Source organism: Sorangium sp. So ce448, assembly GCF_051520915.1.
Classification (GTDB): domain Bacteria; phylum Myxococcota_A; class Polyangia; order Polyangiales; family Polyangiaceae; genus Sorangium; species Sorangium cellulosum_B.
The window spans coordinates 4747570-4805240 of sequence record NZ_CP150343.1; the positions used below are offsets into that span (position 1 = coordinate 4747570).

The 57671-nt window shown below is 69.7% G+C and carries 30 protein-coding genes, 1 tRNA gene and 1 pseudogene (2 of these 32 only partly in view); 20 read left to right on the forward strand and 12 right to left on the reverse strand.

Going from position 1 to position 57671, the window contains the following annotated elements:
• The 4 genes from WMF45_RS18030 to WMF45_RS18045 all read right to left on the reverse strand — a co-directional run.
• Positions 1 to 1641 carry the 5' portion of a molybdopterin-dependent oxidoreductase gene (locus tag WMF45_RS18030; RefSeq protein ID WP_437718109.1) on the reverse strand. It extends 309 nt beyond the left edge of the window, so the window shows 1641 of its 1950 coding nt (coding positions 1-1641); it begins with the start codon at positions 1639 to 1641; its stop codon lies beyond the left edge, outside the window.
• 111 nt (positions 1642 to 1752) lie between these two features.
• A complete protein-coding gene (locus WMF45_RS18035) occupies positions 1753 to 2691 on the reverse strand; it encodes a hypothetical protein (RefSeq protein ID WP_437718110.1) in 939 nt (312 codons plus the stop codon).
• A gap of 192 nt (positions 2692 to 2883) precedes the next feature.
• The gene (locus WMF45_RS18040) at positions 2884 to 3936 is read right to left on the reverse strand and encodes an RluA family pseudouridine synthase (protein ID WP_437718111.1); all 1053 of its coding nucleotides are present in this window, start codon (positions 3934 to 3936) and stop codon (positions 2884 to 2886) included.
• A gap of 87 nt (positions 3937 to 4023) precedes the next feature.
• Positions 4024 to 5220 carry a vWA domain-containing protein gene (locus WMF45_RS18045; RefSeq protein ID WP_437718112.1) on the reverse strand — a complete coding sequence of 399 codons (1197 nt, stop codon included), beginning with the start codon at positions 5218 to 5220 and terminating at the stop codon, positions 4024 to 4026.
• A 205-nt stretch (positions 5221 to 5425) separates the two neighbouring features.
• On the opposite strand from WMF45_RS18045, the gene glgA reads away from it, so the two are divergent.
• From glgA to hflX, 6 genes are all read left to right on the forward strand, one after another.
• Positions 5426 to 6880 (forward strand): glycogen synthase GlgA, encoded by a 1455-nt coding sequence (gene glgA / locus WMF45_RS18050; RefSeq protein ID WP_437718113.1) that lies wholly within the window; start codon positions 5426 to 5428, stop codon positions 6878 to 6880.
• 166 nt (positions 6881 to 7046) lie between these two features.
• Positions 7047 to 8051, forward strand: coding sequence for a hypothetical protein (locus WMF45_RS18055; RefSeq protein ID WP_437718114.1), 1005 nt, complete (start codon positions 7047 to 7049; stop codon positions 8049 to 8051).
• The gene (locus WMF45_RS18060) at positions 8044 to 8505 is read left to right on the forward strand and encodes a FixH family protein (RefSeq protein WP_437718115.1); all 462 of its coding nucleotides are present in this window, start codon (positions 8044 to 8046) and stop codon (positions 8503 to 8505) included. The genes WMF45_RS18055 and WMF45_RS18060 overlap by 8 nt, the downstream gene beginning before the upstream one ends.
• A 35-nt stretch (positions 8506 to 8540) precedes the next feature.
• Positions 8541 to 9953, forward strand: a complete 1413-nt coding sequence (locus tag WMF45_RS18065; protein ID WP_437718116.1) for a WD40/YVTN/BNR-like repeat-containing protein — start codon at positions 8541 to 8543, stop codon at positions 9951 to 9953.
• 276 nt (positions 9954 to 10229) lie between these two features.
• A complete protein-coding gene (locus WMF45_RS18070; protein ID WP_437718117.1) occupies positions 10230 to 12152 on the forward strand; it encodes a GAF domain-containing protein in 1923 nt (640 codons plus the stop codon).
• Between the two features lie 242 nt (positions 12153 to 12394).
• Complete coding sequence (gene hflX, locus WMF45_RS18075) at positions 12395 to 13825, forward strand: GTPase HflX (RefSeq protein WP_437718118.1); 1431 nt, start codon at positions 12395 to 12397, stop codon at positions 13823 to 13825.
• 70 nt (positions 13826 to 13895) lie between these two features.
• On the opposite strand, the gene WMF45_RS18080 is transcribed toward hflX, so the two are convergent.
• Positions 13896 to 14066 carry a hypothetical protein gene (locus WMF45_RS18080; RefSeq protein ID WP_437718119.1) on the reverse strand — a complete coding sequence of 57 codons (171 nt, stop codon included), beginning with the start codon at positions 14064 to 14066 and terminating at the stop codon, positions 13896 to 13898.
• Between the two features lie 159 nt (positions 14067 to 14225).
• Between WMF45_RS18080 and WMF45_RS18085 the strand changes: the two genes are divergently transcribed.
• Positions 14226 to 14660, forward strand: a complete 435-nt coding sequence (locus WMF45_RS18085; protein WP_437718120.1) for a DUF309 domain-containing protein — start codon at positions 14226 to 14228, stop codon at positions 14658 to 14660.
• A 208-nt stretch (positions 14661 to 14868) separates the two neighbouring features.
• Positions 14869 to 15261 (forward strand): response regulator, encoded by a 393-nt coding sequence (locus WMF45_RS18090; RefSeq protein ID WP_272098384.1) that lies wholly within the window; start codon positions 14869 to 14871, stop codon positions 15259 to 15261.
• A gap of 210 nt (positions 15262 to 15471) precedes the next feature.
• Here the strand turns inward: WMF45_RS18090 and WMF45_RS18095 are convergent, their stop codons facing one another.
• Positions 15472 to 16242: a hypothetical protein gene (locus tag WMF45_RS18095; protein WP_437718121.1), complete on the reverse strand. Its 771-nt coding sequence runs from the start codon at positions 16240 to 16242 to the stop codon at positions 15472 to 15474.
• Between the two features lie 473 nt (positions 16243 to 16715).
• Here WMF45_RS18095 and WMF45_RS18100 point away from each other — a divergent pair, with 473 nt between their 5' ends.
• A complete protein-coding gene (locus WMF45_RS18100) occupies positions 16716 to 17165 on the forward strand; it encodes an acyltransferase (RefSeq protein ID WP_437553094.1) in 450 nt (149 codons plus the stop codon).
• Positions 17166 to 17383: 218 nt separating this feature from the next.
• Here WMF45_RS18100 and WMF45_RS18105 read toward each other — a convergent pair whose 3' ends face one another.
• Together WMF45_RS18105 and WMF45_RS18110 are read right to left on the reverse strand one after the other, a co-directional pair.
• Positions 17384 to 19234: a L,D-transpeptidase gene (locus WMF45_RS18105; protein ID WP_437718122.1), complete on the reverse strand. Its 1851-nt coding sequence runs from the start codon at positions 19232 to 19234 to the stop codon at positions 17384 to 17386.
• 344 nt (positions 19235 to 19578) lie between these two features.
• Positions 19579 to 20334 carry a S1 RNA-binding domain-containing protein gene (locus tag WMF45_RS18110; protein ID WP_437718123.1) on the reverse strand — a complete coding sequence of 252 codons (756 nt, stop codon included), beginning with the start codon at positions 20332 to 20334 and terminating at the stop codon, positions 19579 to 19581.
• Between the two features lie 372 nt (positions 20335 to 20706).
• Here WMF45_RS18110 and WMF45_RS18115 point away from each other — a divergent pair.
• Positions 20707 to 20779: transfer RNA gene (locus WMF45_RS18115), tRNA-Lys, on the forward strand.
• Positions 20780 to 20787: 8 nt separating this feature from the next.
• Here the strand turns inward: WMF45_RS18115 and WMF45_RS18120 are convergent.
• Together WMF45_RS18120 and WMF45_RS18125 are read right to left on the reverse strand one after the other, a co-directional pair.
• Complete coding sequence (locus WMF45_RS18120) at positions 20788 to 20913, reverse strand: hypothetical protein (RefSeq protein WP_437718124.1); 126 nt, start codon at positions 20911 to 20913, stop codon at positions 20788 to 20790.
• Between the two features lie 17 nt (positions 20914 to 20930).
• Positions 20931 to 21701 (reverse strand): annotated as a pseudogene (locus WMF45_RS18125) (tyrosine-type recombinase/integrase); the annotation flags it as partial.
• Between the two features lie 738 nt (positions 21702 to 22439).
• Here WMF45_RS18125 and WMF45_RS18130 point away from each other — a divergent pair.
• A complete protein-coding gene (locus WMF45_RS18130) occupies positions 22440 to 24176 on the forward strand; it encodes a DUF6178 family protein (protein ID WP_437718125.1) in 1737 nt (578 codons plus the stop codon).
• A gap of 107 nt (positions 24177 to 24283) precedes the next feature.
• Here WMF45_RS18130 and WMF45_RS18135 read toward each other — a convergent pair whose 3' ends face one another.
• Positions 24284 to 24469, reverse strand: coding sequence for a hypothetical protein (locus WMF45_RS18135; protein ID WP_437718126.1), 186 nt, complete (start codon positions 24467 to 24469; stop codon positions 24284 to 24286).
• A gap of 401 nt (positions 24470 to 24870) precedes the next feature.
• Positions 24871 to 25266, reverse strand: a complete 396-nt coding sequence (locus tag WMF45_RS18140) for a hypothetical protein (protein ID WP_437718127.1) — start codon at positions 25264 to 25266, stop codon at positions 24871 to 24873.
• Between the two features lie 58 nt (positions 25267 to 25324).
• Between WMF45_RS18140 and WMF45_RS18145 the strand changes: the two genes are divergently transcribed.
• The 9 genes from WMF45_RS18145 to WMF45_RS18185 form a co-directional block, all read left to right on the forward strand.
• A complete protein-coding gene (locus WMF45_RS18145; protein WP_437718128.1) occupies positions 25325 to 26560 on the forward strand; it encodes a hydroxymethylglutaryl-CoA synthase family protein in 1236 nt (411 codons plus the stop codon).
• A 148-nt stretch (positions 26561 to 26708) separates the two neighbouring features.
• A complete protein-coding gene (locus WMF45_RS18150) occupies positions 26709 to 29564 on the forward strand; it encodes an SDR family NAD(P)-dependent oxidoreductase (RefSeq protein ID WP_437718129.1) in 2856 nt (951 codons plus the stop codon).
• A gap of 3 nt (positions 29565 to 29567) precedes the next feature.
• Complete coding sequence (locus WMF45_RS18155) at positions 29568 to 39422, forward strand: SDR family NAD(P)-dependent oxidoreductase (RefSeq protein ID WP_437718130.1); 9855 nt, start codon at positions 29568 to 29570, stop codon at positions 39420 to 39422.
• 35 nt (positions 39423 to 39457) lie between these two features.
• Positions 39458 to 46462: an SDR family NAD(P)-dependent oxidoreductase gene (locus tag WMF45_RS18160; RefSeq protein WP_437718131.1), complete on the forward strand. Its 7005-nt coding sequence runs from the start codon at positions 39458 to 39460 to the stop codon at positions 46460 to 46462.
• Between the two features lie 17 nt (positions 46463 to 46479).
• Positions 46480 to 51171, forward strand: coding sequence for a beta-ketoacyl synthase N-terminal-like domain-containing protein (locus WMF45_RS18165; RefSeq protein WP_437718132.1), 4692 nt, complete (start codon positions 46480 to 46482; stop codon positions 51169 to 51171).
• Complete coding sequence (locus WMF45_RS18170; RefSeq protein ID WP_437718133.1) at positions 51168 to 52259, forward strand: thiamine pyrophosphate-dependent enzyme; 1092 nt, start codon at positions 51168 to 51170, stop codon at positions 52257 to 52259. The genes WMF45_RS18165 and WMF45_RS18170 overlap by 4 nt, the downstream gene beginning before the upstream one ends.
• Positions 52260 to 52269: 10 nt before the next feature.
• Positions 52270 to 53247, forward strand: coding sequence for an alpha-ketoacid dehydrogenase subunit beta (locus WMF45_RS18175; protein WP_437718134.1), 978 nt, complete (start codon positions 52270 to 52272; stop codon positions 53245 to 53247).
• Positions 53248 to 53261: 14 nt separating this feature from the next.
• A complete protein-coding gene (locus tag WMF45_RS18180; RefSeq protein ID WP_437718135.1) occupies positions 53262 to 54974 on the forward strand; it encodes a 2-oxo acid dehydrogenase subunit E2 in 1713 nt (570 codons plus the stop codon).
• Positions 54975 to 54977: 3 nt separating this feature from the next.
• Positions 54978 to 57671: the beginning of a type I polyketide synthase gene (locus WMF45_RS18185; protein WP_437718136.1), read on the forward strand. It continues 2826 nt past the right edge of the window; only the first 2694 of its 5520 coding nucleotides appear in the window; it begins with the start codon at positions 54978 to 54980; the stop codon falls past the right edge of the window.

Here is a 57671-nt window from a genome sequence, read left to right on the forward strand (position 1 = left end):
CTGGGACTTCTCGGTGGAGAGCGCCATGAGCAGCAGCGGGAATTCGCTCGCGTCGGGATCCACGCGCTCCTCGGGCGCCTCGGTGATGAGGTTGACCCGGCCGCTCGGGGTCGGGAACTTGAGGTCCTCGAACAGCACCTTCGGCGCCAGCGGGTTGCGCACCGGCCCGCGCTCCAGCGTCTCGAGCGTGACGCCGAGCGGCGCGAGCCTGGGCTCGGTGACCCGCCGCTTCCAGTCGCGGGCGCTGCCGTCGAGCGCGCCGCCGAGGCCCACGCGCCGCGCGAGCGCCTGCATGATCTCGAGATCGCTCTTCACCCCGGCCGGGGGCGGGACCACGGGCGTGGCGACGCCGAGGTAATGGTGGCCGTAGGCGCCGACCACGTCGTCCGCCTCGAGGAGCGTCGTCGTGGGCAGCACGAGGTGGGCGACCCGCGCCGTGTCCGTGAGGAAGGAGTCGACAACGACGACGAACTCGCGCGTCCGGAGCGACTCCGCGACGGTGTCGGACTCGGGCAGCATGGCGACCGGGTTGCCCGCGGTCACCCAGACGGCGCGGATCGGCGGGTCGCTCATCCCGAGCACCTCGCGCCCGAGCAGGGGCTCGCAGACGGTGCGGGGCGCCGGGCGCTCGCCCTCGAACGGCGAGAGGTCGAACGCGCGGCGCCGCTTGAAATAGAACGAGACGCCGCCGCCCGGGATGCCGAGGTTCCCGCTCACCGCTCCCAGCGCGTCGAGGGCGCGCACGATCGCACCGCCCGAGGTGCGCCGGCCCATGCCCCAGCCCACGAGGATCGCCGTGGGCCTCTCGGCGAGGCGGCGCGCGAGGTCCAGGGCCGCGCGCTCGGGCACGTCGGCCTCGCGGCACCACGCGGCGACCGAGCTCCGGCGCGCGAGCGCGCGGAAGGCGTCGAGGTGATCGCAGTAGTCCGCGGCGCGCGGATCGGCCCACCCCTCGTCGAAGAGCACGCGCGCGACGGCCATCGCGAGCGCGAAGTCGCCGCCGGGGCGCGGCTGGTAGAACGCTCCGCAGAGCGACGCCGTCCTGTGGTGCACCGGATCGATGAGCACGAGCTCCGCGCCGCGCGCCTTCGCCTCGCGCAGCACCGGGAGCGTGTGAGGGCTCGAGGTGAAGACGTTCTTGCCCCAGAGGAGGACGTGCCGGGCGTTGAGCAGATCGGCGAGATCATGGCTGTCCTCCTCCCCGAAATCGGTGAGCTGCGCGGCGTCGCCCGCGCCGGAGCAGATGTCGCCGCGCTTGACCGTGACCGGCCCGAACCGCGCGAAGAACGCGTCGGCGATCCCCGTGAGCATCCCGAGCGAGCCGCCGCTCCGGTAATGGAAGATCGCGGCCGGGCCGGACTCGCGCCGGATCGTGAGGAGCTGCTCGGCCGCTGTGTCGAGCGCTTCCTCCCAGGAGACGGGCGTGAGCTCGCCGCCCTTGCGGAGCAGCGGCGTCGTCAGCCGCTCGGGCGAGTACTGGGTCTCCAGGAAGCGCGATGTGCGGTAGCAGAGGAAGCCCCGCGTGATCGGGTGGTCCGGGTCGCCGCCGAGGCGCACGACGCGGCCGTCCTCCACGGTGGCCACGATGCTGCAGGCGTCGGGGCAGTCGCGGTTACAGGTCGTCTTGCGGAGCTCCTGCATGGAGGCAGCGTAGATCGGGCCTGCGGGGCGGTACACCCGCCCCGCTCCCCGGATGTCCGTCCGGACCTGGCCGGGCTTCCACGCCGCGCCGGGGCGCCTCCGCCCGCCGGATCAATCGGCCGCGAGCCGCTCGGGCGCGTACTCCCGCGAGTCGTCGCCCGAGACCTCCTGGGCGATCACCCGCAGCTGCTCGTAGCGCTCGCGCAGGAGCGACCACAGCCGATCGCGGATGTCCCTCGAGTCGAGCCGCTCCGGCGGGCGGGTGTTGCTGAGCAGCCACTTCGCGGTGCCGTTCAGCTGCGTCAGCTCCTCCCTCGTGATCGGGATCCGGCTCTGCACGTGGCTCCACCGGTCCAGGATGAGGTTGGTGATGGTGGCCGTCGCGCTCGCGGGATCGCCGGCGACGAGCGCGCGCCGGACGATGCCGAAGGTCTCCGGGACGATGCTGCGCGGGAAGTACACCTCGGCCGTGGCGAGCGTCGGGCGCAGCACCCCGTAGAGCAGATCGAGCTTCTCGACGATCTCGGGCGGCGGCGCGCTCTCGGGCTGCATGCGCGTCACCGCGTAGTCGAGCGCCATCGCGAGCTCCGGCAGGCTGCGGATCGCGTCGAAGCGGGACTTCGGCAGCCGGCGCCGGTGGCGCGCCGGATCGCGCGTGACGGACTGCACGGCGCGCCGGACGATCGCGAGCACCCCGCTCGCGTCGCCGCGAAAGGCCTGCACGTTGGCCGCGGGCAGGTCGCTCGCCGGCATCGCGTACCGCTCGTAGCGCTCCCGATCCAGGCTCTCGTCGCCCCGGGCCCGCGGGTCGGCCTGCAGCGGCGTGGCGCCGGCCGACGAGGCCGCTGCGGCCCGCTCCGGGCCCGCCTGCAGCGGCTCTCCGGCGCCGGCAGGCTCTCCTGGAGAGGGCGCCGCCGCGTCCTGCATCGTCTCTCCCGGACCAGGCACCGGCCCGGATGTCGTGCTCTGGGCGGTGCTCTCGGCCTCGAGCGGTGTGGACCGGAGCGCTGGATCCCGCAGCGCCTCGAGGTCGTCTCGCGCACGCGTCATCTCGGCCATCGTACGTAAGTCGGCACTTCGGCACAAGATCCGCAGGCGCTCGAGCGGGGCTCCGGTCGCAGCGTCCATGGCGCGCCGCAGGCGCCGCCTCGCCCACCGGTGTCATCGCGTCCCGCAAGCGTCACCTCGCACACACACGAGCGGAGGGGTGGCCCGCGCTGGATCCTCCGCCTTCCGCTTGGATCACGCGTCGAGCGCGTCCCAGAAGGTGCGCAGATCGTCCGAGAGCTGCGCCTCGATGCGCACGCGTTCGCCTGTCATCGGGTGCGTGAGCTCCAGGAGCGCGGCGTGGAGGGCGTGACGGTCGAGCTCGAGCGCGCGGCGGTCGTCGTCGGTGAGCACGCCGTCGGCGCCGCGCGCGAACATGCCCTCGTCCGGGCCGTAGAGCTTGTCTCCGACGAGCGGCAAGCCGCTCGCCGCGAGGTGGACCCGGATCTGGTGCTGCCGGCCGGTCTCGAGCGTGCAGCGGACGAGCGCGTAGCGCCGGCCGGTGAGGGGATCGGCGCGGCGGCCCAGCACCTCGCACGCGGTGGCCGACGCGAGGCCGCGGCCCGGCGGCGCGACCCGCATCTTGACCTTGTAGCGGCTCGCGTCGTCGAGCTCGAGCGGCAGCTCGACCCGGAACGTATCGTGCTCGGGCCAGCCCCAGGCGATCGCGGTGTAGCGCTTGACGACGCCGGTGCGCTCCTCGAACTGCGCCTTCACGGTCCGGTCGGCCTCGGGCGTGCGGCAGAGCAGCAGCACGCCGCTCGTCTCCCGGTCCAGCCGGTGGGCCAGGAACAGCCGCTCGTCGGGGCGCGCGGCCTCCATCATCTTGATCACGGTGCTCTTGTGGTACCGCGCCGTGGGGTGCACCGGCAGGCCCGCCGGCTTGTTGATGGCGAGCAGCGCGTCGTCCTCGTGGAGGACCGGGATCGGGGTGTCGGGCGCCTGCTCGTCCCATGGCTCCCGCCAGAGGAGGATGCACTGCTCCGGCCGGACGCGATCGCTGCCGCGCAGGCGCCTCGCCTCGGGCGAGTAGGCGCCGCGGGCGACGATCTCGGCGGCGCGCGTGCGGCTCGTCCGCTTGAGCTGGGTCTGTACGAACCGGTCGAGCCGCATGCCGGCCGACTCCGGCGGCACGCGCAGCACGGTGACGACCGACCCCTCCGGCACCTCCGCGGGGCGCACCACCGGGGTGCCGCGGCCGAAGGGGCCGCTCGTGCCGGCGAGCTCTCGCGCGCTGATCCTGGTCATGGGCCGAGCCGGCCTTGGCCTTTAGCAAAAGCGCCGGCCCGTGGCGCGGAAAAGGGGCGGCGCGCGTCGGCGCGCTGCTCCCTGGGTTCACTGGGGGACGAGGATCTCGCAGGGGAAGTCGAACGAGATCTCCTGCGCGTCCTTGAGCTGCTCGCAGGCGTCGCCGACGAGGGTGAGCTGGGTGGCGCTCTCCATCGTCCAGCCGTTCTGCGCGTCGTAGGGCACGGGCGTGCCGTCGAGGAGCACCTGGCCGAGCGACGCGTTGCGGAGGTCGACCTCGATCGAGCCCTGGAGGTCGAAGGTGCAGCTCTTGACGCCGGCGATGGCCGCGTCGAGCTCGTCCTCCAGGGAGGACGCGTCGGTGGGGTCCGGCGTGTAGTAGGTGGCGGTGCCGCCGGCGTCGGCGTAAGTGCCTGCGCCGGCGAAGCAATCCTCGTTCGTGCCGTTCTGGGGCCGCCGGACGGGCTGGCCCGCGCCGGCGTTCGCCACGTCCTGCAGGTGCTGCGCGAGCGCGCCCGACCCGAGGCCGAAGACGAACGTGCCGATGCCCTTGTCGTAGGCGTCCTGCACCGCGCCGACGACGTCGTCGCGCGCGCACACGGCCAGCACGTCGTCGCAGCGATCGGGCTCGCCGTCGGTGACGAACAGGATGTACCTGGGGCCGGGCTCCGGGAACGCGAGGAGCTCCGGGACGACGGTCTCGTTGAACGTCATGGCGGTGGGCGTCTCGAGCTTGCCGGGCGGCACCGTGGAGGCCTCTTCGTAGGCGGCCGAGATGGCGGCGTGGTGGTTGAGGGCGATGCCGTCGGCCCTCGCGAGCAGCGGGCACTGCATGTTCTCGATCCCGGTGAACGTCACGAAGCCGAAGCGCACCCTGTCCTGCAGCCTGTCGACGACGTTGAGCACGGCGGTCTTGAGCGGATCCCAGAAGCCGCTGGCGTACATGCTGCCCGAGCGATCGACGACGATCATCACGGTCGGCGTCTGCGGCTCGAACGTGATGTCGAGCTGCTGGCATGCGCCGCCGCCGCCGCCGTCCGTGCCGCTCGATCCGTGCGAGCCGGCGAAGTCGAGGCCCGCGCCGCCTTCGCCGAAGCCCGAACCGGTGCCGGGGTCGGCGCCGCCGCTGCCGCCGCTGCTGGCATTGCCACCGATGCCGCCGATGCCGCCGGAGCCCTGGGACGAACCGCCGCCGTCGTTCGTGGCGCTGCAGCTCACGGCGACGCCGGTGGCGAGGAGGGCGAGGAGCAAGGAAAGCCTGGGAAAGGTAAGCGTACTGCTCATGGAGAAACGATACACAGGGCAGGACGGCCCGTCTCCGCCATGTAGGGCCCAGGAAGGGATGTGGCGCGGATGGAAAGTTGCTCCAAAACGGTGCGCGTGGCGCTGCCTCTGCGGCGACACCCGGGCGCTGGCCAGGGTTCAGCGGCGCTGTGGGTTCGGAAGCTGCGCTGTACGCGCCCCGGTTCGTGCTACAGACGGCGCCCGCATGGACATCCTCTTCGCTGCGTCCGAGATCGCGCCCATCGTCAAGGTCGGCGGCCTGGCCGACGTCGTTTCGTCGCTCTCGAAGGCGCTCCGGCTGCTCGGGCACAAGGTGACGATCGCGCTGCCGCGCTACCAGGCGCTCGACTCGAGCGGGCTGATGATGGCGCGCCGCCTCACCCCGATGCCGCTCGAGGTCGACGCGAAGGTGTCGCCGGGCGGGCCGATCCAGGTGACGCTCTTCGACGGGCGGCTCAGCACGGGCGTGGAGCTCGTCGTCCTCGACGTACCAGGCTTCCACGATCGGCCCGGCATCTACGGCGAGGAGGGGCGCGACTACGAGGACAACGCGCGCCGGTTCTCCCTGTTCTCCCGCGCCGTCGTGGAGCTCGTCCGCCAGCGCGCCCGGTCGGGCTCGCCGTTCGATATCGTCCACGCCCACGACTGGCCCACCGCCATGGTGCCGTACCTGCTCCGCCACCAGCAGTCCGCGCCTGGCCGGACCGTGCTGACCCTCCACAACGCCGCGCACCAGGGCCTCTTCCCGAAGGACGCGCTCCCGTACCTCGGCCTCGACGGCGACCACTTCCGGCCCGAGCGGCTCGAGTTCTACGGCCAGCTCAACTTCCTCAAGGGCGGCATCCTGGCCGCGGACGCGCTCACCACCGTCTCGACCACCTACGCGAACGAGATCCTCACGCCGAAGCAAGGCGAGCGCCTCGACGGCGTGCTCCGCACCCGGGCGAACCAGCTGTCCGGCATCGTAAACGGCATCGACTACGCCGTCTGGAACCCGATGACCGATCCGGCCATTATCGCCCGCTACGACGCGGAGGACGTGAGCAACAAGGGCCGCTGCAAGAGCGCGCTCCTCCAGGAGCTCGGGCTCGAGATCCGGCCGGATCGCCCGCTCCTCGTGTCCATCGGCAGGGTGGTCGCACAGAAGGGCAGCGACCTGCTCGCGAACGCCATGCCGAAGATCCTGAAGGGCGACGTCAGCGTCGTCGTGGCCGGCGAGGGCGACGCCGAGCTCATGGAGAAGCTCTCCGCCGCCGCGGCCAAGGCGCCCGAGCGGGCGAAGTTCCTCGGCGGGGTGAGCGAGGCCGTCGTGCACCGGCTCATGGCCGCGGCCGACCTCGTCGTCGTGCCGTCGCGCTTCGAGCCGTGCGGCCTCGTGCAGCTGTACGCGCAACGCTACGGCGCTGCCCCGGTGGCGTGCAGGACCGGAGGCCTCGTCGACACGATCGTCGACATCGACGCCGCCCTGGAGACAGGCACGGGGTTCCTGTTCGACAAGCCGACGGCCACCTCGCTGCTCGGCGGCGTGCAGCGCGCCCTCGCGGCCCTCACGTCGCCCCGCTGGCCCGCGGTCCAGCGCCGCATCATGCGCCTCGACCTCGGCTGGGACCGCCCCGCGCGCCGCTACGTCCAGGTCTACCGCCAGGCCCTCGCCAGCTGAGCGCCGCGCCGTCGCCGAGCCCCGCGCGCGGTCGCGAGGCGCTGCGCGCGGAACGGAAACGGCTCGGGACACCGCGTGAAGGTGCGGCCCGACCGAGATCAGGAGCCCTCCGCGCGACAACGTGTCGCATTGGCGCGGGGCAGGAGCCTCGCCTATAGGAGCGGCCGTGCTGGCCAGAGCCGTCGCCGGTGTGGTGCTCCTGCTGTCGGTCGCGGCGCACCCGAGGGCCGCGCGCGCGTCGGCCTGCTGCGGTGCGGGACACGGCATGGCCCAGTGGCTCGCTCCCTCGGAGCGCGCCGCGGCGAGCTTCTCTGTCCGGCTCTCCGAGCAGCTCGGGGCGTGGGCGGTGGACGGAGGCTTCGACGCGTCCGGCGAGGGCGTCTACCACCGCGAGCTGAGGGCCGAGGCCGGGTGGCTGGTGCGGGCCGGGGATCACCTTCAGCTCGCCGTGTCCGTTCCGATGATGGTCACCTGGAGCGGGGTGGGGCTCGGCGCCACGTCGTCCGGCGGCGGGCAGGGTGACCTGGGCGCGGCAGCCAGGATCGACCTTATCGACGGCGCGGCGTCGCCGTGGATCCCGTCCGCCGCGTTCACGCTCGGCGTGACGCTCCCGACCGGGCGCGGCCCGAGCACCGCGACGGCGCCGTTCGACGTCGGCGTGAGCGGCGCGACCGGCGCCCGCGCGATGGGCGTCGACGGCATCGACATCACCGGCGCCGACACGACCGGCCTCGGGGTGGCCGAGATCCGGCCGGGGATGGTCTTCGAGAAGTCGTGGGGCTCGTTCCACGCGCTGCTCTCCGCCTCGACCAGCGTCCGCACCAGCTACCGTCTCCCCGACGGCGACGCGGCGCGGTCCGCGCCCCGCCTGCAGATCCTCGCCGCGGCGGGGCCCTCGTGGCCCTCCGGCGCCTCGCTCACCGTGGGCGCGCTCCACGAGCGCGAGGGCGAGCCGCGCGAGGATGAGCCTGGCCCGGGCCCGCGCGATCCCATGGGAAAGGAGCGCGCGCGGACGGCGCTGCTCGCCGTGCTGGCCCACGACATCGGCGCGCGCTGGACCGCCGTCGGCAACCTCCAGGTGGACGTGCCGATCTCCGGGATCGGCCGCAACGAGGGCGCGTTCGCCGCCCTGTCCGCAGGCCTCCGCTACGTGTGGGGAAGACGTGATTGAACCTCGTGAACAGCCTTCGCCGAAGTCACCTACCAGGCGCCGCTGGGCGCGCGCCCGCGCCGCCCTCATCGCGGCGCTCGCCGTCGTCTCGCCGGCGGGCTGCGGACCCCGGGACGTGGAGCCGGACGACGGCCACCGGCTGGACGTCGGTGCGAACGGGCGCATCGAGTTCGCGGTGGAGTCGACCGAGCCGATCAAGCGAGGCTTCAACACCTTCCACGTGCGGCTCACCTGGACCGACTCGCGGGACCCGGCGCAGCGGATGAAGCTCCGCTGCTACGCCAGCATGACGAGCATGGGGCACGGGTCCGTGCACGAGGGCACGGAGATCGAGCCCGGCCTGTACGAGGTCGCCGACGTGCCGTTCGGGATGGGGGGCCTCTGGGACGTGCAATGCCGGGCCCTGACCTCGTCTCTCATCGACGAGGCGGCATTCGAGTTCGACGTCCACTAGGCTCACCCCTCGTGCGAGCCCCTACAGAACGCTCCGTGCGAGCCCTCCCGGCGCCGACGCGTCACTCCCGAAGCGGGCCAGGCGCGCGGCGGCGTGGCCCCCTCTCGTCCTGCGCGGCGCCGCTGCTCTCGGTCGCGGCGCTGCTCTCGGTCGCGGCGTTGGCCGCGCCGGCCTCGGCCAACGGCCGCTTCCCGGCCGCAGGCTTGATCGCGTCGCACCCGAGCGACCCGTCGCGCCTCATGGTCCGCGCGACCTACGGCCTGCTCGCCACGCACGACGGCGGCGAGCGCTGGCGCTGGATCTGCGAGCCGGTCGTCGGCTTCGCCGGGAACGAGGATCCGATGCTCGCCTTCCTCGCCGACGGGACGATCATCGCCGGCGTCTTCGACGGCCTCAGCGCGTCGAAGAACGGCGGCTGCGACTGGTCGTTCGCCCAGGGCGAGCTGCTGAACCGCTACGTCATCGACCTCTCGGCCGATCGCGAGGACCCTTCCCGTGCCGTGCTCGTCGTCAGCGCGGGGCTCGGGGCAGGTAAGTTCCTGACCCAGCTCTGGGAGACGAGCGACAACGCGGACAGCTGGACGAAGGCCGCCGTCGATCTGCCCGAGGACTTCCTCGCCCACACGGTCGACGCTGCGCCCTCGGACCGCGCGCGCGTCTACGTGAGCGGCCGCTACGGCGCGCCCGACTACGCCGGGGCCCTCCAGCGCACCGACGATCGCGGCGCGACCTGGGAGCGGCTCGACATCCCGGGGAGCGACGACATGCGCCTGCCGTTCCTCGGCGCGATCGATCCCGTCGACCCCGACACCGTCTACGTGCGGCTCGACGGTGATCCGACCGACGCGCTGCTCGTCTCGAAGGACGGAGGGCGCAGCTTCACCACCGCCTTCGAGAGCGCCGGCGACCTCCTCGGGTTCGCGCTCTCGCCGGACGGCGCGACCGTGATCGTGGGCGGGCCCCAGGACGGAATCTGGCGCGCGCCGGCCGCGTCGCTCGAGTTCGAGAAGATCTCGGACGTCGGCGCGCGGTGCTTGACCTGGACCGCCGCGGCGCTCTTCGCCTGCGGCGACGAGTTCGCCGACGGCTTCACGGTGGGCCGATCGATCGACGACGGCGAGAGCTTCTCCGCGCTGCTGCACCTCGACGGGCTCTGCGGGCCGATCGAGTGCGCGCCGGAGAGCGGCGCGGCCTCGACCTGCGCTCCGCTGTGGGGTGCGACGGCGCTCACCATCGGCTCGCAGCAGTGCGACGGCGCCGCAGCGACCGGCAGCGGCGGCGGGGGATCCGAGCCGCCGCCAGAGGAGGCGTCGGAAGGGTGCGGGTGCAAGATCGGCGCGGCAGGCGCGGCGCGGGGCGAGGACGCCGCGCCGCCCGCCGGCGGTGCGGTCTGGCTCGCGCTCGCGGCGGGCCTCGCGAGCGCGCGGCGGCGCCGGCGCGCACGCTAGCGCGGCGACACGCGCGAGCGCGCCGGCTGCCGGGAGCTCGGGCGCCCCGGCACACGAGCGAGCGCGACGGCGCAGGCGCGCAGACGAGCGCAACATAACCGCTTATCGAAGAGCGCTCGCATGGCGCAGGCAGAAGGGTGCGGACGGAGAGGGCGGACCGACTCGGCGCCGTCCGCGGGAGAGCGGGACGGGCGAGCCGCCGCCGGTTCGTTTCTGGATCTACGTCCTCGTGGGCTGGCGTAGACTGAGGGCGCCGCGGCTCCGGCCAGCGCGTGAATGGCCCCTAGAGACCTTCCCAGATCGCCGCTCGCCGTCTTCCTGCGCGCCCACAGCGCGGAGATCCTGGAGGCTTGGGAGCGCGCCGAGCGTCGCCGCGCGCCGGGCGAGCAGTCCCCCGGCTACATCGCGCTGCGCGAGGAGCTGCCCTCCATCTTCGCGCGCCTCGCCGAGCGCCTCGAGGCGGCCGTGGCGGCCGCGGCTGCGCCGCCGGGCGACCAGGAGCAGGACGCGTGGGGCGGCGTCGAGTCCGTGTCGGTCGAGTTCCCCGAGCCGCTGCTCGGCTTCCGCGTGCTCGACAAGCTCCGCGACGGGTTCGAGCTCGAGGACGTCGCCGCGCAGTACTCGGTGCTGCGCCGCTGCGTGCTCCGGATGCTCGAGCGGACAGGCACGCAGCCATCGTGGGTCGAGATGACGATCCTGCACGAGGTGCTCGATCAGGTGATCATCGATCCGGCGACGCGGAGCGCCGCGCTGCGCGAGCGCGCGCTCGGCGCGCTCGATCGCGTCTCGGCCGAGGGCATGGGCAACGTCCACATCGATCGGCTGCTGCGGCGGCTGGTCGAGGTGCTCGTCGAGTCGGCGCGGTCGGTCGACTGGGCGGTGATGCTGCTGCTCGAGGGCGAGGTGCTGCGGATCCGGGCCGGCATCGGCGTCGACGAGGCGCTGTGGGGCCTGCGCGCCTACAGGCTGGCGGAGGGCTTCGTCGGGCGCGTGGTCCGCGAGCGGCGCCCGGTGGCGCTGCGCTCGGCCGCGCCGGATCCGCTGGCCACCGACGCCGGGGGCGGCGCGGCGGGGCCCGAGTCGGGGGCGCAGAGCGAGCGCCCGAGCGACGCGCTCCACGCGCTCTACGGCGTGCCGATGCTCTCGGAGGGCCGCCTCGTCGGCGTCACGGTCGTGAGCTCCCGCCGCGTGGCGGAGTTCTCCGAGGGAGACCGGCTGCTCTTCAAGAAGGCGGCCGAGCGCGCGGCCGCGCTCGCGACCCAGGCCCAGCTGCGCGAGCAGCTCGCCGCGGAGCGCGGCCGGTTCGAGGCGACGATCCAGCGGCTCCCGGTCGGCGTTGTCGTCGCGGAGGGGACGTCGGGCGCCGTCGCGCTCAACAACCGGCGGTTCGCGGAGATCGTCCGCGGCCCCGAGGAGACCCCGAGCAACGCGCCGCTGCGGACGCTGCTCAGCGAGACCGACGACGACCAGCGCGCGCGCTGGCTGCTCCACCGGGCGCTGCACGGCGGCGAGACGGTCTCCCGCGACGAGATGGAGTTCGTCCGCGCGGACGGAGAGCGCCGCCTCGGGAGCTTCAGCGTGGCCCCCGTGCGTGACGCCGACGGCCGCATCACCGCGGCCGTGATGACGGTCGAGGACGTGACCGAGCTCAGGAAGGCCGAGCGCGCGCGGCAGATCCTGATCGACGCGAGCGCGCTGATGGCGGAGTCGAACGACCACGACGGGATGATCGAGCAGGTGGTGCGCCTCGGCGGCGAGCGCTTCGCGGACCTCTGCGCGCTCGATCTCGACGACGGCGGCGGCGCCCCGCGGCTCGTCGCGTCCGCGCGCCTGCCCGAGGCGCGGGCGCTCCTGCCGAGGCTGCTCAAACACCCGCCGCTGCTGCTCGGCGACGCCGCCTCGCTGGCCGAGGCGACGGCCCGCAGGGAGGCCACGCTGATCCCGCTGGTCACCGATCCGTGGCTGCAGCGGATCGCCCGCGGGCCGGAGCACCTCTCGGCGCTGCGGGAGCTCGGCGCCCGCTCGGCGATCCTCGTGCCGCTCGCGGCGCGCGGCCGCAAGCTCGGCCTGCTGAGCCTCTGGACCGTGGAGCGCGAGCTCCGGCAAGACGACAGGAGCGTGGCCGCGGAGCTCGGGCGCCTCGCGTCGCTGGCCATCGAGAGCGCGCGGCTGCACGGCGAGGCGGCACGCGCGAGGTGACGCCGCTCGTGCGCCCCGGGATGTGGCGCGCGTGCCTCGGGCGTGCTCGGAAGGCGACGCCCGCTGCCGGCGTCGGGCTGTCCCTGCCCGCCCTCGTGGTCCGCGTCGGGGCGAGCTCGGCGGTTCACCGGAGCGAGCCCGGCGGGTTCGTCCGAGGCGACGCAGCGAGGCGCGGGCGAGCGCGCGGCGGCTTGCGTCGCGGGGGTGGATGAGGCGAAGCTCCCGCCCTCGCACACGACCGTATGACCACGACCAACCAAGAACGTCCCCTCGCTGTGCTCGTCGGGGTGCAGCTCCCCGGCGTCGACGATGTAGAACACGCCGCCGATCTGGCCGAGCTCGGCCGCCTCGTGCACACGCTCGGCTTCGACGTGATCGCGACCGTGTCGCAGCGGCGCGGCGCGCTCGCGGCGGCCGCGGTGCTCGGGGAGGGCAAGCTCAGGGAGCTCGCGGAGCTCACGGGCGGCAGCGGCGTCGTGCCCTCGGGCGCGCCGGAGCGGAAGAACAAGGCGCGCGCGCGCCGGGCCGCAGAGAGCGGTGAGGGCGACGAGGACGACGTCGAGCTCGGCGGAGACGACGGCGACGACGCGGGCGACGGCGGCGACGCGGAGCGGCGCGCGGGCGGCGCCGGGCAGGCGGCGCGCCTGGCGACGGTCGTGGCGGTCGACCACGACATCTCGCCGAGCCAGGCGCGCAACCTGGAGCGGGCGACGGGCGCGCAGGTGCTCGACCGGGCGGGCGTGATCATCGAGATCTTCCACCGCCACGCGCGGAGCCGGGAGGCGAAGCTCGAGGTCGAGATCGCGCGGCTCAACTACGTCGCGCCGCGGCTCCGGGAGACGGGCGGCGGCGGGGACCGGCAGCGCGGCGGGATCGGCGGCAAGGGCGCCGGCGAGAGCGCGCTCGAGCTCGATCGGCGCAAGATCCGCGATCGCATCGCGGAGCTGAAGGAGGAGCTCGTCGCGGTCCAGCGCGAGCAGTCGACGCGCCGCGCGCTCCGGCAAGGGCAGCGCCGCGTCGCGCTGGTCGGCTACACGAACGCGGGGAAGTCGTCGCTGATGCGGGCGCTGACGGGCAGCGAGGTGCTCGTCGCCGACAAGCTCTTCGCGACGCTCGACACGACTGTGCGCGCGCTCCACCCGGAGGTGCGCCCGCGGATCCTCGTCTCGGACACGGTCGGCTTCATCAAGAAGCTGCCGCACGATCTCGTGGCGAGCTTCCGCTCGACGCTGGACGAGGCGCTCGAGGCGTCGCTCCTGCTCTACGTGGCCGATGCGTCGGATCCGACGTTCCGCGATCAGCTCGCGGTGACGCGCGGCGTGCTCTCCGAGATCGGCGCGAGCGAGGTGCCGAGCCGGCTCCTGCTGAACAAGGTGGACCGGCTCTCCGAGGAGGAGCGGGAGGCGCTGCGCCTCGAGTTCCCCGAGGCGACGCAGCTGTCGGCGAAGATCCCGGACGACGTGGCGGCGCTGCGGGAGGCGATCATCGCGTTCTTCGAGCAGTCGATGGTGGAGGCCGAGCTGCTCTTGCCGTACGCGAAGCAGGGCCTCATCGGGGAGATCTACGAGAACGCGCGCGTGCTCTCGGAGGAGTACGACGACGTCGGCGGCCGGCTCTCGGTGCGGGCGCACGCGGCGGCGCTCGATCGGCTGCGCAGCCTGCTCGCGCGCTGAGGGGGCGGCGGCCGGCGCGGGCGCGCGTGGCCTCGGCGCGGGCGAGCGGGGTCAGCGCGGGCGAGCGGGGTCAGCGCGGGCGGGCGGCGCGGGCGCGCGCTGCGTCGGCGTGCGCGGCGATGGCGCGCGCCTCGTCGGCCTGCAGGCGCCGCCGTCGCCTGCGGCGGCGCAGGAGGATGCCGATCGCGAACGCCAGGAGGTGGAGCCCAGCAATCACCGCGACGAGGATCCACCGCTGCACGCGCCGAGCGTAGCACCGGAGCGCCGGAGCGCGGGCGTCCGGGGCGCGTGGTACGCTCCGCTGTCCGCCGTCCGCTGTCCGCCGTCCGCTGTCCGCCGTCCGCTGTCCGCCGTCCGCTGTCCGCCGTCCGCTGTCCGCTGTCCGCTGTCGCTCCGCGCCATGAGCTCCTCCACCGACGCCGCGCTCGAAGCGATCGTCCAACGCGGGCTGGAGGCTTACCGCGCGGGGCGGTTCTTCGAGGCGCACGAGCTGTGGGAGTCCGGGTGGCGAGACGAGACCGACCCCGTGAGGAAGGCGTTTCTCCAGGGGCTCATCCTCGTCGCCGCGGCCCTGCACAAGCTCACGAGGATGCAGAGCCCACCGGGGGCATTGCGCCTGCTCGACAAGGCGCGCGCTCGGCTCGCAAGCACGCCGGATGGCATGGGCGGGCTGGCGATCCCGCTGCTCGTCGACGACATCACGCGCGCAGCAGCCGTCATCGAGCAGCTCGTGAGCGGAGAGAGAACCGAGATCGACGCCTCGCTTCTGCCCAGGATGGAGATTGCCGGCGATGTCGCGCCGCCCTCGCCGTCCGGGGCGCGTTCGCGGCCATGAGCGTCTGACCCGAACGGGCTCCGCAGTCGATATTGCGCTCGTCGCGTGCGACATGGGACGCGGGCGTGACATCGTTTGCCTGAGTGGTGTTCGCGCATGGGAAGCGCCCGTGTGGGGGGATATCGTGGCAGACGGGTACTGTGGAACCGGAGTGGAGGGGACGGCGAGCGCCGAGCCTCGGGCCAAGCTGCAAACCGAAAGGAGCCGCGTGACACGGCGCAAGCAGATCCTGATCGTGGACGACGACCAGGAGATCCGGGAAATGCTCGAGATCACGCTGGAGGAGGAGGGCTATGACGTCCTCTCGGCGAGCGACGGCGAGGCCGCGCTCGCGCTGCTGGAGCGCAACCGGCCGAATCTCATCCTGCTCGACATGCGCATGCCGGTGATGGACGGTTGGGGGTTCGCCCGCGCGTACGCGTCGTGTCCTGGTCCGCGCGCGCCCATCCTCGTGATGACGGCCGCGGTGGACGCCGGCACCTGGGCCCGCGAGGTGGGCGCGTGCGCGTCGGTCGCAAAGCCGTTCGATCTGAACCGCCTGCTCGATTCGATCGCGGCGCACGCGGGGTGCCCGCCCGGCCCGAGCCCGGCCTCCGCCTGACGAGGTCCACGCCGGGCGCGGGCCCGGCGCGCCGTCTGAGCGGGGCCTTGCCGGGCGCGAGCCCGGCGCGCTGCCTGAACGAGTTATCTGAGCGGGGGTCTTGCCGGGCGCGAGCCCGGCGCGCCGTCTGAACGAGTTATCTGAGCGGGGTCTTGCCGGGAGCGAGCCCGACCGAGGCCGCGGCGGTCTGCCGCGGGGCTCGGCGGTGGATCAGCCGCCCGTGGCGCGGCGCATCGCGCAGAGGAGGTCGCCGCGGCAGGGGTCGGTGGGAGCGCGGCGGTCGATCGTGTTCGGCGCCGCAGGGCCCGGCTTGGCGCGCGTCGGCGCGGCTGCTCCCGGGGCCCGTACACGGTTCTCGGGCGCGCGCTGCGATGCGGCGACGCCGTCGGGCGCGTCGCCAGAGCTGTCGCGCTCGGCAGGAGGCGCGACCAGCGCAGGAGGCGCGACCAGCGCGCGCTCGGCGGGCGCCTCGATACGCGGGAGCCGCGCCTCGACCGCGCGCGCGGCGGCGGCGAGGCCGGCCGTCGCGCGAGGGCCGGTGGCGGCGGCATCCGGGGAAGAGATGCCCGCCGTGAGGGCCGCGATCGCGGCGGCGCCTGCGAGCAGGATCGCGATCGAGCGGGCGCGCCACGCGCGCGCCGGCACGTCGAGCGCCGGCGCCTCAGGCACGGGTGCGGACGCGGGCGGCTCGCCGAACGGGAAGATCGGCAAGAGGTCGAGGACCTGGGGGCGGGCGCCCTCCTCACCGGCCTTCAGCGCGGTGAGGTCGATCTGCCCCGAGGACGCGTCGCGCTCCTCGCTCGCGGCGCGCGCCGCGGGCGGGATCGCGACGGCGGCATCCTCCGTGATCGCCTGCGTATCCAGCGAGGGCGCGTCCGCCGAGGACGCGTCCACCGAGAACGAGACCGATGTGTCTTCTCCGGGGCTGGTGGCGGCGGATTGCGGTTCGTTCGTCCACTCCTCGTGCTGCGTGTACTTCATGGTTGCTCCCGCTTCAGCCGTATCGGTCGAGCGCTGGAGTCGCGCGCCTGCGCCGGCCGGTCGGCGTGTCCTTTCGAGATTTGGACATGCACAGGCGCGCGTGCTTGGGCCCGCCGCGCGCCCAGGCCCACGCTGATCGACGGCGGTCACCGAGCGCTGCGATCGATTCCGCCCCGCGCGCGCGCCGCGTTCGCCGCGTTCGCCGCGTGCCTCACGTCCGTCGCGCTCGCCGTGTTCGCCGCGACGCACGCGCCTGCTACCGAGGTCGGGGAGCACCTGAAGCGCGCCCGTCGGCGGCGTTCGCGATCTTGCGAGCGGGCTCGTGACGCCCATACTTCGACCGCTCGGATCGCCGAGGGCGTGCAGCCGGCGGGCCTCATGACCGCGTGCGCTCGGGGAAGTTGGTTGCGATCGGGGCGTTCCTCGTCGAACAGAAGTTCCCACGCAAACGCGAATCGGATACTTGAGGTGAGATGAAACCTACACGGCTCTTCACGGTTCTGGGGGCGCTGATGTTCCCCCTTGCAGTGGCTCTGGTCACCAGCGGGTGCCCCAAGAAGGAAGAGGACGACGTGCCGCCGGTGCCCTCGGCTCCGCCCGTCGTGCCGACGCCGGCCCCGACGCCGACCCCCACGACGCAGATCGTGCCCGAGGAGGACGCCGGGGCGGATGCGGCGGACGCCGACACGGCGGACGCGGACGCTGGAAAGAAGGTGGTCGGCACGGGCGATTCCAGCGGGATCCGCAAGTGCTGCGCGGCGCTGCGCCAGAACGCGAAGTCGGCCCCGCCCGAGCAGCAGGGCGGCTACCTCGCGGCCGCCTCGGCGTGCGACGGCCTGGCGAACTCGCCGCAGGGAAGGCAAGCGCTCTCGACCCTGCGCGGCCTCCTCGTCGGCGCGCAGATGCCGGCGTCCTGCCAGTAACGGGACGGACGGGAGGGCCATCAGCGGTCGGGTGAGCGGCCCTCCCGCCCAGCTCGCCGGATGCACCTGGCGAGCTGGGCCGGTCGTCCCGCTGTCCTGAGGGGGCCGGGGCAGCCGGAGCCGTCAGCCGTGCACGGAGCCGTCAGCCGTGCACGGAGCCGTCAGCCGTGCACGGAGCCGTCAGCCGTGCACGGAGCCGTCAGCCGTGCACGGAGCCGTCAGCCGTGCACATAGACGAGCGTGCCGCCGCCCTCGATGTTCATCGCCCCGTGCCACTCGGGCGGGACGGCGGGCTCGGTCCACTCGAAGAGCCAGGCCGCGTCGGCAGGGGCCAGGTTGATGCAGCCGTGGCTGCGCGCCTTGCCGAACTCGTCGTGCCAGTACGCGCCATGCAGCGCGTAACCCCCGTGGAAGTACTGGGTGTACGGCACGTCACGCAGGTCGAACGCCGCCTCGGACGCCTCGTCATCGCCGTCCATCGTGGTCGAGACGTGCTTCGCGTGGATGTAGAACGAACCACGGACGGTGGCGTCGGTCTCCTCGGGATCGGCCATGCCGCTGCGACCGCTGGAGATGAGCGCCGCGAACACGGGGCGCGTGCCCTCGTAAGCGACGAGCATCTGGCGGCGGATCGAGATGTCGATCCACTTCTTGCCGTCGCGCGCGAACCCCTGAGGGTCCTTGCGCAGCTCGGCGATGATGAGGTGGTCGGCGGCGAGCCATGAGCCCTCGGTGGTCTCGAGCAACCCCTTGGCGCCGCCTCGCGTGCGGCCGGTGAGCACCCAGCCCGAGCGGTGCGGCGCGAGGCCCGCGTCGACGAGCGCGCGGCCCGACGCGGAAGGGCGCTGCCGCGTGGTGCCGTGGACGCGGACGAAGGCAGGGGCGCCCTTCAAGGCGGGATCGGGGCGGGGGTCGGTGCCGGGCGGCGGAGGAGGCAGCTCGTCGGCAGGCAGCTCGGCGATGGAGAAGCTCGCGGTGTCGGCCGGTGGAGCGGCGGCGGGCGGCGGGGCGGCCGAGGACGTGGGGGATGCCGACGACGCCGCGGCGGACGGGGATGCCGTGTCGGAGGCGCTCGCGGGGACCTCGGCGCCCTCGGCGTCGAGATCCTTGATGATCACGCCGCGCATCGCGCTGAGGCGCGCGGGGCGGGTGCGATCGAGCGGGATGAGGTCGAGCTCGGTCGTGAGGCCGAAGCGGCGGTTGGTCCACTCGAAGGTCGTGATCAGGCCGAAGGCGGAGCTCTCCTTGGTGCGGCCCGTGTGCACCGAGTAGTGGAGCTTCTCCTCGGCGCCGTACGGCTTGGGGAGATCCCGACCGGCGAGGAGGAACTCCGGCACGGGATCGAGCGGCAACGACGAGGGCGCGACGGCGGCGCGGGCGAGGTGGACGGCGAGCGTGGACCCCTCGACGCGGCGCTGATCCTCGACGGTCGGGAGCCGGAAGTAGAGGTGCGGCGGGGGCGAGCCCGACATGACGTAGTAGTAAGGCACCGGCGCACCACGGCGCGGGCCGCGCACGGCGGCGGCGACCACCTGGTGCTCGAGCGCGAGCGAGGCGCCCTTGCCCACGCAGACGTAGCCGCGCGGCGCGATCCGGTACCAGCCGCCGGCACATCCGTCGGTGCCCGCAGGGAGCTCGGCCCGATCGACGACCGCGCCGGCGCGCAGGTAACCGAGCTTCGTCGAGCGCTCGTCGGGAGCGACGTAGATCCAGGTGCGCATCGCGATGCTGGCGATCTTCGCGCCCCGGCCCGGGAGCGTGGACTCCTTCGAGGAGGGTGATGCGGCGGCCGGCGACGCGAGCGACGCAGGGGACACTGCGTCCGGCGCGGCGGATCCAGGAGAGGGGGCCATGAATTCGGGCGAGGGGAGACCCGGGACGGCGAGGGCGGCACCGCCGGCGACCGGGGCGGTCGCTTGAGCGGCGCCGGAGCGGTGATCGTCGGTGGCCCTGCCGGGCGGATCCTGGGACGGAGCGCAGGCCGTGGCCGAAAGGACGAGCGGGGCGGCGCCGGCGAAGGCGACGGTGACGGAGAAAGCGCGAGCGCGGAGCAGGGCGCCGGAGAGCAAGCGGGAGGGCGCCGTGGCGCGAGAGCCGACGCGGGGGCGAGCGCGCGTGCGCGGAGAGCGCTGCGGTGCGGGCAGCGACGCGGGGGTGGAGGCTCGAGCGAGGGAAGGCATCGACGCGAAGGCGGAGGCAGGGACACCCAGGCCCGAGGCGCGAAGGCGCGCGGGGCCAGCGAGCCAGCGGGCGACGGGCAGCCGAAGCTGGAGCCGCAGGGGCTGAGCGGGCGAGGTGTATGCCGAACCGAGGGGGAGATGCAATCTCCTGCCGGCGGCGTGAGGACGGGGAGGGAGAGGAGGGAGAGGGAGACGGGACGCGGAGCTGGAGACGGGACGAGGGGGAAGAAGCGCTAGCGCTTGACCTTCTTCGCGAGCAGGTCACCCAGCGTGCCGAAGTTGCGAGGCGCGGGCTTGGCGCCCTTGTCGTTGCCGCCGCCGGAGCGCTCGCCCTTGGCGTACGACTCGAACTGGCCGCGCTCCTCGTCGACGCGGAGCGCGGAGATCGAGAGGCGGATCTTGCCGGACTCGTCCACGTTGAGGATCTTCGCCTCGACGTCCTGCCCCACCGTGAAGTGCTTCTTCAGGTCGGCGGAGCGAGGCGTCGCTGTCTCGGCCGTCGGGACCAGGCCGCGGCCCGAGCGGCCCGAGGTGCCCGCGATCTGGACGAAGACGCCGTAACGCTCGATGCCCGTCACCTTGCCCTTGACCCGCGCTCCCTCGACGAGCAGCGGCGCGCCGCCCGCGGCAGGCGCGGAGACCGCGAGCGACGTCCCGCCGTCGCCGTCGTCGTTCGCGCGCACGACGACCGGCGTGAGGCGCACCTGGCCGGTGCCGGAGTCGACGCCGGCGACCACGGCCGAGACGCGCGAGCCGACCGCAACGCGGAGCTTGCCGTCGCCGTCGGCGAGCGCGACGCGCTCGAACATGCCCTCCTGCTTGCCGCCAAGATCCGCGAAGACCGCCTCGCGAGCGATCGCGACCACCGTCACCTCGACGGTCTCACCCGTGTGGTACTGGCGGCGGCGCTGCTTGCCAGCTCCTTCGGACTGCTCGAAGAGCGAAGCGAACGATTCCTTGGAGGCGGCGGAAGGGCGTGACGACGACATGGCGCGACCTCATAGCGCGAGGCGAGGGCGCGAGGAAGGCGGCGGTGAGCGGGAAGCGAGGGGGGAGGCGGGAGGACGGCGGTGGAGAGGGAGGGGGCGGAAGCGGAAGGAGGGGGAGACGGGGGGAGGGGGGGAGGGGGGAGACGGGGAGGGGGGAGACGGGGAGGGGGGAGACGGGGAGGGGGGAGACGGGGAGGGGGGAGACGGGGAGGGGGGAGACGGGGAGGGGGGAGACGGGGAGGGGGGAGACGGGGAGGGGGGAGACGGGGAGGGGCTGGGGAGAGGACGGGGAGGGCAGAGAGCAGGGAGGCGGCGGGAACGGAAAGGTGGAACCTGGCGGGGGCTTCTGCTAGCTTCGCCGGCCGCTGAATCGGGTCGATAGCTCAGTCGGTAGAGCTGCGGACTTTTAATCCGTAGGTCCAGGGTTCGAGTCCCTGTCGACCCACTAAGTAACTACGCGGAACTGCTGACCTTTCCGACCAGCACTCCCGCCTGTTCCAGGTTTTCTCCACGGACCGCCCCGGCAGGCGACGCGTCGAGCAACGCGATCGCGCTCGGCGACAGGTGCATGTGGCCCATGGTCTCGTCGAGACGTCGCGGTGCCCGGCGAGCTCCTTGATCGGCATCACAGGCGCCGCCCGCATCGCGAGGTGCGAGCAGACCGTATGGCGGAGGGGGTGCGGGCCCTCGAGCACAGCGAGCCCGGCGCGGCGCGTTGCCTGCCGCATCCAGCGCGCGACCGTCCACCCCCTGATGGGCGAGCCGGCATCCTGCTCGGCCGGTAGCAGACCGGATATGTGGTTGGCCCTGCTCGACCGAACAGACCTTCGCCGGTGCACGGCGAGGTGATCGAGCTCGACCTCGGCGCAGTCGTCCAGCCAGGTGGCGGCGCGGAGCACGCGGGTGATCATGATCCAGCGCCGGTCGGAGACGACGATCCCGTTGGCCTTGAGCTCGTTCCGGATCCGGAGGAGCTCCTGCACGATGCGCTCGGGCAGCGTCACCCGGTCGACGTCCGCCCGCGCCGCGTCCCACTCAGCGAGCTTGATCTGGGCCGAGGCCGAGTCGGACCGCTTGAACACCTCATCGAGGAAGGCGCACTCGACCCCGGCGAGCCGGCCGTCGAGATTGCGCTCGCAGGGATCGTTCTTCAGGGCGCTGAGCTCCACCGGCCCGAAATACTCGTCCTCGGATCCGAACTTGGTCACCAGCGTCTGGAACTTCCGCGCCTCTGGGTAGCGCGACAGGAACCCGAAGAACAAGGCGCTCCTCGTCGTACCGGGAGGGCCCACCAGCAGCGCGTGATCGCCAGACAGGACAGCGAGCAGGATGCACTCGACGGCTCTCGCGCTCCCGGAAAGCGGCAAGCTAACTGTCGCGCACGGTTCCGAACCTGCGCCGCACAGACGTCATATCAACCGAGTTACTGGTCGTGGCCTTCATCATCACCTCATGTGTCTGCGCAGCGGGCATGCTGCGCCGGTGCCTCGCCGCGGTGTCACCCACGGTGAGGCGTCTATGGGGGCAACCCCGACTCCTCAGTCGTTGACCACGGGGATCGTGAACGACACGCCATCACCGCGGTCGAGCTGGAGCTGGAAGCTGTGCCGGAGCTCGTTGACGCGCTCCGTGATCCGGTCAGCGGAGGTGGTTTCCGTGTGCGGCCATGGCCTCGGCGTGCGCGAGTTGCAAGCGCAATGCCGGTGTCGCCAACATGGGGGCTCTCCACTGCTGCACCTCGCTGGGGCGACCTTTCCGCCGGTGCCGCCCCGCCCCCGACATCACGACGGGAGGGGCTGAAATGTGCGGATCGTGTCGGTCTTCAACACCGGGCGGAAGGCGGACGCAGCGGCGCGCGCGGGCTGCCCCGGCTGGTGAGCGTGACGGGCGCCAGGCCAAGTGCGTCGCCGCGTGCGCGCCCACGAGCGTCGCCTCCCACGGCCTTCATGAACAGGGCACGGCGAAAACGTACAGTTAACCTGGAAGCCGCTCAAAATAGATTTCATTTGAAGCGTCGGGCGGGCGCCGAGCGGCGACACCTGCTCATCATCCCTCGCGACGATCGCGCTTTACAGGCGCGTCCAGAGCGCTAAAGAAGGCAAATCATGAAAACACCGCTCACCACATCGACCCGTCCTCGCCACCTCGTGACGCGACTCCTTGAACAGCCGGATCTCGTCCACCTCGTGCAGGGCCTACCGGCCCCGGTGCTCACCAAGCTTATTCATCACATTGGCCTGGAAGACGCGGGCGAGATCGTCGCGCTCGCGACGACCGCGCAGCTCGAGGGAATCTTCGACGAGGATTTGTGGCGCAGCGAGCGCCCGGGCAAGGACGAGACGTTCGACGCAGATCGATTCGCCCTCTGGATCGAGGTCATGCTCGAGGCTGGTGAGGCGTTCGCGGCGCAGAAGATCGCCGAGCTCGACGAAGACTTCGTCACGCTGGCCCTGTGCAAGCACGTCCTCGTGATCGACATCGACGGGCTCTGCGTGCAGATGTCGAGCTCGGCGCATTCGGACGATGACGATCTCGTGGAAAAGGCGCTCGAGGGCTGTCTGTACCAAGAGTTCGAGGAGTTCCGGGTCATCGCCAAGAACCACCGGAGCTGGGAGCCCATTCTCTCGGTCCTGGTCGAGCTGGACAAGGAGCATCACACCCTCCTACGAACGCTGCTCGACAGGTGCTGCGCCATCTCCTCCGAGTACATTGAAGAATCCGGCGGTCTGTACGACGTCCTCACCTCCGAGGAAATGCTGGAGTCTGACGTGGCCGGTGAGCGGGAAGATCGGCGCGAGCAAGAGGGGTTCGTCGCCCCTTCGGCGGCGGCGAGCTTCCTCAATCTGTCGAGGGTCACACCCCTGGAAGAAACACTGCAGTCCCGAACGTACGACGCTGTCACGCGCGCCCATTTCCGAGCGGCGGCGGTGAAGGATCGACCCACCGCAGCGGCGGCTCGGCGGTCGGACGCGCTCGAGGCGAAGAATGCGGCGAATCAGCAGAACCTCAAGGGCTTCCTCGAGGTTTTGCGCGAAGCGGACGTCCTGCCGCCTGCGACCGAGCCGGGGCTCCTCACGGCCGGCACGAAGCACGGGGAAGACCTCCCGTTCACGTCGGCGATCCGCGAGGTGAAGACGCGCGACGCGGAGATCTATGGGAAGCGCCTGATGGAGCTGAGCTACCTCGTGAACGTCCTCATCTCCGGATGCAGCTACAACGGCGGTGCGTTCCGGCCGTTCGAGGCAGTCGAAGCCGCCATCTGCACGTGCAACCTCGGGCTCGAACAACTCCTCGGAGAGCGATCGGCGCGCAAGAAGCCGAGCCCGGACGAGCTCGTGTCGGTGATCATCGAGCACGACGCGGTAAAGATTTTCATGGCCGGGTGGAACATCCTGCATCACCGGGTGTCGCTCTTCGCCGCCGACGCGATACGGAAAACGCTGAAAAAGCTGGCCGCCGACCAGTCCGACGCGCAGACGGCCCGAGAGATCGAGCGCGTGGCCCTCGGGCTCGGGGCGGATGCCGACGCGGGCAAGCCGTGGCGCTCGCGCGGCAAGCTCGACCGGCTCGAGGGCGTGCTCGGGGCCGAGACGACATCGACGCTTCGGGCGCTTCTGGACGAGTACCCGACGCTGCCTCACGGCGTGGGCGAAGGATCGCGGACCACCGCGGGCCGGCCTTTGCGCTTCATCTCCACGGCCGCGCAGGTTCTGGCCATACAGACGTTGCTGAAACGGCCGGAGGTGATCGGTGCAAAGGGCCCAGAGCGCGCAGCCCGCACCGACGCCCCCGCCAAGCCTCGACTCAAGCGCACTCGACCTGGACCGGGCCGCCAGAAGTAGAATTTGAATTTCATCACTCCCGAAGCGGGTTTGCGGGGACAACGAAGCGGTACCGCCTGTGGCGGTGCCGCTTCTCGCCCTTGGCGAGCCGCGAGCGACGGGGAGTGTCAAGAGTGTTGGCTGTTGAGTCTGCGGGCTTCTTGGGGCGGAGACGGCCGATCGAACACCCGGCGCAGCGGATCGGGACCGCCCGGATGGCCGCGCTCCTTGAGCATGCCGAGGAGGCGACTCGAGCGCAGCGAGGGATACTTGCCGAGCTGCTCGACGATGAAGGGCACGAACGGGTCGACCATCGACGGGCTCGGCGCGACGACCTTCTGCGGTGACGCGGCCTCGGGATCGGGTCCGGCACAACACCTTCGGCGTAGTGTAAAGCATGGTTCGCTCGTGCTCGCTTCGCGCGGCTCATGAGCCGGTAAAGCGGTAAAGCGGCCGGGTCTTGCCCTGGCGCCAGGCATGCGCCTGCCTGGCCTGCGGGTGAAGTACCGATGCTCGGCCCCATACGCGTTTCATTGTCGACGCAAATTTACGTCATGCGCGGAAGTAATGCGGCTTGCAGATACCTATTGCTCAATCTGTCGGCAGTGTTATATGTGGCCTGGCGGACAGAATCATACCGCGCCAGCCAAAGAGACGCGAGCACTTCAAGGCACGACGACGAAATCGTGCTCTTGCATGCTGGAACGCGAGCAACTCAGGCGCACGATGCGTCTTTGTTGGCCGGCGACGGGAGGTTTTGAGGGGTACTTGCCGCTGCGACTGCTCTTGGCGACACGTGTGTCGCACAGGCTTGCAGGTGTGCCAGCCATTGATTGGCGCCACCGGTGCAGCGACGATATTGAACGATTTCAATTGTTTCAATGAGATTGCGAAGCGGCGACGCCAGAGCGTCGAACAGGTTAATTTTGTAAAAAGTTAGGAACCTTCGATGCAATGCTCGAAGGTCCGGCCGGACCGCGATCTCATCCGCGTCCGGAGGTGCATGGCTGGAACGATGGTCGCCGCCGGTGGGGATGTCGCGGTAGGAGCAGGCGCTCATGAGGGGCTGACAGGCGTGAGAGCGCTGTTCGGCTCTCTCAGGCTGCGCCATTGTGTTTGCCGTTCCAGGTCGTAAAAAATCGTGACGGGTCGATCGCGGGAGAGAGTCGATGGACGTCGGAATCGAGCGCATTAACGCTTATCTCGGGCAGGCATGTATCGACGTGCGGATGATATTCGAGCACCGAGGCCTCGAATTGAAACGCTTCGGAAACCTGCTGATGGACAAGAAGTCCGTATGTCTGCCGTGCGAGGATTCGGTGACGAACGGCGTGAACGCGGCAAAGCCGCTCATTGATTCGCTCGATCGGTCTTCTGTTGAGAAGATCGAGCTACTGATCACATCCACCGAATCCGGACTCGATTTCGGCAAATCGCTCAGCAACTACGTCCACGACTACCTGGGGCTCAGCCGCCGCTGCCGAATGTTCGAAGTGAAGCAGGCGTGCTACGGCGGTACGGCGGCTCTACAGATGGCTGCCAATTTTGTGAGGTCCAACGCGGCGCCAGGCGCGAAGGCGCTCGTCGTGGCGACCGACATCACGAGCGCGACAGCGAAGCACACATACGCGGAGCCGTCCCAGGGGACGGGCGCCGTGGCCATGATCGTCGGCGACGAGCCGCACGTCCTGGAGCTGGATTTCGGCGCGAACGGCTATCACGGTTACGAGGTCATGGACACCTGCCGGCCGGACGTGCACGTCGAGGCCGGCGATCCGGATCTGTCTCTTCTCTCCTATCTCGACTGTCTGGAACAGAGCTTTCGAAGCTACGTGGAGCGGGTCGAAGGTGCGGATTTTCAGTCTGCATTTGACTACCTCGTGTTCCACACGCCGTTCGGTGGAATGGTGAAGGGCGCTCACCGCAACATGCTTCGCAACATGAAGGTCCCGCCGGAGAGCATCGAGCGTGACTTCAAACAGCGCGTGACGCCGTCGCTCAAGTATTGCGCGGAGGTCGGTAACATCTACTCCGCATCCATCTTCCTCGCCCTGATCGGGCTGATCGATTCCGTGCCGCTCGATTCCGCCAAGCGCGTCGGGCTCTTTTCGTACGGTTCGGGCTGCTCTTCGGAGTTCTATAGCGGAATCATCTCTCGACGCGGACAGGAGCTGGTGCGGGCCCTCGGCCCGGCAGAGGCGCTTCGAAAGCGCTATCGGCTCAACATGGCCGAGTATGAGAACCTGCTGACGCTGAACTCGGAGTGGACGTTCGGCGTGCGCGATCGGCGGGTCGACGTCTCCGGATACCGAGACATCTACGACCGACAGTTCACGAACAGCGGCTTGCTCGTGCTGGAGAGCGTCGGGTCGAACTATCATCGAAAATACAACTGGGCTCACTAGCTGGCCCGTTTGGTGGACTCGCGCGTTCCAGGGCGGAATAGGCGCGTTCGCGTTCGGTGGGCGGGTAAAGAACCATGATTGATGGTCGTCGGGTCATTTCGAGAATGGACGTCGCCGCTTCGGCCTGTCCCGGTGACTGGTACGTGCCATGAACGGTGACCTCCTCGGGCAAGCCGACTCGGCCGATGGCGATCGCGGCCGCGTCGCCGTCGGACAGAGCTGGATCGTCGCGCTCTCGGCGCGAAATGAGCAAGAGCTTCGGCGCCTCGCCGGATCGATGCGCGAGTGGCTGTCGGGTGGGCGTAACGGGATTTCAATGGGAGAGTTGAGTCGAGCGTTGAACGTGGGACGCACCCATTTCGGCGTGCGATTCTGCGGGCTCTTCGACTCGCTCGACGACCTCTCGGCCGCGCTCGAGCGGCGGGCGGCCGGGGAGGCGCCGCGACGTGCCGATGTCGATGTCGATGGACCGCGGCTGTCGCTCGAGACCGCGACGAGCGCTTTGGAAGAGAGCGGCACGGAGCCGAAGGAGCGCAGGGCGGCGCTGGAGGCCGTCTGCGACTGGTACCGGCAGGGAGCCGACATTGATTGGCGACGTGTGTGCGGCGACCCGTCGGAGGGGGCCCCATTCGACCTGCCGGCCTACCCATTCACGGATGTCGACTTCTGGTTTCAGGCCGAAAGGCCCCATTCGGCGATATCGGGCGCGCGGCCCTGGACGCTGGATTCATTCTGGGATGCGGACCTATCCAGGTTGGGTCGTCAAGGCTTCGCGAAGCTCTTGGGTGACGATGATGCGAGCGTCCTTCAGCATCGCGTCGAGGGGGCGCCCCTGGTCCATGCTGCGTTCTATTTCGAGCTCGCTTTTGCGGGCCTGAGGGCGTTGCGATGCCAGGTTGACGGCTTGCGATGGCGTTCTTGCGTTTGGGCGAACCACCTCGTGCTCGGCCGGCGCGTGCCCGTGTGCCTATGGCTGCGGGACGACGGTGACACGGCCTCGTTCGAGATAGGGCTCGGGAGCGAGACGACGGAAGAGATCGTCATGCAGGGGCAATGGGAAACAGATGGCCGTGGCCCGGTTCCACCGTTTCCGGACACGTTCCCCTCCGGAGCGGCGCGCGAGCGCGCCACGGCGGCGGCGGTCTACGACACGCTGGCGGCTCGGGGGGTGGAGTATGCGCTGGACGCGCGGCTCATCGAATCGATCAACCTGTGGGCGGCGGACGACGCGTGGGTCGAGCTCTCGTCTCTGGCACCCGAGAGCGACCGGCAAGAGCCGGTGAGGCGAGCGTTCTTCGCGGCGCTCCAGGCGGCGGAGTTCTTGATCGCCCGATCCTCGGAGGCTCCGGCCGTCGTGGAGAGAATCGAATCCATCGCCATCGCGGACGCCACGCGCGAGCCGCGGTTCGCGCGTGTCCGATCGACGGCGAGCGGGCAGGGGGCGCCGACCTACGATATTGTCGTTTTCGACGTGAATCGCGAGGTCGTCGTCGTCATCGAGCAGGTGCTCTTTCAGCTCGTGGGCGGGGCGCGCGGCGCCGGGGGCCGACTCGAGCAGGTCACGCCCGGTCCGATGCTGGCGCGCCCGCGCCTCGTGGCGCGCCCTCCCGACGGGAGAGCCCCCTCGACCATCGGCGAGGGCGTGCTGATCTTCGACACCGACGATCGCCTCGCTCGACGAGTTCGGGAGAGCGAGCGCGACGCGGGCGTCGCCCTCGTCTTGCCCGGAGCGGAGTTCCGCCGGTGCGACGCGCTGACGTACACGATCGATGTCACCCGAGGCGAGCACTACACCGCGCTGCTCGAAGCGCTGCGCGGCGAGAGCTTCGTACCTGGACACATCGTCCATCGTTGGGCCAAAGGTGACTTCGGCTACCGGCCCAATCAGATCGACTCGCAGCTCGACCACGGCGTGCGCTCGCTCTACTGGATGGCCCGTGCTCTCGTCGCCGCGCGGTGGGATCGCCCCTTGCAATTCCTGGTTTGGTACGGCGGGCGTCCCGAGCTCGTGCAGCCCCTTGGCGCGTCGGCGACCGGCTTGCTGCGAGCGTTCGCTTTGGAGCAAGCACGCACCACCGTGCGCGCGGTGGAAGACGCCTGGTCGGAAGACGATCCGGTCAAAGCCGAGGTCATGCTCCGAGCGGAGCTCGCCGTCTGGTCGGGCGACATCGAGGTTCGTTACGATAGCGGCGGACGTTGGGCGAAGACGTGGGAGCTGGCGTCGCTCTTGCCGGCGCCGGCCCCGCATCCGGTGCGCGCGCACGGTACGTACGTGCTCACGGGCGGCCTCGGTGGCCTCGGGCTGTTGTTCGCGGAGCGCTTCGCGCGGCTCGCGCCGGTGAACCTCGTGCTCACTGGACGATCGGCGCCCACGCCGCGGCAGGAAGACGTCATGGCGCGCTGCCGCGCTTTGGGGAGCCGCGTCACGTTTGTGCGATGCGACGTCACCCGTCAGGATGAGGCGGACGAGCTCGTGGCGCGGGTGCGCGCGGAGTACGGGCCGATCCACGGAGTTGTGCATGCGGCAGGCGTGCTGCGTGATGGTCTCGTGGCGACCAAAGGGCTCGATGCCCTGAACGAGGTCATCGCTCCGAAGATCGCGGGGACCGTTCACCTCGACGTTGCCACGCGTCGCGAGCCGCTCGACTTCTTCGTGATGTTCTCGTCGCTCGTCGGCGCCGTGGGCAACGTGGGTCAAGCGGACTTCGCTGCGGCCAACGCGTTCCAGCTGGCGTTCGCCGAGTTGCGAGAGGCGCAGCGAGTGACCTCCGAGCGTGCGGGGGTGACCCGCGCGATCGCTTGGGGTCATTGGCACGAAGGCGGCATACGAGTGACCGACGACGTGGACTCGGCGCTCGCTGCGCGCGGGATGGTTTCACTGTCGAACGAGGTGGGCTTCGCGCTGTTCGACGAGGCGCTCCGCGCGGAGGCTCCGGCCTCGATCGCCGCGCAGGGCGACGCGTCGAAGCTGCTGTCGCTGCTCACGAAAGCTGGCCGAGGCTGACCCATGCAGGAGACGCGAGATCAAACGTTCGTGCGCGTTCAGGCGGTGCTCTGTCGGATCGCCGATGCGCTCCTCAAACGGGGGCAGGGCGCCGCTGATCCAGAGCGCACGCTGCCCGAGCACGGCTTCGACTCGATCATGCTCAAGGCCTACGCGCGTGCGATCAGCGACGAGCTGCAAATCGATCTTGCTCCGAGCACGTTCTTCACGCACGACAGCATCGCGCGCTTGACCGCGCATATCCTCTCGGAGCACCAGGCCGTGGCGGACGCGCCGGATCGAGCTTCCGGCAAGACGCGCCGATTCGAAGGGTTTCGAGGGCGGAGGCTCGAGCCGCTCGATCTCGTCCGGCAAAGCGCCGCCGACGCGAGCCGCCCGGCTGAGGTCGCCGTCATCGGGATGAGCGGGATGTTTCCCGACGCGCCGGACCTCCAGGCCTTCTGGCGGAACCTCGTCGAGGCGAGAGATTCCGTGACCGAAGCGCCGACCGACCGCTTGGACTTCTCCACCTTCGACGCGAAGGACGGAGAGCTGGCGAAGCCCGTGCCACATTGGGGGGCTTTCGTTCGCGACGTCGATCGCTTCGACGCTGCCTTTTTCGGGATCTCGCGGCGGGAAGCCGAGGTCATGGACCCGCAGCAGCGCCTGTTCCTCGAGAACGCTTGGCACGCGATCGAAGACGGGGGCTATTCGCCGCGCGCGTTCGCGGGGCGCCGGGTCGGCGTTTTCGCCGGCGCGCAATTCCACGGCTATGAGGATGTCGTCTTCGCTGCGCGGATCTACGACGGGTACACTGGAACGGGTAATTCCCAGTCGATTCTGACGAACCGCGTCTCGTATCTCCTCGATCTGCGCGGCCCGAGCGAGACCGTCGACACGGCCTGCTCGAGCTCTCTCGTGGCGATCCATCGGGCCGTGCAGGCGATTCAGAACGGCGAGTGCGAAGCGGCGCTGGCGGGTGGAGTCAGCCTCAACCTCAGCCCCAAGGCGCAGGTCGTGACGGCACAGCTCGGCGTCCTTTCTACGACGGGGCGCTGCCGGACATTCGACGCGCGCGCAGACGGTTACGTGAAGGGCGAGGGCGTCGCGGTGTTGCTCCTCAAGCCGCTCGACCGAGCGCTGGCCGACGGCGATCACGTGTACGGCGTCATCAAGGGGAGCGCCGTCAATCACGGCGGCAAGGTGAGCTCACTCACCGCCCCGGAAGCGGGGGCGCAGAGCCGGGTCATCATCGACGCGCTCGAGCGCGCGCGTATCCGGCCGGAGACGCTGGGCTACATCGAGGCGCACGGTACCGGCACCGAGCTGGGCGACCCCATCGAAATCGACGGCATCAAGGGTGTGTTCCGGCACTTCGGGGTCCCCTGGGAGTGCGCGTCGGAGGGCGAGCGCTGCCGCATCGGATCGCTGAAGACGAACATCGGGCACCTGGAAGCGGCGGCCGGCGTCGCAGGCGTCGTCAAGGTCCTGCTAGCTCTCTGGCATCGGGAGCTGCCGCCGTTGCTGCATCTCGAGACCGTCAATCCGTATCTGAAGCTCAACGGGACTCGGCTCTCGATCGTCACCCGACTCACGCCGTGGGCGCGCAGGGCGGGGGAAACCCGACATCCCATACCTCGGCGCGCCGGGGTCAGCTCATTCGGGTTCGGCGGGACCAACGCGCACATTGTGCTTGAGGAGGCGCCGGAGCGATCGCCTCGAACGGTGGAATCCTCTACCGCCGAGGTCATCGCGCTCTCCGCGAAGACGGAGCGCGCGCTGTTGGCACGGATACGTGCGCTGCGATCGTGGCTCGACGAAGTGGGTGACACCTACGCGCTTGCCGACGTCGCCTTCACGATCAACGTGAGCGGGAGTAATTTCACCAAGCGCTGCGCGTTTGTCGTCGGGTCGCTCGCGGAGCTGAAGGCGGCGTTGACCGCGGTCGATCGCGGCGAACGACCCCAGGGATTTTTCGACGCGGAGCGCGCGGCGGACGCCGTTCACGACGCCGCGGTCGAAGCGGCGGCAAGCGCGATGTCGGATCCGAGCCGGCTCGGTCGCGCGCTCGAAGGGATCGCGGCGGCGTTCGTCCGTGGCCGCGTAATCGACTGGGCCAGGCTCTTCTTGGGCCGGGAACGCCGCCGGATACCCATGCCGGGCTACCCCTTCGAGGGCGAGCGGTTCTGGATTCCGAAACCCGAGCAGGACATCAGCCTGGGGGTCTTCGGCCCGGCCTTTGTGCACTCCGAGCTGTCCGTCGATAGCATCCAACCGGCCGGCGCCCTTCTCGTCGTCGGTGGGCAGGAATACGCGCGAGAGCTTCGCGCCCGATGGCCGGGGCTCGACGTTGCTGTTCTCGCCGGCGATGAGACCAATTACGCGACCGCGATAGATAGGTTGCGCGCGGAGAATCGATTTCCCCAGCGGGTGATCTGGTGTGCTCCGGACGTCAACCAGGAATCGGTTGACTGCGCTCGCCTCTACCGGATGGCGCTCGGCTCGCTATGGAGGCTCTCGCAGGCCTTGATTCGAGCGGCGCCGCACCGGACGATCGATGTGCTCGCCGTTCACGTGGGGCCGTCGTCAGCCCCGCTGGCCGCGGCGGCGGCGGCGTGGGCGAAATCGGCGCTCGCGGAGCATGCCTCGTTCTATTGCCGCGTCCTAGAGCTTTCTCCTGATCTGGACGCGTCCGCCCGCGCGTTGCTCTTGGCGCGCGAGGTTCTCTCCGGCGACACCGCGTTCGAGGTTCGCTATGATGCGATGCGGAGGCGCTCGGTCAAGAGCTACGTTCCGCTCGAGGCCGCGCCGTCGCCCGTTCCCTTGCGGCGGGGCGGCGTCTACATCGTGTCCGGCGCCTTCGGCGCGCTCGGTCGCCGATTCGCCGAATGGTTGGCGACCGAGTGGCAAGCGAAGCTCGTGCTTCTCGGTCGTCGGCTGCCGCCGAAAGCGCCGCCCTCGGGCTCGCGAGAAGGCGACGTTCTGGCGCTCGAGTGCGACGTGACGCGCTTCGATCAGGTCGAGGCCGCCGTGCGGCGCGCGGTCGCCGCGTTCGGGACAGTGCACGGGGTGTTGCACGTCGCCGGCGTGGGCGGCTCGAAGCCGGTGCTCGATCTCGACGCCGTCGAGCTCGAGCGATTGCTGGCCGTCAAGGCGGAGGGAGTCATCCACCTCGATCGCGCGACGAGGCATCTTCCGCTCGACCTCTTCGTCGGGTTCTCGTCGTTGGCGGCCGCTGCCGGGACGGCCGGTTATTCGGCGTACGCGGCGGCGAACGGGTTCCTCGATGGCTTCATGCGGGCGCGCACATTGGCGCGACGGCCTGGGCTCAGCCTCTCGATCGCCTGGCCGTTCTGGGCGGACGGAGCGATGGGGCCCGCGGAGGAAGCCAAGAAGGCGTGGATCGCGTGGATGCGAAAGACGCAAGGCCTGGTGCCGTTGTCGGCCGCGTCCGGCCTACGCGCCTTCGAGCTCTCCCTGGGGTTGGGCGAGGCTCACATCGTCGTGACGGAAGGGGAGTTGAGCAAGGTAAGGCCCATGTTGGCGGCGGCCGCGCGGGCCGAGCGACATGGTGAGCCGGACGAGCCGGCAGCGTCGTTGTCTGTGGACACGCCGGCGCCGTCGGGGCCGACGCAGCCGAGGCCATCAGCGCAGGGATCCGCGTCGCTCGAGCGCGCGCTCGTGGAGCTCGCGGCGCGCATTCTCAAGGAACCCGAATCGTCCATCGACCCGCGCGCGCCGCTCACCGAGTTCGGATTCGACTCGTTGTCGCTCAAGGATCTCGCATCGCGCCTCTCGCGAACCTATTCGCTGCCGATCACGCCCAATCTCTTCTTCCAGTATGGAACGTTGCACGCTCTCGCCGACTACTTGATCACGAAGTTGCCCGATGTTCTGAAGCTCGCCGGTGAGCCAAAGAGTTCTCCCGTGGAGAAGCTCACGACGGCGACGGAACCGGCGATGCAGGGCGCCCGAGCGGGACGAGAAGAAGTGAAACGAACAGAACCGGGACGAAGCGATCTGGGACGAGAGGAGGGGTGGCAAGAAGGTTCGCTGCGAGGAGGTGATCCGCCGCTCGGCACCTCGCCGGCGGGCTCGGAGCCGATCGCCGTGATCGGGATGGCCGGCGTATTTCCCCAGTCGAAGGACGTCGACGAGCTGTGGGCGCACCTCGCGGCGGGGGACGACCTCGTGACGGAGGTGCCGCGGGAGCGCTGGGACTCCCGCGCCTTCTTCGGCGACTCCACGCGCGACCCACAGAAGACGAACTCGAAATGGGGAGGGTTCGTCGCGAACGTCGACTGCTTCGATGCGGCGTTCTTCCGCATATCGCCGCGCGAGGCGGAGCTCATGGATCCGCAGCACCGGCTCTTCCTTCAAGTCGTGTGGAGCGCGATCGAGAACGCCTGCCACGACCCGCTGGCGCTCGCGGGCCGGAGCGTCGGCGTATTCGGTGGAACGCAGGTCAGCGAGTACCAGGAGGTGCTGGAGGCGCACCGAGAGCGCGACGCGTTCCGCGTAACGGGGAACATCGACGCGCTCCTGGTGAACCGGATCTCGTACTTGCTCGATCTCAGGGGCCCCAGTGAGGTCGTGAGCACGGCCTGCTCGAGCGCGCTCGTCGCCGTGCATCGCGCCCTGGGCGCGCTGCGCCGGAACGAATGCGAGATGGCGATCGTCGGCGCCGTGAGCCTGATGCTCTCGCCGCTCGGGTTCGTCTACCCCAGTCAGATGCGCATTCTGTCTCCGGACGGGCGCTGCAAGACCTTCGACGCGCGAGCCAACGGCTACGTCAAGGGCGAAGGGGCCGGCGCCCTCGTCCTCAAGCCGCTCTCGAAGGCGCTTCGCGACGGCGATCCGATCCACGCCGTCCTACGTGGCAGCGCGGTCAACCACGGCGGCAGAGCCACGTCCCTGACCGCGCCGAACTCGGCGTCGCAGCGCGACGTGATCCTCCGCGCGCTCGCCGACGCAGGGCTCGGCGCCGGGAGCGTGAGCTACGTCGAGACCCACGGCACGGGGACGGAGCTGGGCGATCCGGTCGAGATCGACGGCTTGAAGCAAGCGTTTGCTGAAGGCGGCGCCACCGCGTCGGCGTCGTGCGGGCTCGGGTCCGTGAAGAGCAACATCGGTCACCTCGAGCCCGCAGCCGGCATCGCCGGGCTCGTGAAGGTCATCCTGGCGCTGCGGCACCAGATGATCCCTCGGACCCTTCACGTCCAGACCGTCAATCCGTACATCAACCTTGAGGGCTCTCCGTTTTTCATCGCGGACCGCCCGCGGCCGTGGACGAGTGGACTCGACGCTTCAGGCCGACGGGTCCCGCGCCGCGCGGGAGTGAGCTCGTTCGGATTCGGCGGGGCCAACGCGCACGTCATTGTGGAGGAGGCCCCTCCGCCGGCGCCTTCGAGCCCGCCTCCTGAGAGGCCGTATTCGATGCTCGTGCTCTCCGCGAAGAGCGAATGGTCGCTCCAGGAACGGCTGAGCGACCTCCGGCGATGGATCGGACAGCACCGCTCGGAGGTGACGCTTGGAGAGCTGAGCTTCAACCTCGCCATGACGCGCAGCCACTTCACGCACACCTGCGCGCTGGTCGTGAAATCTTACGATGAGCTCGACGAGGCGCTCGCGCACCGGCTGGAGGGGCGCCCGTGCGCCGCTGTCGTGAGCGGGACCGCCGCGAGTAGCAAAGACGGCTCGGAGCCGTTGATGGACGAGCTCTCGGAGTATCTCGCGACGACGGTGACGCGCGGCGATCTGACGCCCGAGCGATATCGCAGCGTGCTGCTCGCCCTCAGCGAGCTCTATTGCCGGGGCAAGCGGGTGGACTTCGGCGCGATCTTCGGGACTGCGCGAGTTCGACGTGTGCCGTTGCCTTCCTATCCGTTCGAGAAGCGGCGACACTGGCTCGAGGCGAGCGGCGCGCGGGGCGCGGCGATCGCGTGCGGGACGGACCTCGGCTACTACGAGCCGAGGTTCCGGGACGCTCCTTTGCCCGCGGCCGGCGCGCATGCGCTGCCGCCCGGCGCCGTTCTTCTCTTCGATGTCGATGATGCGCTCGCCCCGCGCGTGAGCCGCCACCTCGGCGGTCGCCCCGTCGTTCTCGTCGAGCAGGGGCGGGAATACCGCCGCGTCGATGCGCTGCGGTACGAGCTCGATCCGGGTGATCCCGAAGGCTACGAGCGGCTTTTGTCGTCGATCGAGGGAGACCACGGAGGCTGCGCGGCCGTGGCGCACCTGTGGGCGCAACACCGGTTCTCGCCGGATGTGCGAGCAGTTGATGCGCAGCTCGACGAGAGCTTCTATTCGGTGCTCTTCCTCGCTCGCGGCCTCGTAGCGCGAAGACGTCAAGTCCGCTTTCTGTTCGGCTATCGGGAGGCCGAGGGCCCGCAGCCCGTGTACGCGGCGATGGTCGGGTTCGTCAAGTCGGTCGCGCTCGAGCATCCCGCGCTCGACATGTGGGTCGTTGCCTTTGGCGGCGCGGCGGCGCCTCCGAGCGCGGTGGCCGCAACGTTGGTAAGAGAGCTGGAGAACGGCTCGACCCGCGGCGTGCGCGTGCGGTACTCGGGTGAGCGCCGCGCCATCGAGCGGTTCGAGCGGGTGAGCGCCGAGCGCGCCTCGGCTGGCGTTCGAGAGGGCGGCGTCTATGTGATCACGGGCGGCTGCGGAGGGCTTGGGCTCATCGTTGCCGAGCACCTCGCGCGGGCGTACCGCGCCAAGCTGGTGCTCGTCGGACGCGCACCGCTGGACGGCGGCAAGGAGCGCCATATCGAGCGGCTCGCCGCGCTCGGGGCGGAGGTCGTCTACGTCCCCGCGGACGTCACGATCGCAGAACAGGCGCTCGGCGTCGTCGAGCTCGCCGAGCGGCGGTTCGGCGCCCTTCACGGCATCGTCCACGCGGCGGGCGTGGGCGCGGCCGCGCCGATCAAACGGAAGGCCGTCGAGGAGGCGCGCACGGTGCTCGCGCCGAAGGTGCAGGGGACGTTGAACCTGCTGCACGCGGTCGGCTCACGCCGGCTCGATTTTATCGCGCTGTTCTCGTCGATCTCCTCTGTCATCGGTAATCCGGAGAACGTGGACTACGCATTTGCAAACGCGTTCCTCGACGCATTTGCCGCTGCCCGCGCCGGCGCTCCGGGGCCGCGTATCGCCGCGATCAGCTGGCCGCTTTGGGAGGATGGGGGCATGAAGCCCGGCCCGGCGCAGATGGCGGCGCTCGCGCGCTGGATGCGCGAGGCGCAGGGGCTCGTCCCCCTCCCAAGCGCGCGCGGCATCGAGGCGTTCGAGCGCTGCCTTGGTCTCGGCCGGCCCCACCTGATGGTGATCGACGGCGACGGAGCGCTGTTCGAACAGACGCTGTCACGTGCGTGCGAACGGGAGCTCGACGCGGGGGCGGCGGCGGACACGACCTTGAAGCAGTCCGCGGTGTCCACCGTCGAGGCCGCGGAAGGGGCGGAGAGAGCCGGGCGCGCCCCTGGTCCGTCGGCCGTCACGATCGAGGAGGAGCTCCGCGCGCTCGTGGGCGCTCAACTGAAGCTCCCGGAGGCGGACATCGACTCCGCCGAGACGTTCTCGAACCTGGGGCTTGATTCAATTTCGCTCAAGACGTTCGTCGAGAGGGCGAATTCGCGGCTCGGAGTAAAGCTGATGCCCAGCGTCGTCTTCTCGTACGAGACGCTCCGGGCGTTGGCGCACCACGTGGAGGCCGCGCATTCCCCGACGATCCATTCGTCGTCGGGCGCCCCTCCGACCACCCCGGAGCAGGGGACCATCGGCCGCGTCGCGGCCGCCGCGCCCCCGGCTGCAGTGGATCCCGATCCGCCTTCGGCCACCGGCGCCGCGGGCGCCGGTACAGGAGCCATGCCCGCCTCGGCCGCCGCCGCGCCGCCGCCGCGTGGCTCGTCCCGGGGCGCGCCCGCGGCTCAACCCGAAGGAATTGCCATTATCGGAATGAGCGGCGCGATGCCGCAGTCGCGCGATCTCGATGCGTTCTGGCAACACCTCGTAGCGCGGCGCGATCTCGTGACCGAGGTCCCTGCCGCGCGCTGGGACTGGCGGCAGTACTTCGGCGAGGGCGTCGCGCAGTCGGTCTCGAAATGGGGGGCGTTCCACGGAGACGTCGATAAATTTGACGCGGATTTCTTCGGCATCAACCGGCGTGAAGCGGCGTTGATGGATCCGCAGCAACGCGTCTTCCTCGAGGTCGCGTACCACGCGTTCGAAGACGCTGGATACTCGACCAGCTCGCTTGCTGGGCGATCGGTCGGCGTCTTCGGGGGGATGAACTTCGGCGAGTATCAGAGCCTCCTCGCCGCGCATGGCGAATCGCACGCGTATATGGCGACCGGCAATTACAGCAGCATGCTCGCCAATCGCATCTCGTTCCTGCTCGACCTGGTCGGGCCGAGCGAGACGATTGATACGGCGTGTTCGTCCGGGCTCGTAGCCTTGCATCGAGCCGTGCAGGCGCTTGAGACCGGCGAGTGCGAGATCGCGCTCGCCGGCGCGGCGAGCGTCATCGTCAGTCCGCGGTCGTACGTCGTGTCCAGCCGGTTGGGGATCCTGTCGCCCACTGGACGTTGCCGGACGTTTGACGCCGCCGCCGACGGTTACGTGAAGGGGGAAGGGTCCGGCGCGGTCGTGCTCAAGCCGCTCGCTCGAGCGCTGGCCGACGGCGATTCTATCTACGGCGTCATCAAGGGGATCGCCACCAATCACGGCGGTCGCGCCAACTCGATGACCGCGCCTCGCGCCCCGGCCCAGGCGGCGGTCATCCGGCGCGCGCTCGAAAAGGCGAAGGTTGATCCGCGGACGATCACGTACCTCGAAACGCACGGCACGGGGACGAGCCTCGGAGATCCGGTCGAGATCGATGCGCTCAAGCTGGTATTCCCGCCGGAGGGGGCGCTCTCCACGAGAGGTTACTGCGCGCTCGGAGCCGTGAAGACGAACGTCGGGCACCTCGAAGCCGCCGCTGGAATGGCCGGGCTCCTCAAGGCCCTCTTGGCTTTCCGCCATCACAAGCTCCCCGGGAACGTGCACTTCAAGACCCTGAACCCGTATATCCAGCTCGACGACAGCGCCTTCTTCGTGCACGCGGACACCATCGGTTGGACGCGGATAAACGACGACATCCCGCGGCGCGCTGGCGTGAGCTCGTTCGGCTTCGGCGGCGTGAACGCGCATGTCGTCCTGGAGGAGTCACCCGACGTACCGCGCCGGACGGCGGGCCGGCCGGCCTATGTTTTCTGTGTATCGGCCAGGAAGCCCTCGCAGCTCTCACGCCGCATCACCGAGTTGCTCGAGTGGCTCGGCTCCCAGGCCGACGTCGATCTCGGGGCGCTGAGCTTCACGCTGAACGCCGGGCGGGCTCACCACGCGCATCGTTGTGCGATCGTCGCGTCGACGCGTAGCGAGCTCGAAGAGCGCCTGGTCGCGGAGCGCGACCGGGTCCGGAGCGCTCCCGACTTGCCCGCGCCCGCTCGCGGGCAGGCGGACGCCGCGGCGTCGAACGCCCGAGGTGGATCGCGCGACCCGAGATCGGCGCTCGCGTCGGCGAGCCGGGGCGACCGGCCTGCGCTGGCGTCGATCGCCGATGCCTATGTGGCCGGCGCGGAGCTCGACTGGCAGCTCCTGTACGAGGGCGAGGCGGTGCGCCGCATCTCGATTCCCGGTTACCCCTTCGAGCGGATTCGTTATTGGTTCGACGAGCTGTCCGCGTCGCCGCCGGCGGTGTTGCCAGCCGTGCCTGCACAGCAATCCAGACGCCCGCTCAAAGCGCTCACGATCCCCCGCGGAGCGCCGTCTGACAAAGCGCCAACGTTCACGCTCAATGGTGATTCTCACCACAAGATTCGTTTGAAGACTATTTCGGAGTGAAACTCCGTGACCTACATCGATTGGAGCGCGCGAAAGTGAGCACGAGCAGCCGCCTGAAGCAGATTGTGGCCGACGAACTGCTGCTGAGCCCCGAGCAGTTGGACGCCGATGCATCGTTCTCCGAGCTCGGGATCGACTCGATCCTCGCGGTCGAAGTCGTGAAGAAGGTCAACCGCGCATTCGGCGTGGAGCTGAAGAGCACGGCTCTTTACGACCTGCCCTCGATCCGCGCGCTGGCGGAGCACGTCGACGGCCCTGGAGTCGAAGCGCCTCGGGGGTCGCGCATTTCTCTGAAGCCAGTGGGCATCGCCGGCCCTGCGCCATCGCCCATCGTGGACGCGCCCCCGGCGGAGAGCGCGGCCCGCCGGACCGCGCCGCCTCCGACGCGCGCGCAGGCCGAAATCCGTAGAGAGCTTCGTGAGGTCGTGGCGGCAGGGCTGCTCGTCTCGCCGAATGACCTGAAGGACGCGGCGGCCTTCGCAGAGATAGGGGTCGACTCGATCCTGGGCGTCGAGATCGTCAAGCGCTGCAATCAGGCGTGGGGAACCGATCTGCCGGCGAGTATTCTTTACAGCTATCCAAGCATCGCCGAGCTCGCCGAGCACGTCGCGGAGATCCTCGCAGAGGCGTCCCACGCGGGCGACCGCTCACCAGAGGAAAGTAGCGGGTCCGGGAGTCGTCCGATCGTGCATCGCGCGGTGTCGGAAGTGCGGCGTGAAGCGCCGCCGAGCGCGGCTCCGGAGGCGCGGCGTGAAGCGCCGCCGAGCGCGGCTCCGGAGGCGCGGCGTGAAGCGCCGCCGAGCGCGGCTCCGGAGGTGCGGCGTGAAGCGCCGGCGCAAGCACCGGCGGCCCGCGCCGCGGATCCGGACGAACCGATCGCAGTCGTCGGGCTCTCTTGCCGTGTACCCGGCGCGCGCGATGCGCGCGAGTTCTGGGTCAATCTCTACCAAGGTCGCGACTCGGTGCGAGAGGTGCCCCACGAGCGCTGGGATCCGCAGCTCTGGTTCGATCCGGATCGCCAGGCGCCGGGCAAAACATACAGCAAGTGGGGGGGATTCCTGGACGACGTCGACAAGTTCGACCCGCTCTTCTTCAATATCTCGCCTGCCGAGGCGAGCTGGATCGATCCCCAGCACCGCCTCTTTCTCGAGGAGTGCTGGTCGGCGCTCGAGGACGCCGGCTACACGCCGGACGACGTGCGCGGCAGGCGTGTGGGCGTCTACGCCGGAATCATGAACAATGATTACCAAGAGGTGATCATCCGGTCGGGCTCCAGCCCCAGCGAGCACGGCACGACGGGCATCGCCGAGTCGATGCTCGCCTCACGTCCGTCGTACTTCCTGAACCTCAAGGGCCCGGCGCTCACCATCAACACGGCATGCTCATCGTCTCTCGTGGCCATTCATCTGGCGTGTGAGTCGCTCAAGAACCGGCACACCGATATGATGATCGCCGGCGGCGTGACCTGCTATCTGACCGAGTCGTCGTACATCGGAATGAGCAAGCTCGGGATGCTCTCGCCCCGGGGGGCGTGCTCGCCGTTCGACGACGGAGCCGATGGTATCGCTCCCAGCGAGGGGGTCGGCGTTGTCGTCCTGAAACGTTTGAGCGACGCGATCGCTGACGGGGACAGGATCTGGGGGATCGTTCGGGGGTCGCTGACGAATCAAGACGGCAGGACCAACGGGATCACGGCGCCGAGCTCGATCTCGCAGAAGGCGCTGCTCGTCGAGCTGTATGAGAGGACGGGGATTCACCCGGAGAGCATCCAGTACGTCGAGGCTCACGGCACGGGGACCAAGCTCGGCGATCCGATCGAGGTAGAGGCGCTCAGCGCGGCGTTTCGCACGTTTACGCAGAAGTCGCGCTTCTGTGCGCTCGGCTCGGTGAAGGGCAACATCGGCCACACGTCGGGCGCCGCCGGCGTCGTGAGCCTGATCAAGGTGCTGCTGTGCATGAAGCACCGCACCCTCGTGCCATCGATCCATTACGAGCGTTCGAATCGGCACATCGCCTTCGAGGAGACGCCGTTCACGGTTCAGACCGAGATAGCCGCATGGGAGGCGCCGCAGGGCGCGCCGCGGCGCTCTGCGATCAGCTCGTTCGGGTTCAGCGGCACCAATGCTCACTTGATCGTGGACGAGCCGCCTGCATTGCCGATCGCCCCGAGCACGCCCAAACCGGCTTACCTGTTCGCGGTCTCGGCGCGGACGCCCGACGCACTCCGGCAGAGGTTGGCGGCTCTCTCCGAGGCCTTGACCGAGGCTGATGGCCGTATCGATCTTCAAGCTTTGAGCTACACGCTGAACCGCCGCCGCGCGCATTTTGCCCATCGTGTCGCGTTGATTGCTACGTCGGTGAGCGAGCTCCAACAATCGCTGGAGGCCGCTCGCCGGGGCGAGGCGGGGCCGCGCGTCGTCTTTGGGCCCGCTTCCGCCAAGGAGACGAGCGCCTCCGACGCGCTCCTTTTCACGGAGGTGCTCACCATCGTAATCGAGCAGGTCCGGCGGCGAGACGGCCTAGACGATGCGACCTACGCGCGCAAGCTGACGGTCCTCGGGGCGCTCTACGCGAGAGGGCTGGACGTCGATTGGGCGATTCTGCACGAGGGAGAAAGCGCCCGCCCTTTGAGCTTGCCCGGTTATCCGTTCCAGAGGCGCCGGTGCTGGATCGAGGTGTCGTCCAATGACTCGGCGAGCAAGACGTCTCCGGCTCTGGCTCCGTCGCATCGAGTGAGCCCCCGGGTCCAGGAGAACGGTGCGCATCACAATGGTGCGCGCGAGAACGGTGCGTATGAGAACGGCGCTGGCCTCTGCCGCGGTTCGTTCGCGGCGGCGGTTGAAGAACCGAGCCATGGGGTCGAGACCTTCGAGCTCTCCGAGGAGCAGCCGACGTTGGCCGATCATCGAATCGCCGGGCAGTCGATCGTTCCAGCGGTGCAGTATCTGGAGCTGATCCGCGCCGCGCTCGAACGCGGCGGCAAGCGGGCCGTCCGGCTCTTCGGGTGCGTCTGGCTCGACGCCTGCCGGGTCCGCGGCTCGGCGCCGCGACTTCGTTTGTCGCTTGAAGAGCCCGGACGGTTCGTCTTCAGCTCGACAGACGAAGCGGGGCGAACCGTCGTTCATTGCCGCGGCTCCTGGGAGGAGAGGGACCTCGCCCGGATCCCGCCCCCGGTGGCCCTCGCGCCCCTCCTCGAGCAGGCGGTCACGGTCTTGAAGGGCGCGGAGATCTACGCGAAGTTCGCGCGGCTCGGGATCGACTACGGCCCGAGCTTCCGAACGCTGCAATGGGTCCAGCGCGCGGGTACCAAGCTCGTGGCGAAGATCGAGGCGCGTCCTTCGCGAGGCGGAGAGCTCGTTATGGCCGGTCTCCTCGACGGTGCGCTTCAAAGCCTCATCGGGTTCGCGCAGGACGAGGGCGAAGGTTCGTCGGTTCCGTTCAGCATGGATGCTGTGGAGGTGTACGGGCCCGTCGACTCCGAACTGTACGTCCTCGTGGATGTCAAACCATCCAAAAACCCCGGTCCCAGCCTGTCGCGTCAGGTCGATCTCAAGCTGATCGCGCTCGATGGGCAGGTGCGGGTCAGCATCGAGAATCTCACCGTTCGGAAGTATGCGAAGAAGACGCAATCTATCCAGGCGCCGACGAGCTCGCGCGTCGTGCTGTGTGAGGTCGACTGGCGCGACCGCCCCGCGGTGGAGGTGCCGATCGACCTGGCCGCTGCGCGTGGCGTGCTGGTGCTCGAGGGGCGGGCTGGTCTCTCGAGTGCCCTCCAATCCTGGTGTTCCGAGAGGCAGCATCGGATGCCGATCATCTCGGTGACCCCCGACGCGCCGTTCGCGCAGCTCGGTCCGGCCGAATACTGCGTGGACCCAAGCCGCCCGGAGGACTTTGCTCGGCTGTGGAGCGCTCTCGCGGCCGGCGGCATCGCGGTGAGTCACGTGCTCAACCTTTGGTCCCTCCACGGCGCGCAACGCGGCGGGGCCGGGGAATCGCTGGAGGACAGAATTGCGACGGGCCCGCTCGCGACGTTCGATCTCGTCGCCGCCTTGGCTCGGGCAGGGACGAGGAAGCTTCGCCTCCTGCATGCGTACCTTACGGATGACCCGCTGGCCGGCGCCGACGCGATGATGGCTGGTTTTGCGGAGAGCGTCGTCCGGGAAAAGCCGGACTACGACCTCCGGGTTGTTGGGCTCGGAGAGGCGTGCCGTGCGCCGTCGGTGCTCGTCGACGTGCTCGCGCGAGATCTGTTCAGCAAGGGCGCGCCGCGCCACGTGCGGTGGGTCGATCCCCAGCAATCGCGCTTTATGGGTGTGCGACGCCTGGAGGCCGACGCTGCCGGCACGTCGGCGGTCGCGGCGGCGCCGGTCGCCGGTGGTGTCTACCTCGTCACGGGCGGCATGGGCGGCGTCGGTCGTCACGTCGCGCATTGGCTCGCGTCGGAGTTCGGAGCCCGCCTCGCGCTCGTCGGGCGGCACGCCCGCGATCCGATGATCGAAGCCAAGCTCGAGCCGCTGCGCCGCGCGGGCGCGGCGGCCGTCGAGTACTTCTCCTGCGACGTCGCATGCGCGGACGAGGTCGACGCGCTGATCCCGGCGATTCAAGACAAGCTCGGCGCGCTGCGAGGAATCATCCACGCGGCCGGCGTGCTCAACGATTCGCTTCTCGTCAACAAGACACGCGCAGACTTCGAACGCGTCATGTTGCCGAAGGTGTTCGGCGCGGTTCACCTCCATCGAGCCACCGCGCGCCAACATCTCGATTTCTTCGCCGCGTTCTCGTCGCTGGCGGCGCTGAAGGGCAACGTGGGCCAGGTGGACTACGCGACCGCCAACGCCTTTCTCGGCCACTTTGCGGCGTGGCGCGAAGGGCAGCGCGAGCGAGGCGAATGCTCGGGAATCACCGTGGCCATCGACTGGCCGCTCTGGCGGGACGGCGGAATGCAGGTCACCGTCGAGATCGAGCAGCGGCTGCGAGACGCGTTCGGTCTCGAGCCGCTCGAGACGGCGGAGGGGATGGACGCGTTCCGGACGATCCTCGCGCGGGGCGTTCCGCGCGTCGCCGTGGCGCGCGGGCGCGTCTCCGCCGTCTCTCGTTACCTCGGCCTGGAAGGTGACGATGTCGAGGTATCAACGGTCGCTGCGGGCGCGATCGAGCGCGGGCCTGTCGCGGCGATGCACGAGCCCCCGCCGCAGCGGACGGGCGGCGATCCCGGTCAACGAGAGCAGGCCGCTGTCGCCATGTTGACTCAGATCTGCGTGGCGACCCTCGGGCTCGACGCTGCCGACGTCGACCCCGACGCGCCGTTCGACACGCTGGGAGTCGATTCGATCCTCATGATGAAGATCCTGTCGGCGATCGAGCAGCACGTCCACTTGCCAGTGCCGCCCAGCATGATCCTCGAGAATCCGACCGTCCATCAGCTCGCGAAGGCGCTGGTCGCCGAGGGGTTCGTCGGGGAGCCGAGCGCCAAGGCGAACGGCGTGCGGACGGAAGCTCCGGCCCCGTCCATGGAGCCGATCGCGCCTTCGCGGTCGCCTGCCGCCGCGCCGGTGCCCGCTGAGCGGGCGCCCGATCGCCGGATCGCCGTGATCGGGATGGCCTGCCGCTTCCCGGGTTCTCCGAGCCCGGAGTCGTTCTGGGAGAACTTGCGGGGCGAAAAGTGCCTGGTCACCGAGGTGCCGCCCGATCGCTGGGACGTCGGTCGATCGTTTAGCCCCGATAAGCGCGCCGGCAGATCCTACTCGAAGTGGGGCGGCTTCATCGAAGGCGTGGATCTCTTCGACAACGAGTTCTTCGGCGTCGCCGACGAGGACGCGGTGGTGATGGATCCCCAGCAGCGCATCGTGCTCGAGCTGACCCAGGAGTTGTTTGACCGGGCGGGGTATGCACGCGGCGAGATCGAGGGGCGAAACATCGCCGTGCTCCTCGGCGCGTCGCAGAGCAGCTACATCAACCTGGTCGAGGGCAACCTGAGCGACAAGCAGCTCGCCAAGGCCGTCGTGAGCACCATTTCGAACATGGTCGCGGCCCGGGTCGCCGACTTCTACAACCTCAAAGGCGCGGCCCAGACCATCGACGCCGCCTGCGCCTCGGCGCTGATCGCCGTGCACGACGCCTGCAAGGCGCTGGTCGACGGGTCCGTGGACATGGCTGTTGCGGGTGGCATCGGGCTCCTCCTGGACGACCGCCAGTTCGTATCGTTCAGCCGCGCCAGCGTCCTGTCGGATACCGGCGTTTGCCGCGTCTTCGACGAGAAGGCGAACGGCTTCGTCCTCGGCGAGGGCGCGGGGCTCGTTCTGCTCAAACGATACGACCAGGCCGTGAAGGACGGTGACCGGATCCTCGGCGTCATCCTGGGATCGGCGGTCAATAACGACGGCCGCACGATGGGCTTGACCGTGCCGAATCAGGCGGCGCAGGAGGCGGTGATCGAGCTGGCGCTCGCCAACGCCTCGGTGTCGGCCGACACCATTTCGTACCTCGAGGCGCACGGCACGGGGACGCTGCTCGGCGATCCCATCGAGGTCAAGGCCGCTTCCAAGGCGTACTCCAAGCAGACCGAGGCGAAGCGGTACTGCGGCATCGGTTCGGTGAAATCCAGCGTGGGGCACCTGATGCGGGCCGCCGGGATCGCGAGCTTGATCAAGGTGATCTTGTCGCTCCAGCACGGGACAATCCCCGCGACGCTCCACTGCGACGCGCCCCACGCGCGATTCCAGTTCGAGCAATCGCCGTTCTACCCGGTCCGGGGCACGCAGGAGTGGCGCCCGCTCAAGGGAGTGCGCCGGGCGGGGATCTCGTCGTTCGGTTTCGGCGGCACCAACTGCCACATGATCGTGGAGGAGGCGCCTCGATCGGTGCCGGCGCGACGGCAAGAGCGCCCCCCTCAACGGTTTCGGCGTCGGCGCTTCTGGGCGGACGGGACAACCCCGGCGCCGAGGCACGACGAACGCCATCTGTGGGACATCCTCAGCCGCCTCGAGCGGGGCGAGCTGAGCTCGGAACAAGCGACGCGAATGACCGCGCAGGCACTTTGACGCGAGGGAGCGGGCAAATGGACACGGCTTTACGGAAAATCTTCGAGAGTGTCGAGCGAGGCGAGCTGTCGCGCGACGATGCGATGCGACGAATCGCCACGCTGCGCGGCGAGCAGCGCCCCTCGGCGACGGACGCCGCGTTCTCGCGCCAGTTCTCGCTCGGGGACGCGTACGTCCGCGATCACCTCGTGCAGAGCGAGCCGGTCCTGCTCGGTGTCACGTACGTGAGCCTGGCGCTCGACGCGTGGAGGCGGACCGGGCGCGCCGGCGGTGCGTGCGCGCTCCAACGCGTCACCTTCGTCGAACCCATGAAGGTGCGCGCCGGCGTCCCATGTCACGTCTCGGTGGAGATCGAGGAGCACGCGGGCGAAACAAAGTTCCGCGCGCTCTTCACACACGCGGACAGGGCAGGCGGCTCGCGCATCCCGGCTCACGGTGAGTACGTGCCTGCCCCGGGCGGGCGGCCTCCGGCGATCGAGCTCGAGGCGGAGCTGCGCGCGGCATCGGCGGTTGTTCCGGGGCACGATCTCTACGGGCGGCGCGACGGCATCGAGCACGGCCCTTCGCTCCACACGGTCCGCAAGGTCCACGTGAGGGGTGATCGAGCGATCGGTGAGCTCGCGCTCTCGGACGCGCTCGCCTTCGAGACGACCTACGAGAGCGTCCATCCCGCGCTGCTGGATGGGGCGATCCTCTCCGCGGCGGTCCTCCTGCCGGAGGGCGCGCGCTCCAAGCCCTTCATTCCAATTTTTATCGGCTCGCTCACGCAGTATGCCGCGGTTCCCGCCCGCTGCTTCAGCGTCTCCCGGCTGGTCAAGGCCAACGACGAGGTCACGATCATCGACATCGTGCTCGTGGACGCGAGCGGCAGCGTGCTCGTCGACGTCCGAGGCTTCACCTGCAAACGCATTCGAGCGACGAACAGCTCGGCGACCGCGGAGCAGGCGAGGCGCGACGTCACGCCGGCGCCCCTGGTCGCCCACGGCGTCGAGGCTCGCACTTCGGACTCGACCGATCTCGTCGAGAGCTACGTCGTTCGCAAATTGGAAGCGTTGGTCGGCTCGTCAAGGCCCATCGATCCTAAGACCAACTTCATGGATCTCGGGATCGATTCGAATCAGCTCGTCGGTCTCGCAGCCAGCATCGAGAAGGAGGTCGGTGTTCAGCTCTATCCGACGGTGTTCTTCGAATATCCGAACTTGAGCGACCTCACCGCCTTCTTCGCCCAGGAATACGGCGAGAAATTTCGCGCGTTCTGCGGCGTGACCGTTGAGTCCCCTCCGCGGCCGACGCCGGCCGCGAAGCCGGTCCAGAGCAGCGCGCCCCGGCAAGCCGACGAGCGCATCGCCATCATCGGGATGGCGGGGCGCTGGGCGGAGGCGCCGGGTCTCGAGGCGTTCTGGCGGAACACCGCGCTCGATCGGGATGTGGTGCGGGAGGTGCCGCTCGACCATTGGGACTACCGGCCCTGGTTCGAGGCGGGCACGCGACAGGCGGACAAGACCTACGCGAAGTGGGGCTCGTTCGTGAGCGACGTCGCCGAGTTCGACGCGGAATTTTTCGGCATATCGCGAAGAGAGGCGGAGCTCATGGACCCGCAGCAGCGCCTGCTGTTGCAAACGCTCTATCACGCCGCCGAGAACGCCGGTTACGGCGTCAAGATACGCGGCTCTCGAGCGGGTGTGTTCGTCGGCTGCTGCTTTTACGACTACGCGCAGGAGATGGGCCGGGTCGGCAAGGTCGTTGATCCTCACGACGGGACCGGCAACGCCGCGACCATGCTCGCGAACCGACCTTCATTTTTCCTCGATCTGCGCGGGCCGAGCCTCACCATTGATACCGCGTGCTCGTCGTCGCTCGTCGCCCTCGACATGGCCAGCGACGCGCTGCGCCGGGGCAAATGTGATCTCGCGTTTGTGGCGGGCGTCAACCTGCTGCTCAGCTCCTGGCACTATCGCTATTTCTGCAGCATCGGCGCGTTGTCTCCGACGGGGCGTTGTCACACGTTCGACGAGCGCGCGGACGGCTACGTCCCCGGGGAAGCGGTCGGCGTGTGTTTGCTCAAGCCGCTCTCCGCCGCGATCGCGGACGGTGATCGGATCCACGCCGTCATCACCGGCTCCGCGGTGAACCACGGAGGCTACACGCCGTCGCCGACCGCGCCCAACGCCAAGATGGAGACCGAAGTCATGCGCGAGGCGTGGCAGAACGCGGGGGTCGACCCCACGCGCATCGGCTACATCGAGGCGCACGGCACGGGTACTCCGCTCGGGGATCCCATCGAGATCAACGCGATCAAGGCCGCGTTCGCTGCGCACACGACCGAACCGGGCTTCTGCGCGGTCGGGTCGGCCAAGGCGCAGGTGGGTCACACCGAAGGGGCGGCCGGCATCACCGGCGTCATCCGGACCGTGCTGGCCATGCAGAACGAGACGATTCCCGCGTTGCACGGTTTTCGGAAGCTCAATCCGTACATCAGCCTCGAGGGGAGTGCGATCTACATCCCCGCCGAGAAGCGGCACTGGCCCGCGCGGGCGGGTGAGCCGCGCCGAGCCGGGGTCAGCTCATTTGGGTTCGGAGGGACGTACGCCCACGTGGTGCTCGAGGAGGCGCCGCCCCGGTACGTCCCGGCGGAGGGTAGTCCGCGGTCCCACGTGTTGATCGGCATTTCGGCCCGGAACGAGCGTGCGCGGAGCACGCGCGTGACCGAGCTCCGCGATTGGTTGGCGGTGGCCGGCGACGTCTCGCTGGCCGACTTGGCGTTCACGTTGAACAGGACTCGCGCCCATTGGGCGTCGCGGCACGCGTTTGTCGTGCAGAGCGTCGACGAGCTCCGCGCGGCGCTCGACGCCGTGCTACGGGGGGAAGCGCCCCCGTCGGTCCTGTCGTCGAACGCCCGCGTCAAGCCGGAGCGGCACGCGGCGGCCGCCTTCGAGACCGCATACCGCCGGCTCGTAGAGTGCGGCGACGGCGAAGAGCTTCGAGCGGTCTTGCGCTCGATCGGGGCGCTTTACATCGAAGGTGCTGAGGTCGACTGGGCGCGCGTTGCGCCTCGTGCCCGCTTGCTTGACGCGCCGCTCTACCCCTTCGCCACCGAGCATTGCTGGTTCGACCATCGCACCGCGCCGCCCACCGAGCACACGACGGCGCCTCACGTGATGTCGGCGCCGCCGGTGTCAGCGCCGCCGGTGTCAGCGCCGCCGGTGTCAGCGCCGCCGGTGTCAGCGCCGCCGGTGTCAGCGCCGCCGGTGTCAGCGCCGCGCTCGGTCGATCGAGCCGAGGACGCGGGGCGTCCGGAGCAACCCGCGGCGTCGCACGTTTACGCCAAGGGCGTGCGCATTCTGAGTGACATCTTGCTGCTGCCCGAGTCGAAGATCGATCGAGACGCCGAGCTCACCAGCCTAGGCGTCGACTCGGTCATGACGATGCAGTTCGTGATGCGAGTCAACGAGGTCTTTGGACTTCGCCTGACGGCCGCGGCGCTCTACGACGTCACGCGCGTGGGCGACGTGCTCGACCGCCTCACCTCGATCATCGAGGGCGCGGCCGCGTCGACCGCTGACTCGACGGTCTCGAGGGGATCGGAGTCGATCGCGAGCCCCGCGCCGGCAGCGGCGGCGGAGCCACCAGCGGCGGCGGAGCCGCCCGTCCGGACCGCGGATCCGGCGAGCCACGCTCCCGAGTCTCCTTCCGCCCCCGAGCGGAAGCGGCTCGTTCTCAAGCGAACCGGGGTGGTGCAGCCCGCGAGTGTACCCGCCGGGGCGCGCTACGTGCCGATCTTGAGCTTCAACACGGCGGGGCACAAGGTGCCACTCTTTCTCGTCCACCCCGGCGGGGCGGGGGCCGAGGCGTACATCAAACTCTCTACCTATCTCGACAAGAGCCAGCCGCTCTACGCCATCGAGTCGTACAACCTGTACAGCGGCGAGCCGCTGATCCGCACCGTCACCGAACTCGCGGCAGTGTACCTCCGCCATCTGAGAGAGGTTCAGCCGCGCGGCCCCTACTATCTCGGCGGGTGGTCGCGCGGCGGGATGATCGCCTTCGAGATGGCGCAGCAGCTCCGGGCGAGCGGCGAGCAGGTAGGCACGCTCTACCTGTTGGACACCTATGTGATGAACGAGCGCGAGAAGCTGGTGGCGCTCGACAACGTCATCAAGCACTCGCTGCCCAACTCGGAAGACGGCTCGTTCCGGAGCCTGCTCAAGAAGAACCTCGCCACCGAGCGAATCGCGAACATCGTGTACGACCCGTGCGAGTTTCCGGGGCGGACCATCCTGTACAAGGCCAATCAACCGCTCGAGGCCTCGGTCGCCAGGGACACGATGCGGCAGGTCCACGTAACGATGCACGAGGGCATTCCGCGGGCGGCCAGCGACGGGGTCGACGATGTGATCGACAACCTGAACGCGTTCATCAACGAAGACACGATCGCCGATTTCAACGCGCTGGGCGCCAAGCCCGACAACGGCTGGTCTCGTTACATTCCGAACCTGCTCGTCCGGGTCATCGAGGGCAACCACTTCAGCATCATGGGGGAGCGGACGCTGCGCCCGATGGTTGAGCACATTCAGGCGGACCTGCTGGCGACGTCCGCTTCCGGCCGGAGCGGCGCGGCGCGAGAGCGCGACGGGATGGGCGCACACGTCAAGAATCGGGCCAACGGAGACCTCGTTTTTGCGACCTCGGGCATGGGGGATGAGAGATGAAATGTGAATGGGCGCTCCGCCGCGGTGACTCGCCGGAGCTGTTTCGCGTCCTTGGCACTCCCGACGCGTCGAATGTCCCCCACGCGGACGTGGCGGACAACTCGCACGCGCTGATGATGTATCGACAGATGGTCGCGCTCCGCGTGCTCGACGAGCGGGCGCTCGTGTACCACCGGCACGGCCGCATCGGCACCTGGGCGATCTCGTGGGGCCATGAGGCGATCCACGTGGGCGTCATGGCGGCCCTGCGCGACACCGACTGGGCTTTCCCGTCCTACCGCGAGAACAAGCTGTGCCTGCTCCGGGGCATGTCGCCCGAGGCGATCCTGGCGGGGTGCCGCGGTCAGCCCGAGGGGTTCTGGAATCCCCACGAGTGGCGAGTTGGCTCGATTTGCATTCCGGTGGCCTCTCACGTCCCCCACGCGGCGGGGTTCGCTTGGGGCGAGAAGCTGCAAGGGCGCGACACGGTCGCGGCGGTCTTCTTCGGCGATGGCGCCACGTCGGAGGGCGAGTTTCACGAAGGAGCCAATTTCGCCGCGGTGACGCGGGCCCCTGTCTTGCTCGTGTGCACGAACAATCAATGGGCGATCAGCACCCCCGTATCGCGCCAGACTCGGGCGATGTACCTGGCGGACAAGGCGGTGGGCTACGGCATTCCAAGCGTGCGCGTCGACGGGAACGACGTGCTCGCGGTCTACGAGGCCACCCGGCAGGGGGCCGAGCGGGCTCGCGACGGGGGGGGGCCCGTCTTCATCGAATGTGTGATCTATCGGGCGCAAGCCCACGCGTTTCCGGACGATCCAAGCGCGTACCGCGACGATGTGGAGGCTGAAAAGGCGCGGCGCGAGGAGTGCCTCGGGCAGATGGAGACATACCTTCGGGCGCGCGGGCTGCTCAGCGACGAGCAGGCGGCCCAGTACCGATCGGAGGCGCTGGCCTCGGTGGCCGCGGGCATCGTCAAGGCGGAGGCGCTCCCGACCGCCGACCCAGAGCTGATCTTTCAGCACGTCCTCGAAGAGCAAACTCCAGCCATGCGGAGCGACATGGAGCGACTCCGCGCCGTGCGCACCCGCTACGGATCACCGTGAGGATCGGTAGATGACCCTACTCGCATTCGCTGACGCGATTAACCTTGCTCTTCGAGAAGAGCTACACAGAAATCCGCGCGCGATGCTGCTCGGCCAGGACATCGGGCGCAGCGGCGGTGTGTTCCGCGTGACCGCCGATTTGCAGCAGACCTTCGGCGCCGATCGCGTCGTGGACGCGCCCATCTCCGAAGCGGGGATCGTGGGGATGGCCGTTGGGTTGTGTCTCTCGGGCTGGCGGCCGGTCTGCGAGCTCCAGTTCGACGCTTTCAGCTATCCGGCGCTGAACCAGATCTTCACCCACGTGAGCAGGTACCGGTGGCGGACGCGGGGCGCCGCGGCGATGCCGATGGTGATCCGCATGCCGTGCGGCGGCGGCGTGAAGGCCCCCGAGCTGCACTCCGACTCGCCGGAGGCCTATTATTGCCACACACCCGGCCTGGTCGTTGTCATGCCCTCGACGCCGGCGGACGCGAAAGGGCTCCTGACCGCGGCGCTCCGCGCGCAGGACCCAGTGGTGTTTCTCGAGCCGAAGAAGCTCTACCGCCACGCGCGGGGCGAGGTGCCGGAGACGGAGCACATCGTCCCGCTCGGGTCGGTGCGCACGGTGCGTGAGGGGAGCGACGTCACGCTGATCGCGTGGGGGGCGATGATCGACGTCGCCGTGCAGGCGGCGGATGTCATCCGCGAGGAGGGAGTCTCGGCGCACATTTGCGACGTGCGTACGCTCTCGCCGCTCGACAGAGCGGGCATCCTGGACGCGGTGAGGGCCAGCGGCCGCGTGGTGATCGTGCAGGAGTCGCCGAGGTCGTGCAGCCTGGCCAGCGAGATCGCGGCGCTCGCGGCGGAAGAAGCCCTGTATGACCTGCGCGCGCCAGTGGTGCGCGTGAGCGGGTACGACGCTCCGTACCCTTATTACAGCGTCGAACACTATCACCGCCCCGACTGGGCGCGGGTCGTTGACGCTATCAAGCAAGTGCTCGCGGCGTAGGACGGGTATCTGATATGGGTTTCGTTTACGTATTGCCAGATCTCGGGGAAGGAATCGCCGAAGCAGAGGTCGTGCGCTGGCACGTCGCCGAAGGCGACGACGTGCAGGAGGACGATCCCCTCGTCGAGGTGGTCACCGCCAAGGCGACGGTCGACGCGCCCTCACCGAGGACGGGCAAGGTGCTCAAGGTGGTCGCCCTGACAGGAGAAACCATCCAGGTGGGCGATCCGCTGGCCGTCATCGGCGAAGCCGGCGAGGACGTCGAGGCCATCCTCCAGGCGAACGCCAAGGCGAGCTCGCGGCGACCCGCGGGCGGCGCGATCCAGGTCCTGCCCAGCGTCCGCAAGTTGGCCGCGGAGCTCGGCGTCTCGCTCGAGGCCCTACAGCACTCCGGCCCGATCACCGCGGATGTGGTGCGGGCCGCCGCGCAGGGAAATCTCGGCGCTGCTGTGCAGGGAAACCTCGGCGTCGGCGTCCGGGCGCGGCGGCGGCTCCAGGGCGTCGGCCGGGCGGCCGCGCAGAACCTGTCGCGCGCGCAGCTCGTCCCGACGGTGATGGTCGTCGAGGAGGCCCAGCTGGATGCGCTGTTCCGCCTGCAGCAGCTCCTCGATATCGGCTACGTGCCGTTCCTCGTGCAGGCGGCGATCGCGGCGTTCCGCGAGGTGCCCGAGGCGAACGCTCGATTCGACGAAGCGAAACAGGAGCTCGTGATCTACGACCAGGTCGACATGGCTGTCGCCGTGCACCTGGACGAAGGGCTGGCGGTTCCCGTCATGAGCGACTGCGCGGGGCTCTCGCTCCGTGAGCTGGCGGAGAAGATCCGCGACCTCGGGGAGAGGGCGCACGCCAACGCGCTTTCGCCGAGCGAGAGCATGGGAGGCACATTCACCGTCTCATGCCCGGGGGACGCGGGGGTGCTCCTCGCGGCGCCGCTGCTCAACGTGCCGCAGGTCGGGCTCCTGGCGCTGCACCGGCTGTCGCGGAGACCGATCGTCGTCGATGGCCGATTGGCCGTGGGGTGGGCGGCGCACGTCACGTTCACGCACGATCACCGCGCGATCAACGGCATGACTGCCTGCCACTTCCTTCGGCGCGTGGTCGAGCTCTTGTCGAAGCCGCTCCAGGCGCTCGAGGCCGGGATCTTCCGGCCCGGCGATCTCCAATCTCAAGCGACCCGAGCGCCGCGTCCGGGCGCGGCGGAGCCTTCCGGGGCGCTGGCCGCCGAGCTGGGCGGGCTGCCCGAGCCGCGCCGACGCGACCACCTCATCGCGGCGATCGAGGCGCGCCTCCGCAAGCAGCTCAATACCAACTGGACGTTTGATCGCTCCCGGACGTGGTCGGATCTCGGCTTGAACTCGTACGGCGCGGTGTCCTTGCGCAGCTCGCTGAGCGACGCGTTGGGGTGCGAGCTGCCGTCGACGCTCTTGTACAGACACGCGACGCCCGTTGCTCTCGCCGAGCACCTCCTCGGACTGCTGCGCCAGCCGGCGGCTCAGGCGACGCTCACGCCGGTGCAGCTCCTCCAGCGCCTCCGGGGGATGCAGGAGCAGCAGGCTCACGCGCTCCTCGTGGAGCTGACCGAGGGGCGAGCTGCCCGGGACGCACGGCCGCGGCAGACGAAGGGCGAGGACCTGATCGACGAGGCGGGGGGCGCGGCGGCGTCGAACGTGGAAATAGACGCGCAGCTCGATGACATCTTGGGCGCCGATTCTTCGGCGGGGGCATAGGTCGTGAGCGACGAGCAAACAATCCGGCTGCGCCGCGCGATGGCGGCCGTCACGAAGCTCCAGGCGCGAATAGCGCAGCTGGAGGCAGGGGCGCACGGCGCCATCGCGATCGTCTCCATGGCCTGCCGGTTTCCCGGCGGCGTCGACAGTCCGGAGGGGTTCTGGCAGCTCCTGGATGACGGACGGGACGCGATCACCGAGATCCCGCGTTACCGGTGGGACGTCGACGCGGTCTATGACCCGAATCCGGAGACGGTCGGCACCACGTACTGCCGCGTGGGCGGCTTCGTCGGCGAAGTGGACCGGTTCGATCCTGGTTTCTTCGGGATCAGCCCGCGCGAGGCGCTGACGATCGATCCGCGCGAGAGGTTGCTCCTCGAGACAGCGTGGGAAGCGCTCGAGCGGGGAGGGATGACCGCCAAGCGGGTCGCCGGCTCCTCGACAGGCGTCTACGTCGGCATTTTGACCCTGCCGGAGTACCAAATTGACGCTCTCCGTGACAGGGACCGGATTGACCCGTACACGCTCCTCGGCACCACCCACAGCGCGATGGCGGGCCGACTCTCGTACTGGCTCGGCCTGCACGGCCCCAACATGCCGGTCGACACGGCATGCTCGTCCTCCCTGGTGGCCGTGCACCTGGCCGTGCAGGCGCTCCGGGCAGGGGAATGCGACATGGCGCTGGCCGGAGGGGTGAGTCTCCTGCTCGCCCCGGAGGGCTACGTCTATTTCTCCCGCCTGACAGCCCTCTCCAAGACGGGGCGGTGCCATGCGTTCTCCGCCGACGCCGACGGTTACGTGCGGGGTGAAGGCTGCGGGATGGTGGTGCTGAAGCGCCTGGAGGACGCGCAGCGGGACGGTGATCCGATCCTCGCCGTGATCCGGAGCAGCGTCGTCAATCAAGACGGGACGTCGAACGGGTTCACCGCTCCCAGCGGCGTCGCTCAGGAGCAGATGCTGCGCCGGGCGCTCAAGCAGGCGCAGATCGAGCCGGCCACGATCGACGTCGTGGAGTGCCACGGGACGGGGACGATCTTGGGCGATCCCATCGAGGTCGACGCGCTGGCGAGCGTCTATGGAGAGGGGCGCTCGCCGGACCGCCCCCTGCTGCTCACGTCGGTGAAAACGAACATCGGGCACACCGAAGGGGCCGCGGGCATCGCGGGGATGATCAAAGCGGTGCTCGCGCTGCAGCATCGCCGCGTGCCGCCGTCGTTGCACTTCAACGACCGTCCGAACCCGAACATCGCTTGGGATCGCTCTCCGGTGAAGGTGGCGACCACCGCGATACCGTGGGAACAGAGGGAGCACCCGCGGCGCATCGGTGTGTCCTCGTTCGGGTTCTCGGGGACGAACGCGCACATCATTCTGGAAGGGGCGCCTGAGGCCACGCCGAGCGCGGCGCCGCCGAAGCTGAGCTTGCCGCGGGTCCAGCTGGTGTTGTCGGGTCACACGGAGGAGGCGCTGCGGGGCAACGCGGGGCGCTTGGCGGCGTGGCTGGACGACCACGACAGCTCGCTCCTGGATATCGCGTATAGCCTCGCGGCGACGCGAACCGCCTTCCGAGAGCGCGTCGCGGTCTCGGTGGCGGACGCACCGTCGGCCAAGGAGGCGCTCCGCGCCTTGGCGCGAGGGGATCTGCCGTCCGACGCGATCCGCGCGACGGCACGCCGAGACCGGGCCGTCTTCATCTTCCCCGGCCAAGGCAGCCAGTACCCGGGCATGTGCCGGACGTTGCTGAACGAGCCGGTGTTTCGTGAGGCCCTGGCCGCGTGCGACGCCGCGATACGTCAGCACGCAGGCTTCTCGGTGCTGGAGCTGCTGGAGCAAGACGACGATGCGCAGCGGAGCGCGCTGGAGAAGGTGGCCATCGTCCAACCGGTCTTGTTTGCGGTCGCCGTCGCGCTCTCGCGGTTGTGGCAGTCCTGCGGCGTGGAGCCGGCCGCCGTCGTCGGGCACAGCCAGGGAGAGGTCGCCGCGGCCGTCGTGGCCGGCGCGCTGTCGCTGGAGGAGGGCGCGCGCGTCGTCAGCGTTCGGAGCCGCCTCTTGAGTCGACTGGACGGCAGCGGGGCGATGGTCAGCGTTGGCCTCCCGATGAAGGAGGTGGAAGCCCTCCTGGCCACACACGAAGGGCTGTCGGTGGCCGTCGTGAATACGAGCGAGTCGACCGTCGTCGCGGGCGATCGTTCCCGGTTGGAGGCGCTGCTGGTCGAGCTGGAGCGTCGAAGCGTCTTCTGCCGCCGCATCGCGGTGGACTATGCGTCGCACTCGCCGCAGATGGACCCGATCCTGGGAGCTATCCGTGAGGGGCTCGCCGATCTCGCGCCCCGCGAGGCGAGCACGCCGTTCTACTCGACGGTGCTCGGCAAGCAGGCGATCGGCACCGAGCTGGGTGGCGGATACTGGGCGGACAACCTGCGTATGCCCGTGCGGATGGACCTGGCGCTCGAAGCGCTCGGGCAGCGCGACGCCGCCGTGCTCCTGGAGGTGAGCGCTCATCCTCTCCTCGCTGCCCCGCTCGGGCTTGCGGGGCACGAGGCCGTCGTCGGTTCGCTCCACCGCGACGCGGACGCCGCCTCGCGCTTTCGAGCCGCCGCCGCACAGCTCCATGTGCACGGCGTCGAGGTCGATTGGGAGAAGGTCTACGCGGCTGCGGGCGCGAGGCGGACGGCCGTGCCGACCTATGCGTTCCAGCGC

Bases quoted from the DNA above. Each gene is read 5' to 3' on its own strand.
- WMF45_RS18035 (WP_437718110.1), bottom strand. From the start codon at position 2,691: ATGACGCGTGCGCGAGACGACCTCGAGGCGCTGCGGGATCCAGCGCTC.
- WMF45_RS18040 (WP_437718111.1), bottom strand. From the start codon at position 3,936: ATGACCAGGATCAGCGCGCGAGAGCTCGCCGGCACGAGCGGCCCCTTC.
- WMF45_RS18045 (WP_437718112.1), bottom strand. From the start codon at position 5,220: ATGAGCAGTACGCTTACCTTTCCCAGGCTTTCCTTGCTCCTCGCCCTC.
- glgA (WP_437718113.1), top strand. From the start codon at position 5,426: ATGGACATCCTCTTCGCTGCGTCCGAGATCGCGCCCATCGTCAAGGTC.
- WMF45_RS18070 (WP_437718117.1), top strand. From the start codon at position 10,230: ATGGCCCCTAGAGACCTTCCCAGATCGCCGCTCGCCGTCTTCCTGCGC.
- hflX (WP_437718118.1), top strand. From the start codon at position 12,395: ATGACCACGACCAACCAAGAACGTCCCCTCGCTGTGCTCGTCGGGGTG.
- WMF45_RS18085 (WP_437718120.1), top strand. From the start codon at position 14,226: ATGAGCTCCTCCACCGACGCCGCGCTCGAAGCGATCGTCCAACGCGGG.
- WMF45_RS18095 (WP_437718121.1), bottom strand. From the start codon at position 16,242: ATGAAGTACACGCAGCACGAGGAGTGGACGAACGAACCGCAATCCGCC.
- WMF45_RS18100 (WP_437553094.1), top strand. From the start codon at position 16,716: ATGAAACCTACACGGCTCTTCACGGTTCTGGGGGCGCTGATGTTCCCC.
- WMF45_RS18110 (WP_437718123.1), bottom strand. From the start codon at position 20,334: ATGTCGTCGTCACGCCCTTCCGCCGCCTCCAAGGAATCGTTCGCTTCG.
- WMF45_RS18120 (WP_437718124.1), bottom strand. From the start codon at position 20,913: ATGGGCCACATGCACCTGTCGCCGAGCGCGATCGCGTTGCTCGACGCG.
- WMF45_RS18130 (WP_437718125.1), top strand. From the start codon at position 22,440: ATGAAAACACCGCTCACCACATCGACCCGTCCTCGCCACCTCGTGACG.
- WMF45_RS18135 (WP_437718126.1), bottom strand. From the start codon at position 24,469: ATGGTCGACCCGTTCGTGCCCTTCATCGTCGAGCAGCTCGGCAAGTAT.
- WMF45_RS18140 (WP_437718127.1), bottom strand. From the start codon at position 25,266: ATGGCGCAGCCTGAGAGAGCCGAACAGCGCTCTCACGCCTGTCAGCCC.
- WMF45_RS18145 (WP_437718128.1), top strand. From the start codon at position 25,325: ATGGACGTCGGAATCGAGCGCATTAACGCTTATCTCGGGCAGGCATGT.
- WMF45_RS18150 (WP_437718129.1), top strand. From the start codon at position 26,709: ATGAACGGTGACCTCCTCGGGCAAGCCGACTCGGCCGATGGCGATCGC.
- WMF45_RS18155 (WP_437718130.1), top strand. From the start codon at position 29,568: ATGCAGGAGACGCGAGATCAAACGTTCGTGCGCGTTCAGGCGGTGCTC.
- WMF45_RS18165 (WP_437718132.1), top strand. From the start codon at position 46,480: ATGGACACGGCTTTACGGAAAATCTTCGAGAGTGTCGAGCGAGGCGAG.
- WMF45_RS18170 (WP_437718133.1), top strand. From the start codon at position 51,168: ATGAAATGTGAATGGGCGCTCCGCCGCGGTGACTCGCCGGAGCTGTTT.
- WMF45_RS18175 (WP_437718134.1), top strand. From the start codon at position 52,270: ATGACCCTACTCGCATTCGCTGACGCGATTAACCTTGCTCTTCGAGAA.
- WMF45_RS18180 (WP_437718135.1), top strand. From the start codon at position 53,262: ATGGGTTTCGTTTACGTATTGCCAGATCTCGGGGAAGGAATCGCCGAA.